The organism is Mesorhizobium sp. Z1-4 (assembly GCF_004000235.1).
Taxonomy (GTDB): Bacteria; Pseudomonadota; Alphaproteobacteria; order Rhizobiales; family Rhizobiaceae; genus RCIO01.
Window position 1 is genome coordinate 1 of sequence record NZ_RCIO01000002.1, and the last position, 54,718, is coordinate 54,718.

61 protein-coding genes and 2 tRNA genes (1 of these 63 cut by a window edge) are annotated in these 54,718 nt (G+C 61.1%); 31 read left to right on the top strand and 32 right to left on the bottom strand.

What is annotated here, in order from left to right; genetic code table 11:
* The first annotated feature begins 689 nt into the window (after positions 1 to 689).
* Together EP165_RS06940 and EP165_RS06945 are read left to right on the top strand one after the other, a co-directional pair.
* Complete coding sequence (locus tag EP165_RS06940) at positions 690 to 6,566, top strand: VCBS domain-containing protein (RefSeq protein WP_501981672.1); 5,877 nt, start codon at positions 690 to 692, stop codon at positions 6,564 to 6,566.
* Positions 6,567 to 6,683: 117 nt separating this feature from the next.
* On the top strand, positions 6,684 to 7,871 hold the full coding sequence (locus EP165_RS06945; protein ID WP_127520874.1) for an ABC transporter substrate-binding protein: 1,188 nt from the start codon (positions 6,684 to 6,686) through the stop codon (positions 7,869 to 7,871).
* A gap of 58 nt (positions 7,872 to 7,929) precedes the next feature.
* Here the strand turns inward: EP165_RS06945 and EP165_RS06950 are convergent.
* Positions 7,930 to 8,005: transfer RNA gene (locus EP165_RS06950), tRNA-Ala, on the bottom strand.
* A gap of 134 nt (positions 8,006 to 8,139) precedes the next feature.
* Between EP165_RS06950 and EP165_RS06955 the strand changes: the two genes are divergently transcribed.
* Genes EP165_RS06955 through EP165_RS06965 form a run of 3 tightly spaced genes read left to right on the top strand, consistent with a single transcriptional unit; the run spans position 8,140 to position 9,438 of the window.
* Positions 8,140 to 8,430, top strand: coding sequence for a YggT family protein (locus EP165_RS06955; protein ID WP_127520876.1), 291 nt, complete (start codon positions 8,140 to 8,142; stop codon positions 8,428 to 8,430).
* 33 nt (positions 8,431 to 8,463) lie between these two features.
* Positions 8,464 to 8,811, top strand: coding sequence for a DUF167 family protein (locus EP165_RS06960; protein ID WP_245440068.1), 348 nt, complete (start codon positions 8,464 to 8,466; stop codon positions 8,809 to 8,811).
* Between the two features lie 30 nt (positions 8,812 to 8,841).
* The gene (locus EP165_RS06965) at positions 8,842 to 9,438 is read left to right on the top strand and encodes a hypothetical protein (protein ID WP_245440069.1); all 597 of its coding nucleotides are present in this window, start codon (positions 8,842 to 8,844) and stop codon (positions 9,436 to 9,438) included.
* An 11-nt stretch (positions 9,439 to 9,449) separates the two neighbouring features.
* On the opposite strand, the gene ppa is transcribed toward EP165_RS06965, so the two are convergent.
* The 5 genes from ppa to EP165_RS06990 form a co-directional block, all read right to left on the bottom strand.
* Positions 9,450 to 9,986, bottom strand: a complete 537-nt coding sequence (gene ppa / locus EP165_RS06970; protein ID WP_127520878.1) for an inorganic diphosphatase — start codon at positions 9,984 to 9,986, stop codon at positions 9,450 to 9,452.
* A gap of 97 nt (positions 9,987 to 10,083) precedes the next feature.
* Positions 10,084 to 10,590, bottom strand: a complete 507-nt coding sequence (locus tag EP165_RS06975) for a GNAT family N-acetyltransferase (RefSeq protein WP_127520880.1) — start codon at positions 10,588 to 10,590, stop codon at positions 10,084 to 10,086.
* A 65-nt stretch (positions 10,591 to 10,655) separates the two neighbouring features.
* A complete protein-coding gene (locus EP165_RS06980; RefSeq protein ID WP_127520882.1) occupies positions 10,656 to 11,294 on the bottom strand; it encodes a TPM domain-containing protein in 639 nt (212 codons plus the stop codon).
* Between the two features lie 10 nt (positions 11,295 to 11,304).
* Entirely contained in the window at positions 11,305 to 12,078 is a 774-nt protein-coding gene (locus tag EP165_RS06985) for a TPM domain-containing protein (RefSeq protein WP_245440101.1), read from the bottom strand.
* Positions 12,079 to 12,144: 66 nt separating this feature from the next.
* A complete protein-coding gene (locus EP165_RS06990) occupies positions 12,145 to 12,777 on the bottom strand; it encodes a LemA family protein (protein ID WP_127520886.1) in 633 nt (210 codons plus the stop codon).
* Positions 12,778 to 12,937: 160 nt separating this feature from the next.
* Here EP165_RS06990 and EP165_RS06995 point away from each other — a divergent pair.
* A tRNA-Ser gene (locus tag EP165_RS06995) sits at positions 12,938 to 13,027 on the top strand.
* 96 nt (positions 13,028 to 13,123) lie between these two features.
* On the opposite strand, the gene EP165_RS07000 is transcribed toward EP165_RS06995, so the two are convergent.
* Positions 13,124 to 13,708 (bottom strand): hypothetical protein, encoded by a 585-nt coding sequence (locus tag EP165_RS07000; protein WP_127520888.1) that lies wholly within the window; start codon positions 13,706 to 13,708, stop codon positions 13,124 to 13,126.
* Between the two features lie 173 nt (positions 13,709 to 13,881).
* Here EP165_RS07000 and EP165_RS07005 point away from each other — a divergent pair, with 173 nt between their 5' ends.
* Positions 13,882 to 14,589 carry a hypothetical protein gene (locus EP165_RS07005; RefSeq protein ID WP_127520890.1) on the top strand — a complete coding sequence of 236 codons (708 nt, stop codon included), beginning with the start codon at positions 13,882 to 13,884 and terminating at the stop codon, positions 14,587 to 14,589.
* On the opposite strand, the gene EP165_RS07010 is transcribed toward EP165_RS07005, so the two are convergent.
* Positions 14,586 to 14,987 (bottom strand): hypothetical protein, encoded by a 402-nt coding sequence (locus EP165_RS07010; protein WP_127520892.1) that lies wholly within the window; start codon positions 14,985 to 14,987, stop codon positions 14,586 to 14,588. The two genes, EP165_RS07005 and EP165_RS07010, sit on opposite strands and share 4 nt — an antisense overlap.
* A gap of 20 nt (positions 14,988 to 15,007) precedes the next feature.
* On the opposite strand from EP165_RS07010, the gene EP165_RS07015 reads away from it, so the two are divergent.
* Positions 15,008 to 15,559 carry a hypothetical protein gene (locus EP165_RS07015; RefSeq protein WP_245440070.1) on the top strand — a complete coding sequence of 184 codons (552 nt, stop codon included), beginning with the start codon at positions 15,008 to 15,010 and terminating at the stop codon, positions 15,557 to 15,559.
* 178 nt (positions 15,560 to 15,737) lie between these two features.
* On the opposite strand, the gene EP165_RS07020 is transcribed toward EP165_RS07015, so the two are convergent.
* The 4 genes from EP165_RS07020 to EP165_RS07035 all read right to left on the bottom strand — a co-directional run bounded on the left by EP165_RS07020 (position 15,738) and on the right by EP165_RS07035 (position 19,525).
* A complete protein-coding gene (locus EP165_RS07020) occupies positions 15,738 to 17,024 on the bottom strand; it encodes a hypothetical protein (protein ID WP_127520894.1) in 1,287 nt (428 codons plus the stop codon).
* A 487-nt stretch (positions 17,025 to 17,511) separates the two neighbouring features.
* Positions 17,512 to 17,886, bottom strand: a complete 375-nt coding sequence (locus tag EP165_RS07025; RefSeq protein ID WP_127520896.1) for a hypothetical protein — start codon at positions 17,884 to 17,886, stop codon at positions 17,512 to 17,514.
* Between the two features lie 295 nt (positions 17,887 to 18,181).
* Positions 18,182 to 18,889, bottom strand: coding sequence for a hypothetical protein (locus EP165_RS07030; protein WP_127520898.1), 708 nt, complete (start codon positions 18,887 to 18,889; stop codon positions 18,182 to 18,184).
* Between the two features lie 24 nt (positions 18,890 to 18,913).
* Positions 18,914 to 19,525 carry a recombinase family protein gene (locus EP165_RS07035; protein WP_127520900.1) on the bottom strand — a complete coding sequence of 204 codons (612 nt, stop codon included), beginning with the start codon at positions 19,523 to 19,525 and terminating at the stop codon, positions 18,914 to 18,916.
* Between the two features lie 378 nt (positions 19,526 to 19,903).
* On the opposite strand from EP165_RS07035, the gene EP165_RS07040 reads away from it, so the two are divergent.
* Both EP165_RS07040 and EP165_RS07045 read left to right on the top strand, forming a co-directional pair.
* Positions 19,904 to 21,175 carry an AAA family ATPase gene (locus tag EP165_RS07040; RefSeq protein WP_164742978.1) on the top strand — a complete coding sequence of 424 codons (1,272 nt, stop codon included), beginning with the start codon at positions 19,904 to 19,906 and terminating at the stop codon, positions 21,173 to 21,175.
* 202 nt (positions 21,176 to 21,377) lie between these two features.
* Positions 21,378 to 22,184, top strand: coding sequence for a DUF3578 domain-containing protein (locus tag EP165_RS07045; protein WP_127520905.1), 807 nt, complete (start codon positions 21,378 to 21,380; stop codon positions 22,182 to 22,184).
* Between the two features lie 148 nt (positions 22,185 to 22,332).
* On the opposite strand, the gene EP165_RS07050 is transcribed toward EP165_RS07045, so the two are convergent.
* A complete protein-coding gene (locus EP165_RS07050; RefSeq protein ID WP_127520907.1) occupies positions 22,333 to 23,670 on the bottom strand; it encodes a DUF6538 domain-containing protein in 1,338 nt (445 codons plus the stop codon).
* 484 nt (positions 23,671 to 24,154) lie between these two features.
* Between EP165_RS07050 and EP165_RS20375 the strand changes: the two genes are divergently transcribed.
* The 4 genes from EP165_RS20375 (at position 24,155) to EP165_RS07065 (ending at position 26,521) form a co-directional block, all read left to right on the top strand.
* Positions 24,155 to 24,301 carry a hypothetical protein gene (locus tag EP165_RS20375; RefSeq protein WP_164742977.1) on the top strand — a complete coding sequence of 49 codons (147 nt, stop codon included), beginning with the start codon at positions 24,155 to 24,157 and terminating at the stop codon, positions 24,299 to 24,301.
* A 153-nt stretch (positions 24,302 to 24,454) separates the two neighbouring features.
* Entirely contained in the window at positions 24,455 to 24,679 is a 225-nt protein-coding gene (locus EP165_RS07055; RefSeq protein ID WP_127520909.1) for a DUF3329 domain-containing protein, read from the top strand.
* Positions 24,680 to 24,801: 122 nt separating this feature from the next.
* Positions 24,802 to 25,833 (top strand): glycosyltransferase family 2 protein, encoded by a 1,032-nt coding sequence (locus EP165_RS07060; RefSeq protein ID WP_127520911.1) that lies wholly within the window; start codon positions 24,802 to 24,804, stop codon positions 25,831 to 25,833.
* Positions 25,826 to 26,521 (top strand): class I SAM-dependent methyltransferase, encoded by a 696-nt coding sequence (locus EP165_RS07065; RefSeq protein ID WP_127520913.1) that lies wholly within the window; start codon positions 25,826 to 25,828, stop codon positions 26,519 to 26,521. The genes EP165_RS07060 and EP165_RS07065 overlap by 8 nt, the downstream gene beginning before the upstream one ends.
* Positions 26,522 to 26,525: 4 nt before the next feature.
* On the opposite strand, the gene EP165_RS07070 is transcribed toward EP165_RS07065, so the two are convergent.
* Positions 26,526 to 26,990, bottom strand: a complete 465-nt coding sequence (locus tag EP165_RS07070; RefSeq protein WP_164742979.1) for a GtrA family protein — start codon at positions 26,988 to 26,990, stop codon at positions 26,526 to 26,528.
* Between EP165_RS07070 and EP165_RS20745 the strand changes: the two genes are divergently transcribed.
* The 6 genes from EP165_RS20745 to EP165_RS07095 all read left to right on the top strand — a co-directional run bounded on the left by EP165_RS20745 (position 26,989) and on the right by EP165_RS07095 (position 31,362).
* The gene (locus EP165_RS20745; protein WP_281039994.1) at positions 26,989 to 27,111 is read left to right on the top strand and encodes a hypothetical protein; all 123 of its coding nucleotides are present in this window, start codon (positions 26,989 to 26,991) and stop codon (positions 27,109 to 27,111) included. The two genes, EP165_RS07070 and EP165_RS20745, sit on opposite strands and share 2 nt — an antisense overlap.
* A gap of 38 nt (positions 27,112 to 27,149) precedes the next feature.
* On the top strand, positions 27,150 to 27,542 hold the full coding sequence (locus EP165_RS07075) for a RidA family protein (RefSeq protein WP_127520917.1): 393 nt from the start codon (positions 27,150 to 27,152) through the stop codon (positions 27,540 to 27,542).
* A gap of 138 nt (positions 27,543 to 27,680) precedes the next feature.
* Positions 27,681 to 28,142 (top strand): (2Fe-2S)-binding protein, encoded by a 462-nt coding sequence (locus tag EP165_RS07080; RefSeq protein WP_127520919.1) that lies wholly within the window; start codon positions 27,681 to 27,683, stop codon positions 28,140 to 28,142.
* A 4-nt stretch (positions 28,143 to 28,146) separates the two neighbouring features.
* Entirely contained in the window at positions 28,147 to 30,390 is a 2,244-nt protein-coding gene (locus EP165_RS07085; protein WP_127520921.1) for a xanthine dehydrogenase family protein molybdopterin-binding subunit, read from the top strand.
* An 11-nt stretch (positions 30,391 to 30,401) separates the two neighbouring features.
* A complete protein-coding gene (locus EP165_RS07090) occupies positions 30,402 to 31,031 on the top strand; it encodes a hypothetical protein (protein WP_127520923.1) in 630 nt (209 codons plus the stop codon).
* A gap of 13 nt (positions 31,032 to 31,044) precedes the next feature.
* Positions 31,045 to 31,362 carry a hypothetical protein gene (locus EP165_RS07095; RefSeq protein WP_127520925.1) on the top strand — a complete coding sequence of 106 codons (318 nt, stop codon included), beginning with the start codon at positions 31,045 to 31,047 and terminating at the stop codon, positions 31,360 to 31,362.
* Here EP165_RS07095 and EP165_RS07100 read toward each other — a convergent pair.
* Complete coding sequence (locus EP165_RS07100) at positions 31,359 to 32,051, bottom strand: Crp/Fnr family transcriptional regulator (RefSeq protein ID WP_127520927.1); 693 nt, start codon at positions 32,049 to 32,051, stop codon at positions 31,359 to 31,361. The two genes, EP165_RS07095 and EP165_RS07100, sit on opposite strands and share 4 nt — an antisense overlap.
* Before the next feature lie 106 nt (positions 32,052 to 32,157).
* Here EP165_RS07100 and napE point away from each other — a divergent pair, with 106 nt between their 5' ends.
* From napE to EP165_RS07130, 6 genes are read left to right on the top strand one after another with little or no spacing between them, the layout of a single operon-like run.
* Positions 32,158 to 32,340 carry a periplasmic nitrate reductase, NapE protein gene (gene napE / locus EP165_RS07105; protein ID WP_127520929.1) on the top strand — a complete coding sequence of 61 codons (183 nt, stop codon included), beginning with the start codon at positions 32,158 to 32,160 and terminating at the stop codon, positions 32,338 to 32,340.
* Positions 32,341 to 32,347: 7 nt separating this feature from the next.
* Positions 32,348 to 32,635 carry a 4Fe-4S binding protein gene (locus tag EP165_RS07110; RefSeq protein WP_127520931.1) on the top strand — a complete coding sequence of 96 codons (288 nt, stop codon included), beginning with the start codon at positions 32,348 to 32,350 and terminating at the stop codon, positions 32,633 to 32,635.
* Positions 32,628 to 32,903: a chaperone NapD gene (locus EP165_RS07115; RefSeq protein ID WP_127520933.1), complete on the top strand. Its 276-nt coding sequence runs from the start codon at positions 32,628 to 32,630 to the stop codon at positions 32,901 to 32,903. The genes EP165_RS07110 and EP165_RS07115 overlap by 8 nt, the downstream gene beginning before the upstream one ends.
* Before the next feature lie 6 nt (positions 32,904 to 32,909).
* Positions 32,910 to 35,414 carry a periplasmic nitrate reductase subunit alpha gene (napA, locus tag EP165_RS07120; protein ID WP_127520935.1) on the top strand — a complete coding sequence of 835 codons (2,505 nt, stop codon included), beginning with the start codon at positions 32,910 to 32,912 and terminating at the stop codon, positions 35,412 to 35,414.
* Positions 35,415 to 35,433: 19 nt separating this feature from the next.
* Positions 35,434 to 35,877 carry a nitrate reductase cytochrome c-type subunit gene (locus tag EP165_RS07125; RefSeq protein WP_127520937.1) on the top strand — a complete coding sequence of 148 codons (444 nt, stop codon included), beginning with the start codon at positions 35,434 to 35,436 and terminating at the stop codon, positions 35,875 to 35,877.
* Positions 35,878 to 35,881: 4 nt separating this feature from the next.
* A complete protein-coding gene (locus EP165_RS07130; RefSeq protein ID WP_127520939.1) occupies positions 35,882 to 36,472 on the top strand; it encodes a NapC/NirT family cytochrome c in 591 nt (196 codons plus the stop codon).
* Between the two features lie 21 nt (positions 36,473 to 36,493).
* Here the strand turns inward: EP165_RS07130 and EP165_RS07135 are convergent, their stop codons facing one another.
* Entirely contained in the window at positions 36,494 to 37,279 is a 786-nt protein-coding gene (locus EP165_RS07135) for a DUF3108 domain-containing protein (RefSeq protein ID WP_164742980.1), read from the bottom strand.
* Between the two features lie 292 nt (positions 37,280 to 37,571).
* On the opposite strand from EP165_RS07135, the gene rpmB reads away from it, so the two are divergent.
* A complete protein-coding gene (rpmB, locus tag EP165_RS07140; RefSeq protein WP_127520943.1) occupies positions 37,572 to 37,868 on the top strand; it encodes a 50S ribosomal protein L28 in 297 nt (98 codons plus the stop codon).
* A gap of 77 nt (positions 37,869 to 37,945) precedes the next feature.
* Positions 37,946 to 38,566 (top strand): queuosine precursor transporter, encoded by a 621-nt coding sequence (locus EP165_RS07145; RefSeq protein WP_127520945.1) that lies wholly within the window; start codon positions 37,946 to 37,948, stop codon positions 38,564 to 38,566.
* Positions 38,567 to 38,608: 42 nt separating this feature from the next.
* Here EP165_RS07145 and EP165_RS07150 read toward each other — a convergent pair whose 3' ends face one another.
* The 5 genes from EP165_RS07150 to EP165_RS07170 form a co-directional block, all read right to left on the bottom strand.
* Entirely contained in the window at positions 38,609 to 39,025 is a 417-nt protein-coding gene (locus EP165_RS07150; protein WP_127520947.1) for a c-type cytochrome, read from the bottom strand.
* A gap of 70 nt (positions 39,026 to 39,095) precedes the next feature.
* Positions 39,096 to 40,133: an esterase-like activity of phytase family protein gene (locus tag EP165_RS07155; RefSeq protein WP_245440071.1), complete on the bottom strand. Its 1,038-nt coding sequence runs from the start codon at positions 40,131 to 40,133 to the stop codon at positions 39,096 to 39,098.
* Positions 40,123 to 42,009 carry a cobaltochelatase subunit CobT gene (gene cobT, locus EP165_RS07160; RefSeq protein ID WP_127520949.1) on the bottom strand — a complete coding sequence of 629 codons (1,887 nt, stop codon included), beginning with the start codon at positions 42,007 to 42,009 and terminating at the stop codon, positions 40,123 to 40,125. The genes EP165_RS07155 and cobT overlap by 11 nt, the downstream gene beginning before the upstream one ends.
* Positions 42,010 to 42,015: 6 nt before the next feature.
* The gene (gene cobS, locus EP165_RS07165) at positions 42,016 to 43,002 is read right to left on the bottom strand and encodes a cobaltochelatase subunit CobS (protein ID WP_127520951.1); all 987 of its coding nucleotides are present in this window, start codon (positions 43,000 to 43,002) and stop codon (positions 42,016 to 42,018) included.
* A gap of 134 nt (positions 43,003 to 43,136) precedes the next feature.
* On the bottom strand, positions 43,137 to 43,754 hold the full coding sequence (locus EP165_RS07170) for a J domain-containing protein (RefSeq protein ID WP_127520953.1): 618 nt from the start codon (positions 43,752 to 43,754) through the stop codon (positions 43,137 to 43,139).
* A 141-nt stretch (positions 43,755 to 43,895) separates the two neighbouring features.
* On the opposite strand from EP165_RS07170, the gene EP165_RS07175 reads away from it, so the two are divergent.
* Positions 43,896 to 44,177 (top strand): BolA family protein, encoded by a 282-nt coding sequence (locus EP165_RS07175; RefSeq protein WP_127520955.1) that lies wholly within the window; start codon positions 43,896 to 43,898, stop codon positions 44,175 to 44,177.
* Here EP165_RS07175 and EP165_RS07180 read toward each other — a convergent pair whose 3' ends face one another.
* From EP165_RS07180 to EP165_RS07205, 6 genes are all read right to left on the bottom strand, one after another.
* Positions 44,178 to 44,474 (bottom strand): GNAT family N-acetyltransferase, encoded by a 297-nt coding sequence (locus EP165_RS07180; protein WP_127520957.1) that lies wholly within the window; start codon positions 44,472 to 44,474, stop codon positions 44,178 to 44,180.
* 21 nt (positions 44,475 to 44,495) lie between these two features.
* Positions 44,496 to 44,786, bottom strand: coding sequence for a GNAT family N-acetyltransferase (locus tag EP165_RS07185; RefSeq protein ID WP_127520959.1), 291 nt, complete (start codon positions 44,784 to 44,786; stop codon positions 44,496 to 44,498).
* Complete coding sequence (locus EP165_RS07190; RefSeq protein WP_127520961.1) at positions 44,783 to 45,415, bottom strand: alpha/beta hydrolase; 633 nt, start codon at positions 45,413 to 45,415, stop codon at positions 44,783 to 44,785. Before EP165_RS07190 ends, EP165_RS07185 begins: the two co-directional genes overlap by 4 nt.
* 2 nt (positions 45,416 to 45,417) lie before the next feature.
* Positions 45,418 to 46,350: a VOC family protein gene (locus EP165_RS07195; protein ID WP_127520963.1), complete on the bottom strand. Its 933-nt coding sequence runs from the start codon at positions 46,348 to 46,350 to the stop codon at positions 45,418 to 45,420.
* A gap of 145 nt (positions 46,351 to 46,495) precedes the next feature.
* Entirely contained in the window at positions 46,496 to 46,942 is a 447-nt protein-coding gene (locus tag EP165_RS07200; RefSeq protein WP_127520965.1) for a hypothetical protein, read from the bottom strand.
* 8 nt (positions 46,943 to 46,950) lie between these two features.
* A complete protein-coding gene (locus tag EP165_RS07205) occupies positions 46,951 to 47,277 on the bottom strand; it encodes an ElaB/YgaM/YqjD family protein (protein ID WP_127520967.1) in 327 nt (108 codons plus the stop codon).
* A 353-nt stretch (positions 47,278 to 47,630) separates the two neighbouring features.
* Between EP165_RS07205 and EP165_RS07210 the strand changes: the two genes are divergently transcribed.
* Positions 47,631 to 47,894: a YMGG-like glycine zipper-containing protein gene (locus tag EP165_RS07210; protein WP_127520969.1), complete on the top strand. Its 264-nt coding sequence runs from the start codon at positions 47,631 to 47,633 to the stop codon at positions 47,892 to 47,894.
* A 47-nt stretch (positions 47,895 to 47,941) separates the two neighbouring features.
* On the opposite strand, the gene EP165_RS07215 is transcribed toward EP165_RS07210, so the two are convergent.
* From EP165_RS07215 to EP165_RS07225, 3 genes are all read right to left on the bottom strand, one after another.
* Complete coding sequence (locus tag EP165_RS07215; RefSeq protein ID WP_127520971.1) at positions 47,942 to 48,745, bottom strand: ATP-binding cassette domain-containing protein; 804 nt, start codon at positions 48,743 to 48,745, stop codon at positions 47,942 to 47,944.
* Positions 48,746 to 48,756: 11 nt separating this feature from the next.
* Complete coding sequence (locus tag EP165_RS07220; protein ID WP_127520973.1) at positions 48,757 to 50,079, bottom strand: sugar ABC transporter permease; 1,323 nt, start codon at positions 50,077 to 50,079, stop codon at positions 48,757 to 48,759.
* A gap of 125 nt (positions 50,080 to 50,204) precedes the next feature.
* A complete protein-coding gene (locus EP165_RS07225; RefSeq protein WP_127520976.1) occupies positions 50,205 to 51,245 on the bottom strand; it encodes a substrate-binding domain-containing protein in 1,041 nt (346 codons plus the stop codon).
* A 191-nt stretch (positions 51,246 to 51,436) separates the two neighbouring features.
* On the opposite strand from EP165_RS07225, the gene EP165_RS07230 reads away from it, so the two are divergent.
* On the top strand, positions 51,437 to 52,684 hold the full coding sequence (locus EP165_RS07230) for an ROK family protein (protein ID WP_127520978.1): 1,248 nt from the start codon (positions 51,437 to 51,439) through the stop codon (positions 52,682 to 52,684).
* A gap of 6 nt (positions 52,685 to 52,690) precedes the next feature.
* On the opposite strand, the gene EP165_RS07235 is transcribed toward EP165_RS07230, so the two are convergent.
* Complete coding sequence (locus tag EP165_RS07235) at positions 52,691 to 54,283, bottom strand: CRTAC1 family protein (protein WP_127520980.1); 1,593 nt, start codon at positions 54,281 to 54,283, stop codon at positions 52,691 to 52,693.
* Positions 54,280 to 54,718, bottom strand: the final stretch of a protein-coding gene (locus EP165_RS07240; RefSeq protein ID WP_245440072.1) for a vanadium-dependent haloperoxidase. It continues 893 nt past the right edge of the window; the window shows 439 of its 1,332 coding nt (coding positions 894-1,332); the start codon falls outside the window, past its right edge; its stop codon occupies positions 54,280 to 54,282. The genes EP165_RS07235 and EP165_RS07240 overlap by 4 nt, the downstream gene beginning before the upstream one ends.

Consider the following 54,718-nt stretch of genomic DNA (forward strand, 5'->3'; position numbering starts at 1 on the left):
TCACCATCACCGTTACCGGTGCAAACGATGCACCGGAGATTACGGGGGGAGATGTTGCGGGTTCGGTAAGCGAGAGCGGCGACATTGCGGGGATTGACGAGGCGGGTCTTGGCGGCGGTCTGCGGTCTGGCATTGCGGTGGCCACGGATCTGTCGGTTCTGGAGACGGACGGGTCGCAGCTTGCGACAGTGTTTGCTGCGGTGGAGGCCGAGCTTGGCGACGCCGCACAGGCGATTGCTGCGATCTGGGACTATCTTGACGACAACTACGTCAATGGCGGGCCGACGCAGGATCCGATCAACGAAGCCTTCATCCGGCTGGGCGCGGTTTATGCCCAGCTGGTGAAGGACGGCACGATCACGCCACTTGTTGACGTGATGGCGAAGTTCACGCCCGATGACAACGACGGCAACTCGACGCCGGAGCGGGCACAGAACCTGCACGACAATCTGCTCGGCAATGTGACCTCGGCGTCGATCGCGCAGCGCTTCGGCGGTGACGCNCTGCTCGGCAATGTGACCTCGGCGTCGATCGCGCAGCGCTTCGGCGGTGACGCGCTTGAGGCGACACTGACGACGCTGGTCACCGACGTCGATCCAGCGCTCCTGACGCGGCCGTACTTCTCCGGCAACGAAGGAGCAGACCAGACGGCTGTCCGCGCCTGGGATGCCGCCAACGGCTACGTGCCGATGGCTACGGGCCAGCTGACGGCAAGCGACGTCGATGCGGGCGAGACCGCGCAGCTGGAATGGTCGGGCGATGCACCCGGTACCTATGGCAGCTTCGCCATCGATGTGAACACCGGCGAGTGGACCTACAAGCTCGACAACAGCCTGCCGGCCACGCAGGCGCTGAAGGCCGGCCAGACCGAGACGGAAGTCTTCACCGTCACCGTCACCGACCCCAACGGCGCAACCGACACGATCGACGTCACCATAACCGTCACCGGTGCAAACGATGCTCCGGTGACTACGGGAGACGTTGCGGGTTCCGTGATCGAGGGCGGAAATCCGCTCGGAATCCAGGGCGCGGACATTACCGGCAACCTGGAGCCGACAATCGCGTTGAATGCCGCAGTGAACGCGGCTCTGGACGGGCTTCAGACCGCACCTGACGACGTCAACGACGTTCTCGCGACGATTCAGACCCAGATTGGAGCGGATGTCGCGCAGGCTATTTCGGTTGTGTGGGACTATCTGGACGACGCCTATGTCGGCGCGGGGCCGAACCAGCCCAACATCAACGAGGCATTCGTGCGCCTCGGCGCGGCTTACGCAGAATATCTGCGGGCTGGCGGACAGCCGCTGACTGACGTCATCGCGAAATTCGACGCTGATGATGGCGACGGCAACACGACGCCCGAACGGATGCAGAGCCTGCACGACAATCTGCTTGGCAATCTGATCGGCACGGTCATTGAATCGCGGTTTGCCGACCCGCTGGAGACGATACTGAAGGACCTTGTAAGCGGCATTGATGCTGCTTTGCTTACGCGGCCCTATTTCGGCGGTTACGAAGGCGAAGCAGATGCACCGGCGAGAAACTGGGATGTGGCCAACGGATTTGCCGCACCCGCAGTGAGCGGTCAGCTGACGGCGAACGACGTGGATACCGGTGAGACCGGCTCGCTGATCTGGGATGCCGGTGCAACCGCCGGCGCCCTGGGGATCTTTACAGTCGATGCATTAGGCGGCTGGACCTATGAGCTTAACCAGGGCGCAGCAGATGCGCTCGACGCCGGGGATTCGCAGGTCGAGACATTCACCGTCACGGTGACGGATATCAATGGGGCGATCGACACCGCAACCGTGACGATCACGGTGGTCGGCACCAACGATGCACCGCATGCGCTGGCGCTCTCCGCAACACAGATACCGGCCGGGAACGCAGCCGGCTTCCGGGTCGGTGAGCTTGCGGTATCCGACGTCGACGACGATAGCGGTTTCACTTTCGACGTCGCTGTGCCGGGCTTCACCGTCGTCGAAGCTGGCGGCCAATACTTCCTCGAAACGACCGCTCCGATCACCGAGCTGCCACCTTCGGTTGCCGTCACGGTGACCGATGACAACGGCGCGAGTTTCGTTGCCAATTTCGTCATCACGCTGCCGGTGCAGCTCTTCGCACCGGACCAGACGACTTTGCTTGGTTCGTATTCAACGATAAAGGCGGCAGTTGACGCCGCCGCGGTTGACGGCCGTGACGGTCTGTTGGTCGACATCGGTGCCGGCACCTATGCCGAAGACGTCACCGCCACCGGTCAGGCATTGATCCTGCGCGGCAACGGCGCCGTGACGATCGAAGGCGAGGTCACGGTGGCGGGTGAACTCAACAATGAGTTCCGCATCGAAAACGTCACGGTGAATGCTGCCGGCAATGAGCACGGAATCAACGTCACCGCCAACTCGTCCAACCAGGCGAACAGCGGTGTGGTGCTCAATGGTGTTGTGGTTCACGGGGCCCAGCATAGCGGTTTTGCATACATACGCGCCGGCAATGAATCGGCGCCGACGCTGGTCGATACCATTGGTTCGATCTCGATCCTGAATTCGGAGTTCTTCGGTAACGCGACCGTCAATAGCGGCTCCAACGGCCGTGGCGACATCCTGCTGTTCGGGTTCAACGGCAACTTCACCATCGATAATGTAGACATCCATGACCCGGCTATCGGCGCGCAGAAGGCGATCCAGGTTCGTGGGCTGCAGGATGGTGGCGATACGCCAGGTATTGGTCTTTATGATGCTGCGGGTACGTTCTCATTTAACGACCTGACGATCAGCGGCAGCTACCACCAGGACCTGATCGCGTTTTATCGCATTGCTGAATTCGCGTCGTTCACAACGTCGAATGTCGATCTCAATGCCTCGGCTCCATGGGGATTGATCAATTTCGACAGTGTAGGCGGTGTCATAGATATTTCGACGGGTTTCGTTGCTCTGGCAAACGGCTCCGGCGTGGTTGGCGTACTGCAAGGGCTCGCCACAAATGACACGCTGACAGGCACCAGCGGCGGCGACAGGATTCTCGGTCGCGGTGGCGATGACACCATTGATGGCCAGGGCGGCGACGATACGATCATCTGGCGTGTCGGCGACGGAAATGACCAGATCGACGGCGGCTCAAATGCTGCAGTTGGCGACACTCTTGTCGTCGCAAGCACGGCACCGGGACAGACGATTACACTGACAGCGCCCGGCGGTGGCGGCTTTACCGTGGCTGCCGGTGGACACACGGTGACTGTCGAGAATGTCGAAGAGGTTGTGGTCGACTTTTCTGCGGGTGCGGGAACGCTGAATGTTGTCGGCGACTTCGCCGGCTCGGGAATCAACGTCAACACTATCACCGTTGAGGGCGGTGCCGCTGACGATACGGTCGACGCTTCGGCCATGTCGGGAACCGACCCCAGTTCCAAAGTCGGGATCGACTTCTCGGGGAACGGCGGTAACGACACATTCATCTCGGGAGTCGGCGACGACTATTTCGACGGCGGCGAGGGAACCGACAGCCATCAGTTTGGCGGAAATATCTCAAACTACACGGTCATTTTGAACGCCGACGGAACCGCTACAATCACCGACGATGTCGGGAATGACGGCGTCGATACGTCAAGCGAAACGGTCGAGAGGATTGTGTTCAACGACGTCGTGCTTGACCTGACCATGGCGGTCCGGCTGTTCGACGCAAATGACGACAGCCTGCTGGGCACGTTCGATTCCATCGATGATGCAATCAATGCGGTCGCCGGGCAGAGTGCTTCCGATCTCAGAATCGAAGTCGATGGAAGCATCTACGCCACCACCGAATCTCTCGATGTTGCTGGCAGTGACATAAACGGCAAGGACGTCACGATCCTTGGCAACGGTGCGGTGACGATCGGCGAGTCCACTGGCGATGCGATCGTGCTCAGCGGTGACTTCGGTGGTGGTTCGCTGAGCTTCGAGAACGTGACCATTGATGGCGGACATAACGGCATTAGTGCCAACGGAACCGTTATCAACCTCAGCGAACTCAAGCTTACCGGCGTGACGGTTACCGGCAATGCCAACCACGGCCTTTACTTCTTCGAAACGCGCGATGGGGTCGCCCAGCTGACAATCGAGGGGGGCACGTTCACCGGTAATGGCGGTTTCGACAACAATACGGCCCATATCAAGCTGTTCGGCTTCTCAGGCGATGCGGACTTTACCGGAGGTTTGATGCTTGTGGGCGCCGGCAACACCCCGGCATACGGCATCGAGATCACGGGCGGTACTCAGGGCGGCAACGCCAACCCGGTGCCGGCGAACGAGCCTGCCATCGGCGCGGTGAGTTTTGACGGCGTTGAACTGGGCGGCGGCTTTGCCAAGAACGCGGTGGCGCTGTTCAACTTCCTCAACCTCAACGGGCTCGACATTCTGGATCTGGATCTCTCGAGTGCCCATACCGGGTGGGGGCCGCTGTTCAATATCGACGGCATTGCGGCAAGCTACGACGCTTCCGGCTTCAACATCATCTATCCGGCTGGTGCTCCGGGCGATGCGCCACCGCCCGCAAACGGCATCGTCGCCGAACTTCAGGGCGACAAGCCAGGTCAGAATCCGGTCAACAATACGATCACTGGAGGCGACGCCAACGAGAGGCTTATCGGCAAGGAGGGCAACGATACGCTTATCGGTGGTGGCGGGGACGACGAGATCTTCGGCCACTACAAGAACGGTGCTGACGAGCCGGGCAACGATACTCTCATAGGCGGAGCTGGAAACGACCGCATGTTCGGCGGTGCCGGCGATGACACGTTCGTGCTGATCACTAGCAATTTCGACAACGGCCTCGACCATTTTGATGGCGGTGAGGGTCACGACCGGATCGTCGGCGGATGGTCGATTGACGTGCTCAACGTTACCAACAACCTGTCCAACCTGGTTTCGATCGAGGAAATCGACGGAGCCAGCAATACCGGGCACAACACGATATTGGCGACGTCGGGCAACGACACACTCGATTTCTCGGGCATTGTGGTGAAGCAGTTCATCATAGATGGTGCGGACGGAGACGACACAATTACCGGCACGAACGCCAACGATACGATCCGTGGCGGTGCAGGCAACGATACGCTTAACGGTCTCGGTGGCGACGACACTTTCCTGCTCGTGACCAGCAATTTCGACAACGGGGTCGACCAATATGACGGAGGTGCGGGACATGACCGTATCGTCGGCGGTTGGTCGATTGACGTGCTCAATGTCACCAACAATCTGGCCAATCTCGCAGGTATCGAAGAGCTGGATGGCGGCGACGGAACTCTCGACCGCAACACAATCAAGGCCACGGCTGGGAACGATACGCTCAACTTCTCAGGCATGATCGTGACCAACTTCACCATCGACGGCGGCGGCGGCAACGACAATATTACCGGCACGTCAGCGGGCGATCGTATCCGCGGCGGCGAAGGCAATGACACGATAACCGGCGGCGCCGGAAACGACACTCTGTTCGGCAATGACGGAAACGATACTTTCGTGCTGCTTACGAGCAACTTCGACAACGGAGTTGATCACTATGATGGTGGCGCCGGATACGACCGGATTGTCGGTGGCTGGTCCCATGACACGCTCAATGTCACCAACAACCTGTCGAACCTCGTTTCCATTGAGGAACTGGACGGCGCTGGTAGCTCCAACACAATCCTGGCCACCGCAGGTGACGATACGCTCAATTTCACGTCGATCGTCGTGAAGAATTTCACCATCGATGGTGGTGCCGGCAACGACACTATCACCGGGACGAACCTGGCGGATACGATCCGCGGCGGTGCCGGGAACGATTCCCTTAACGGCCTGGCCGGCGACGACATCTTCCTGCTCAACACCGGTGGTGACCTGAGCGGTATCGACCAATACGATGGCGGGGCTGGTCACGATCAGATCGTCGGAGGCTGGTCGATTGACGTGCTCAACGTCACCAACAACCTGTCCAACCTGGTTTCGATCGAGGAAATCGACGGTGGCGACAGCACCCTGGATCGCAATACGATCCTGGCAACGTCGGGCAACGATACTCTAGACTTCTCCGGCCTTACCGTGACGCGCTTCACAATCGACGGTGGCGCTGGCGATGATATCATTACGGGTACCTCGGGTGCGGACCGGATTCGCGGCGGCGCCGACAACGACACGATTAATGGCGGCTCCGGCGATGACACGATCTTCGGCAATGGTGGCGACGACGTGCTGATCGGCGGCTCGGGCCTCAACACTTTCGAAGGCGGTTCGGGCAGCGATGTCTTCGTCATCGACCCGTCCGCGCTTTCGGAGGTCGGCATGATCGACGTCATCACAGACTACGACAAGCTGGAGGGCGATACGCTCGATCTCGGAAGTCTGCTGGAAGCGGCTCTCGGATCTGCGCCGGCTGACGCTGCGGCGGCCGATGCGGCGGTGAACCTGGTCGTGAACGGGGGCAACACGGACGTGGTCGTCGACACCAACGGCGCGGCTCCTGCGGGCGAAATCGTTATTGCCCAACTGACGGGTGTGCATTCGACGATCAACATTCTTTATGACGGCAGCAATGACACCGACATTTCGTAGCCTGTCACGGGCAGGTTGGACGGAGGTAGGCTGTCCGGCAGCTGACGGACAGCTGCTGCTGCGGCTCAATCCGCGATCCAGCTGATCAGTCGCGTAGTGGATCGAGGGCACGGAAAATTGACTGAGTTTGCCGCTTGCAGTGCGCGCGCGAATGCCAGGCGCGACCGTTGGCAGATCCAACGCAGAGCTGGCGTCTTGATGGTGTCCGCGTTTTGCACCCTGCTGCTTGCCGCTTGCCAATCAGCCGGTCCTGGCGAAGTGCTCGGGATCGGCGCGCCCATCTCCGAAAAGGAAACTGTCGGATCCGGATCGGTTTCCGTTACGCTGCTTCTGCCCAGATCGGGGAGCAGTACGGCGGTCGAATCTGCGCGAGATATGTATGACGGGGCCAGACTGGCGGTCACGGAATTGGGTGGTGGCAGCGTGAAATTGACTGTCATGGACACCAAAGGCAGCGCGGATCTGGCCCGGCAACAGGCCGAAGAGGCAGTCGCATCGGGCACGAAATTGATCCTGACGGGGCACGGCGCAAGCGCGGCGATTGCCAGGGTTAGCTCGACCGATCAACCGCCAGTCATTGACCTGTCGTCCGCGCAGGCCGACCGCAAGGGGACGTTTGCCCTGGCAAGCGACGAGATTTCGAGCGCACTGGGCGGCGTTCGCGCGGCAGTCGCCGCCAAACAGGACAAGATCGTCGCCGTCGTTCCCGAGGACATGAGCTCGCTGGACAAGGATCGCCTGAGCCGGGGTATCCGGAAAGAGGGTGGGGTACTGATCGGTCAGGTCACCTATCCAGCTGCAGAAAACGCCATCGCCGCCGTTCTTGCCGGGAAGCGCAGCGCGTTCGAGAAAGCCACGACGCTGGTGATTCTAGGATCGGGCCGTGCGCCGATAGCGGTGGCCAACGCAGCTGCAGTGTTGGGCGACAAGATCACCACACTTGTGGGCAGTTCCGGGTGGGCGCGCGAGCTCTTTACGGCACCTGTGCTCAACGGCGCCTTGATCGCAATGGTCGACCAGCGCAGCCTTGCTGAACTCGGTGATCGCTACAAAGCAGCTACCGGAAGAACTCTCTCATTGGATGCTGCTTTCGCGTATGACGCGGTCGCTCTCGCTACAGGGCTGGTGCGCTCCGGCGGCGGCGAAGCTATCAGCGTCAACACGCTGAGATCCAAAGCGGGCTTTCGCGGTGCGACCGGCGTCTTCAGATTCGATGACGCGGGCACTGTAGAACGGCGATACTCGCTGTACCGGATTGAAGGTGGCAAGCCGGTGTTGCTGGCCGATGGCGAAAATGCGTTTTGACGCCCGATAACGTTTTTATCCCGAATACAGGGTCTAGAAATCAGGCAGCCAGCGGAAATGGTGGAGCTGAGGGGAATCGAACCCCTGACCTCGTCATTGCGAACGACGCGCTCTCCCAACTGAGCTACAGCCCCGCTCCGCAGAATGGCGGGCATTTAGTGGCCGTGCAGGCGCACTGTCAAGCGGACATGCCGCACTCCGCAGGGCCGCCGGACTTGCCCGCAAAGGCGCCAATGTCTACATGTCGCCGATCGAGAAGGGCCCTAAAATGAACACTCTCATAAATACGCTTTTGTTCGCGCTGAATTTGTACTGGATTATCATTATTGCGTCGGCGATATTCTCATGGCTCTACGCGTTTAACGTGGTCAACCCGCGGAACCAGTTTGTGGCTTCGGTGGGCAATGCTCTTTACCGGCTTACCGAGCCAGCCCTGCGCCCTATCCGTCGAATTCTGCCCGATTTAGGCGGGATCGACATCTCGCCCGCGATTCTGCTCATCATCCTCTACTTTGTGATGGGTTTTTTGGACAACGAGGTCCGAGCGGTTCTGACGTAGCGGTTTGTCCTGCTTCGGCAATGATGACCTCCCTTGTCTGAGGCGGTGTTCTTCCGTGAGCGGGAAGACGGGATCGAACTTTACGTGCGGCTGACGCCTCGCGGCGCTACGGATCGTTTCGACGGGTTGGTCGAAGCTGCGGACGGGCGGCAATTTCTGGCAGCGCGCGTGCGTGCCGTGCCCGAGAAGGGAGCGGCGAATTGCGCGCTCGAAGCGCTGGTTGCCAAGGCTTTCGGCCTGCCCCGAAAGGCGGTCTCGCTCAGCGCCGGTCACACCTCGCGGGTCAAGACGATATCGATAATAGGCGAACCGGAGGCGCTTGCAGCCACGGCGCGCGATTTTGCCTCCCAAGCGATAGGTGACGGCGGCAAAAGGCGTTAGTCTTTTGCTTCAGATTTTGAGGAGGAAATCATGCGCCCAACCGCCCTTACCGCCGCCCTGTGTTTCTGTGCCGCGACGTGCCTGCCCGCGCTGGCGCAGATGAGCAGCGAGTACACGCAGCTCGACAGCCAGAACAGCTGCACGGTTTTCGCCCAGGCCGAAGAGGGCGAGGGCGAATGGGCCAATCTCGTCTGCGACGGCTGGCGCGGTTACCCGATCACGCTGCAATATGGCGATGCGCGGGAATCGGTGTTCTACGGCTACCCGCCGGCAGGCGACATGGCGCCGACATGGGAGAGCTTCGCGAGTTTCAACAGTGTCGGGCCAACGGTGGAATGGCGGCTGGAGCAACGCGGCGATGCGAGAGTGCCCGTCGCCACGATCCACCGCTGGACGGTCTCGACCGGAGAGGGCGAAGAGGTTCAGGTTCTTGTGGTGGAAAAGGTGGGTCAGCCGCATGAGCGCGACGGCTGCGCGATGGCCTATGTGATGGCCACCGGCAACCCGAACGCGAACGAGAAGGCCCGCAACTACGCCGATAATCTGGTGCACGGATTTTCGTGCGGCGACCAGCCGGCAATCGACACGGGCAGTGTGCCGATGCCGGATTTCACGCGTTTCGAGTAGGAGGCCTGAGGCTATTTGCCGGCCGTTCTTGCTCGTTCTATCGCATCGCGGATCATCTGCTTGGCGGTATCGGCATTTTGCCATGCGCCGATCTTCACCCACTTGCCGGGTTCCAGATCCTTATAGTGCTCGAAAAAATGTTCGATCTGCTTCAGCGTGATCGCAGGCAGGTCGGAGAAATTGGCGACGTTTTCATAGCGCTGAGTGAGATGAGACGAAGGCACGGCGAGCACCTTCTCGTCCATGCCGGCATTGTCTTCCATCACCAGCACGCCGATGGGGCGCACATTGATCACGCAGCCTGGCACCAGCTGGCGCGTGTTGCAGACCAAAACATCGATCGGGTCGCCATCGTCTGAAAGCGTGTGCGGTACGAAGCCGTAATTCCCCGGATAGGTCATCGGGGTATAGAGGAAGCGGTCGACGACCAGTGTGCCTGCGTCCTTGTCCATCTCGTATTTGATCGGCTGGCCGCCAACCGGAACCTCGATGATGACGTTGACGTCGTCGGGCGGATTTGTGCCGATGGAGATGGCGTCGATGCGCATTGTCGGAGCCTTTCAGGACCGGGTTGCCTCCCGGGCGTGCCGATAGCCTGTCAGGTCACCGAGTGCAATGCGACATGTGGTGGTGGGCAGCTCGGGACTATTCCCAGGCGAAAGCGATCTTGCGCAACGCCTTCTGGTCGAACACCTCGACGCCCTCGGCGATGTCCTTGCCGCCAAGTCCGGCATAAAAGGACAGGGCACCGGCATTGTCTTCCAGCGCCCAGACCACCGTGCCGGCAAGTCCGTGTCCGGCCAGCCGGTTGCGCGCGTCGCGGAACAGGCGGCTGCCGAGGCCGACGCCCTGATACTCCGGTTTCAGATAGAGTTCGTAGATCTCGCCCTGCTGCTGCAGCTCGCGGGCCCGATTGCGCCCGAGCGTGGCGTAGCCGACAACGTCGCCGCCGATCTCAGCGACGATCACGTTGGCGGCGCGGCGGATGGCGCCCTGCCACCAGTCAAGCCCGCGACGGCCGACCATGCGCAGCAGCGCCTTGTGCGGGATAATGCCCGAATAGGCGCCCATCCAGGCATCGTGGTGCACCGCAGAAATCGCATGCGCGTCCTGCAGTTCCGCCGTCCTGATGTCGATCGTCAGCGTGTTCATGGTTCCTTAACCATAGTCGGCTGTACGGCGCGTGCAAGCGTTTCGGCGCCTTTCGGGCTCGGGCGTCAGATTTCCACAAGATGGTCGTTGAGTTCGTTTTCGTCGCCGGTGGCTGGCGGAAACGCTTCCGCCAGCATGTCGCCACAGGCGCGGACCGCTTCTTCATAGCCTTCCGCCAGCTCGCCTTTGGCTGCGCGGGCGACCAGATTGGAAACGACAGCGTCCCACTTTTCCTGAGCTACATGAGCGTTGATGCCGGCATCGGCGACAACCTCGGCGTAGCGTTCGGCCAGCGAGAGAAAAATCAGCACGCCGGTGCGATTTTCCGTCACGTGGATGTTGCGCGCGAGGAACTGCTCGATCGCGTTGCGGTGGGCGCGCCGGTAGCGCAACGCCCGCGGTACCAGCCTGATGCGCAGAGCAGGCCATCGCCACAGAAGGAGCAGGGCGGTCGCAAACGACAGGAGCTGGGCGGCGGCAAACTGCCACATCGGCAGGATGACCCACATGCTCACCAGCGCGACAGCCGCAATCAGGCTCGCCAGCATCAGCGCTACGGTGACCGCGAAGGCGGCGGGGTAGAAGTAGCCGTCGCTGCTTCGGGCCAGAACGCAGATGATTTCGCCCGAGGTGCGGCCCTCGGCTTCGCGAATGGCATCCGCGACGCGGCGGTGCTGCTCGGTGGTAAGAACGCTTCGGGTCATCGACTTCCCCCTACCAGCTGCCCGAAGAGCCGCCGCCGCCGGACGAACCGCCGCCGCCCGAAAAGCTGCTGCTGCTCGAACTCGACGACCAGCTGCTGCCGGACGAGCTGCTGCGCCCGGAAGAACCGGAGCTGCCGTAGCTGACATTGATGCCCAGCCATCGATAACGGCCCGGTGCTATCTTGCGGCCGAAGATCGGCGCGAAGATCGCGAACAGAATGGAACCGCCAAACAGGCCGCCCCACAGGATGAAGAACAGGATGACGGGTATGAACTCCCACCAGACGTCCTGTTGTTCCTCGTAACGCTCTGCCCGCGCTTCCAATTCGGCGGCGTTGCCTTCGAGTACGAGAATGATGTCGTCGACCGCCTTGCTGATGCCGCCTGAAAAATCGCCGGCGCGGAACGCGGGTACCATGGTGTTTTCGATGATCAGCTTGGCGTGCAGGTCGGTCAGCGTGCCTTCCAGCCCGTAGCCGACCTCAATGCGCATGCGCCGGTCCTCAACCGCGACGAGGAGCAGTATGCCGTTATCCTCGTCGGCCTGGCCAAGGCCCCATGCGCGAAACAGGCGGTTCGCGTAGGGCTCGATCGCCTCGCCGCCAAGATTGGCTATGGTAGCAACCACGATCTGGTCGGACGATTTGTCCTCGAAGGCCGCAAGACGGGCGGTCAGCGCGGTTTCGGTTGCGGCGTCGATAATGCCGGCATTGTCGACCACGCGGCCGGTGAGCGACGGCAGCGACTGGGCGAAGGCAATGCCCGCGAAAGCGATGAACAGCAGCGTGAAGGCTGCCGCAGGCAGGCCGGTACGATATTGCCTGTTGGCGGGAGTCACGGTTTTGGCCGCTCAGCCGTTGTTGTTGAAGTCAACCTTCGGCACTTCCATCTTGTCTTCGTCGATCGTGAACGTGGCGAATGGCTCATTGTCGGTGAACCACAGATTCGCCCAGAGTACCGAGGGGAAGGTGCGCAGCGAGGTGTTGTAGACGCGCACCGCCTCAATGTAGTCGCGGCGGGCAACCGCGATGCGGTTCTCCGTGCCTTCCAGCTGCGCCTGCAGCGCCAGATAGTTCTGGCTGGATTTCAGGTCGGGGTAACTTTCCACCACGGCCAGCAGACGCGACAGCGCTCCGGTCAGATTGGCCTGGCCTTCCTGAAACGCCTGCAGCGCCTCGGGATTGGACAGCATCTCGGGCGAAATTTGCACCGAGGTTGCCTGGGCGCGGGCCTCGACCACCGCCGTCAGCACTTCGCGCTCCTGCGCGGCGAATGCCTTCACGGTTTCAACGAGGTTGGGAATCAGGTCGGCGCGACGCTGATACTGGTTGAGCACCTCGCTCCAGGCCGCCTTGGCCCGTTCCTCGTTGGTTGGAATGGTGTTGTAGCCGCAGCCGGCAAGAAGCGGTGCGGCCACGAGCAGAAACAGAAGTGCCCGCATCGGGCCGGAAATCGTGGCTGCCATCACGCTGCGCGCCGTCATCATGGTCCTCCGAAGGGTATGAACAGCGTGCACAGTAGCCGCAAAAGCCGACGCTGGAAATGTCAGAAAGAGCAGCAGGTGCGCGGCCCAGAATTGCGCTTGTAACGCCACGTTCAAGCGGTTATGTGTGCGCCCCGGCCTGCACAGGCGGCCATTTCGCGGAGAGGTGGCTGAGTGGTTGAAAGCACCGCACTCGAAATGCGGCATACTCGCAAGGGTATCGGGGGTTCGAATCCCTCCCTCTCCGCCATTTTATTGGCTCCCGTCTAATGTATTGATTTTGCGTCTAAATTGATCGGACTCGGCAACTCCGGTGCCCCAGGCCGGTGCCCCAACAAGTCGATCTTTAGACGATCAGGAAGCTTGGATAGGCGGTATCGTCCAAACTGAGGAACCGTCGCTTGATCCCCATCTCATTCGTCACTTTTTTCAGATCAGTGGTCTTCGTGAACCTTAGCAGCCGGTAGTAGTGCACCACACAGATCAGCAGAGCCCCAACTGCATTGACCGTGTGTTGTAGGTTTGCCTCGGAAAAGTTTGCGTCGCGCTGGTGCTTCACTTTGTTATTGGCTCTCCACCAATCCGGGTTAGCCGGCGGGTGACGTGTCCAATTATCGAAGGGCGCGAAACTCATACCATATCGGGCAATATGACACTTCTCGTGAGCGACATCAGGATAGTTCTTCATCACGACTTCCTGGTACTCGACTATGTTCGAACGGGGCGCGGATGAATCGAGCAAATCACATATCATCTTGAGAACTACATCGACCTCGGAAGAGGCGGCGATTAATAGATGGGCTAGCTCAATGCTATAGGTTCCATAATTGTCTTTGTTAAACTCAACGAACCGCGCAACCTGTTGGAGGTCCTGTTCGATGGCTTCGTAGTAGTTCAGATGCACTGGGCTCGCGTTCGCTGTTATCACCATAGGAAATGGCTCCGCCTTACGTTCTGAGGGGCAAGATAGCCTACGACATGCGGTTGCCCCTAGCGCCCTAGCTATCTTGTGTACTGGCTGGAATGAAATTGCGGCTGTCGGTTGCCTCTTGCAATCAGATAGAGGACGCGCGGGCGGCGGACTTGTTACCTTGGGAGGGGCGAATGACACCGGAAGAGTTACGCGCGGCATTGGCGGAAATGCGCTCGACATTGATCGCGGTCGCAACAGGGGGGCCACGTATTGGCGAAGTGAATGACCGCTACCGCCAACAGTTTGAAGAGGTTGATGCCGCGCTTGGCCGGCTAGGTGTCGAGAATACTCTGCCCTATCGTGACCTCTGGCAGTGGTACGGGAGGTGGAGCAGCGGGGACCTACCGAGCTATCAGTCGCGCCGGATTCACATCGCGGAGATTGTTGATCCCCTAGTTGCATCGCTTCGATTCAATTCTCCGACTTCCCCACCAGAGCCTACTGGCTGGGCCAAGGTAGACCGCACGGTGGGCAAAGCTCGACTGCAACTGGAATCAAGCGCGGAGGAGGAAGATTATCAGCTGGTCGGCACTTTGTGCCGTGAGGCTTTGATATCCCTCGCGCAAGCAGTGTTTGATGGAACACGGCACCGGGCCATCGACGGCGTTCAAATCAGCGCATCCGATTTTAAGCGCATGATCGAGGCGTACATAAGGACCGAGCTTGCCGGTGATGCATTCGAAGATCAGCGGCGACATGCCCGTGCGGCATACGACTTGGCGAACAATCTGCAACACAGGAGGACTGCTGGCTTTCGCCTCGCTGCGATGTGCTTGGAGGCCACGACTTCTGTCGTAAACATCGTTTCTATTGTATCTGGACGCCGCGATCCCGCTTAGCCGCCCGGCGGCTCCAGCTCCGAATAATAGCTATAGCGTGGTCCGCTTTGCCCTTCACGCGGTATGGAGGTGTCGGCATCCCCTTTGAGCTTGACGATCTCCCGCTCGCTATCGTCGCCAAGCCGGACCAAGGGGGCCTCGTAGTTGGGGTAGACATGAAGCGACTCAGGCCGGTTTCCCGATAGGTCGCGAAACGCAGCAGCGAACTGCCGGGAAGGCTTCAAACCTGCGGTGACCTGCAGCGGTTTTGAGGACACCGAGACAGGGTATGTAACTGAGCGGGAGAGTGCGAGCGTGACGACGGCGCGTCCAGCTGGCGCACAGGCAACTTCCATGTAAGAAAGGATGGATAGATTCATTAGGTCGGTGCCGTGGATGATTTGCGCGGCGATGATCAAGTCGCAATGCGTCACCGAAAATGATCAAGGGCTACATCGACGTGAAATCTACGGTTGGCGCGGCATTTGGCGCGGTGATGATGTGTGCTGGCATCAGTGCTTCGGCACATGCGGAGTGGTTTGCTCATCTAGACAGCGCAGATCGGCTCATCATCACTGGCGTTGCGACCAATAACGACGGCCTACTGTCGGCTCTCATGTTGACTTGTGTGGGCGGTCGTTTGGTCGCGGAGATTTCAACCCAACACAACGCGGACAGCGACGATCTGCCGTTTTACACTGGCACAAAGGTTGTATTGGGTTACAAGACGCGGGAAGGCGCCCCACGGAAAATGGGGCTCGATGGCACACCGGTAGTGTTGCCTGGAGGCATACTGGGCATTGTCGTCGCACTATCAGATGAACAATCCGAGGCCATCTATACGTCCATAGGTAGGGGTAACCGCCTTGATGTTGAGCTGGTTCATCCGGAGCTGATCTACGACGTTGGCGTGAAGAAGGTTTATTCTGGGGGATTCACAACAGCGTTCCTGGCTATGCACGATCACTGCTCGGGGCTCACGGAGCGCTAAATGATCGTGAGGCATCCAGCGTTCATGTAGCGGCTCAGATAGGCGCTCAGGAAGCGTCCTAGACAAAAGGAACTTGGCTAGCCCACAAATGGCTGCGTTTTCGAGTTCGACCTGCTGAGGGCAGGCCTAGTGCTCCTGCTACCCAAAGGTGCTTTGTCGATTACAACCGTAGTCTGAATTATGTCGCGGACTTAATGGTGACGGGTAGCGCAAAGTTGATTCGGTCGCGGGCCGCGCCTTCCATCGTCCGTATCGCAAAATCTGACATAGTCCACGGCACCATCATCCCATCATGCATCGGCAGTGCAGGAACGCCCTGACGCATCAGCTCGCGCATAGTCGCCAGAAGGATGCGGCTTTCAGTGAACATCAGGTCCAAACCTTTGTCGCACTCAAAGAGCCCGCTCAGCTCTGGGTAACGATCGGCGAAGGCCTGGCGGACACGCTTGGCGTTCCAACCAGACGGCAGCTGCTTTCGGACGCGGGCCGGCAGCACCTTCATGTCTTTCGGATATGAGAGCAGAGCGGAGAATGCCGCCTTTGCGCCCTCGCGGTGTCCCTCCAGGCCGGGTATGGCATAGAGATCGCCGTCCGGTGCTTTGAGCCCTAGATGCGCGTAGGCAAGGCGCGGGAACATGCTGGCATAGTCTAGATCAGCGATCGGCTCTCCGTTGATCCTGAGGCGGTGGCGTTCGGTGGCCTTGAGGGTCATCCAGAAGCCACCATAGAGCCGGCCATGCTGATTGAACGTTTTGGGGTCGCCTTTACGTTTGAGCAGGAAGTAGCGGATCAGCCGAAAGGGCGGCACCTCGCCACCTTCTAAGGTGATCTCTTGCTTGCCGAGGAAGGCGTTGATCTCCTCCAACTCTTTCCGCATTCGGCGGGTCTCGGCGGTGTCGTCATAGTCGGTTGGGACCTTAGGTTGTTTCCTTCCAGCAATCCTGGGTTTGTTTGGTCGAGCGGCCAGTCTGATCAGCTCCTCGCCTTCGGCCTTCACCACATCCGCGAGAGACACAGCGGGATCGAGGAGCTGGTGCTTTAAGCGTCCGATGGCGAGGATCGTGGTGCGCAGCTTCTTGAACTCTCCACCCTTCCGGTGAATGAGGCCGGTCACTTCGAGCACCCTAAGCACGTCTGACAGCCGCCGCATGCCCTTCCTGTCGTAGCGCGTCTTCCTGAGATGCCTCAGGCCAACCACCAGGCGGGAGCCTTTAGGCCTTGTCCGATGCAGCACCATCAGGTTTGCCATCAGGGTTGGGATGATCGTGGCAATGCCTTCACGTAGCTCTGAGCGAGCTTGGCGGCCCTTTGGGGATAGCTCATGGATGACCGCTTCGACGTAACCTGATGTCCAATGCTGGGCGGCGGGGCTCAAGGTTAGCCAGGGGTCGAACATCAGGTCTTTGGGGTCGGGATGATCGATCCCATCTTCATCATCCCCATCCAGAAGGGCGACCTCAAGCACGGCAGACCCAGAGCCGGCCAGGAGCAGCCACCAGAAGGTATAGGGGCGCGATAATTGGCATCGGGTTGGAGACACCAGGACAATGCATTGAGGCGGTGCTTAAGGTCTTAATTGAGTGGGCCATGCGGTGGCTGGGAGATGGGATGGTCGATCTCCCCTCATCTCCATCCGCTTCCCGAAGCCAATACTTCAAGCACGACTGCGGGCGGAGGCAAGAGGGACGCCGCTTAGAGGGTATAGGGGCGCGATAATTCTCATGTGGATTGCGGCATAAAGCCGGCACCAGGGACACTAGATGATTGGCTTCAGGCGGCGCTCTGGGTAGCAAGAAGGCGGGATGGTCGATCCCCTTCCATCTCCTTCTACTCTTCAAGCCTGCACCCTGAGAGCCCACCAGAGGGCGCCGCCTAGAGGGTATAGGGGCGCGTTATTTGGGAGCCGCCAATCTCGAAGGATGTCATTGCGTAGGCCGCTGATATCCGATGTCTCAAGCGACTAGCTCCTCAATGCTACGGCCATCCAAGGCGAACGCTGCGATGTCGTCCAGGCGGCGGCCAAGATGTCTCAGCACATTGCCTTCCGATCGCGGATACTTCGAAGGGAGCGGGAAGCCAGATGTTGTCTTATGCGTTCCGCTTGCCAGCCGGTGCACCACCTTGGCCATTTGCACTCGTCGGAACTCGCGCTGCCGCTCATCGATGCCACGCGCCTCGCAGCACATGGCGACCGCAAGGATACGCTCCAGGATCACTGCGGGGTCTATTCCTGCCTTGCGCAGCCTCGCCAGCGCGAAGTTGGCCCGTTCCTTGGGTGGCCTGCCCCGGATGCTATAGGCGTTCTCCCAAGGCCCTGCATTCTGCATCAGCCCTTCGATGGATGAGATGGCGCGGCTGATCCTGAAGTCGTCTCGGTTGCCGCGTATCCATGCTCTGGCAGCCTTACGGTGCGGTTCCAGCTCGGCGGCGGTCAGACTGCGGAACCAATAGGAACCGTGGCGTCGGTGGAACTCGACGTGGTGCTTGCAGTAGCGAGCGGAGTGACCGTTGCCGGCAGCCGCTTGGGTGGGCCGTGTACATCCGGGGAGAGTGCAACGGGACATCTCAGTGACAGTGGTCCTTAAGCCATTCTCGGCGTGGTGGAAGCGTGCCTACCGTCCGTCATTGGTTCTCCCACTCCGTTCTCAGCCTCCAGTTCCCACCTATGTCCACCTTGCGCCGTTCATTGAGAACCGTCTGCTTAGGCCACTTTGGGCTAAGTGCACCCAAGGTGTCGGCGAAGGTTGTGTAGCTAGGAATGAAGCAAGCTTCATAAGTCAGGCTCTCAAAATCTAGCGACTCCCTATCTCCGACTTGAAGAAGAGTCATCTGATCTCGAATACGGCACATAGCAATAAGTTCCTCCTTCAAGTCGGCCCGTGCGTAGTTGAACCGGTCGCCCCCTAGTCGCTGCTCGACAATGGCGGAAATCCAATCGTCATCTGTTGACGACACTGGGTCGTTCGACTCTCCCGCATTTACGCGATGGAGGTGGGTGCCAACAGCTTCGAGCACATGGGTAGCTAGGGCCGAGTATTGGTGCATCATCATGCGCGAGACAGTTTCGTGAAGCGTGGAGGTGGCACCCCTGCTCTGACGCTTAACTTCGTAGTCAAGGAGTAGGAGCGCGGCAAAGAACTCCAACAGTTGAAGCCGGTGACCGATATTGCGGCAAAGTCGTTCGGCCATCCTCCGTTTAGGATCGGCGTATGGGGCGATCTGGCGCAGGAAAGCGACCCATGAGGCAATTCTCGTCGGCGGTATGTAGCCTATTTGGGCCTCGCCATCTAAATCGACCGCGATAGCTTGTAACCTCTGCATCTTGGCCATCCCCTTGAACCCGTGTTTGCGGCGTCATTCACGCGCCCGCTCTGTAGCTTCTGGAGCCGTTGCATCTCGAAGAATTCGGAAAACGCTCGCCCGACCTATCCCAAGCTCTGCCGCTATGGCGTCGGCCGTCTTGCCTTCCGATCGAAGCCTGATCACGTCCTTTGACTTCCGTCTAGCGGTCGGTGCGCGGCCCTTGTATTTTCCCTCAGCTTTCGCTTTGGCGATGCCCTCACGCTGCCGTTCCAGCATCAGCTCCCGCTCAAACTCCGCGATCGACCCCAAGAGGTTGAGCATCAGCTTCCCTGTTGGGCTGTCCGTATCGAAGTTGATAGCGAGGATGCGCAGGCCTACGGCCTTATCTCTGAGACGCTCTGTGATGGCTACCAGGTCGGCGACCGAACGCGCCAGACGGTCTAGCCTGGTGACAATCAGCGTGTCGCCCTCCCTAGCGTAGTCGATGCAGCGCTCCAGCTCTGGGCGCTTTGTGGTGACCGACGAAAGCTGCTCGTGGAAGACCTTCGCGCAGCCGGCCTGATGCAGGTCGCGAAGTTGCGCCTCTAGGCCTGCCTTCTGGTCGGTGGTCGATGTGCGGGCATAGCCGATGAGCTGGCCCTGGGATGAAGATGCGGATGGCATGATAGGACGCTCCAAGAGACCATAAGGATCTTAGGAACTGTGATCCTATCGTATCAAAACGTCAATCGATATTTCTGTGAGACTCAATACAGGCACCAAAAGCCAGACTCACATGGGCAAGGCCTAATGAGGCTGGCGGTCAAGCCATTGAGTCTACTGCCTTTTGCCGCTTGTAGCTGCCCCTGGGTCCGGTAAGCTCCGGTAATATCTGCTGAAGGTGGCATGTGCCTCCGCCGTCCCCGTGGGCGGCCTCGGGGGTGGAGGGGGGAAGCCCACGAACTGCCACGTAAATTGGACCTCTAGAGTGAGCAACCCCTTGGAACTTTCCGGTTAGCGTCAGTGATGCTAGTTTTTCGTTGTTCGAATCGAGTCGGCCCAATGACAATTGCCAACCTATCGGAAGAAAGTTTCAAGGAAATACTCTCGGCGAACCTTACGCCGTCCGCCACAATCAAAACACCCGAGCGATTATACGGTCGCGCCAAGTCGCTTACTCAGATTGAGCGGGCGCTCGCTTCACCCGGCAGGCAGGTTTTCGTCTACGGAGATCGCGGGGTTGGTAAGACATCATTGGCGCTGACCGCGGCCCACCTTCTTACGGCAGCTGAGCATCCCCCTATTTATGTGGTGTGTGATCGCGACAGCACCTTCGGCTCAGTCATGCAAGCGATCGGCAACTTCGTCGTAAACGTCGAAGATCGGCTCGAACTCGGGGGAAAGCCACCGTCTGTCTCAGCGACGTTTGCGGGATTTGGTGGAGGATTCCAACCGGGCGGAAAAAAGACAGCCACCATCCCGACGCCTACCTCGATCAACGAGGCAATGGATGTCATCCGCTATGTGCGCGAGAAATTGCGTGGGAGGCTCGTGATCGTTGTGGACGAAATCGAGCGGATGGAGAGCAAGAGGGAGCGAGAAACATTCGCTGAGTTTATCAAAAACATACCCGAACTTGGCGATAGCACCTCCTTCATTTTTTGCGGCATCGGCTCGACCGTCGATGAGTTGATCGGCAACCACCCCTCAGCGGGCCGCATAATAGAGGCAATTCAACTTGAAAGGCTCCGACACAACTTTTTGTGGGAGATAATCCAAGGCGTTGCTGACAAGCTTGCCGTCTCAGTTGGCAACGAAGCGCTTGTTCGCATCAGCCAGATTAGTGATGGGTTCCCTCACTACGTTCACCTGATCGGCGAATCCATGTTTTGGTCTGCCTTTGATGATCCAGAAAACGTGAGTTCTATCCGAGCACGCCACTTCAAGAGCGGAGTCGAGGGGGCACTATCTCGCGCTGAGCCAGTGCTCCGCTTTCAATACCAAAAAGCGACAATGAAAACGCGAAATACGGAGGATTACGAGGAAGCCCTTTGGTCCATGGCCGATACAACCTCCGACATGCGCCAAGTCACTGAGATTTACGATAGTTCCTACAAGAGGATAATGGCCAAGCGGGGCCAACGCATGCCTCTACCCCGTGACAAGTTCAATCACCGCCTGTTGGCTCTAAGGGGGGAAAGCCATGGTCGCGTCCTAGTTGGATACGGCGCCGGGTGGTTTGGCTATCGTGAAAACATTCTGAAGGGATACGTACGCCTACGGGCGGAGAGCTGCGGCGTTCAGCTGGGGAGAGACCACGTTGTGCCAGCATAGTAATGAAACAGTGCTGTGTAACATTGTCAAACGGTTCGGTTGTAAGTTACTGATTTTCATACTATTTGTGGCTCACGGAGCGCAATCCTCTCCTGGGCACTCTGGCGACGGGCTCAAGGACACACACACCGATGGCGATAACGACCCGATCCTTGCACCCTGCTGACTTTTGCGGGAATGCTCTCTGCGGGGACGCTAGGCCGTGATCCGGGATACTCTTCTTGAAATCAGCAATAGCTATCTGCTTGCCAAGACACAGCCATTCGCCGGTCATCCGCTCGGGGGCTTTCTGAGGAGCCAAGGCCCCGAGCAAATCCGCAGTTACGTCACTGACCCGAGTTTCATTGTCTACGGAAGTAGCGGCAGCAGCGGCAGGTGGACGCATGTACCTTGGATTGGAATTTTTGACCCGGAGGTAACGACCGGAGCGCAGACCGGATGCTATCTCGTGTATCTCTTTTCCACCGACATGGAGCGCATCTATCTTTCAATGAGCCAGGGGACAACCGAGGTTAGCAATGAGTTTGACCAGACAAAGGCTGCTTTGGCAGAGCTCGACCGTCGAGCTGCCCTCATGCGCGATCGTGTACCGGAGTACAAAGGGCGACTGACCCTCAAAGCTATTGACCTGGCCGCGACGACCTATTTTCCACGCGGCTATGCTGCGGGCCTCGCTTTTGGGTTTGGGTACGATGCCAACGACATCCCCTCAGAGGACGATCTGCGAAAAGACCTTATTGAAGGCCTGCGGCTTTATCGGCTTCTTGTTAGTCGAGGTGGCGCCTCCCCACTCCATGAGAAGGACTTTGAGGACGAGCATGAAGACGACGGCTCGTCGATAGAGCGACGAAGATACACTCGCCACCGCCATATCGAACGCAATAGCGCATTGCCCAAGAAAGCGAAGGCGTTCCATGGCTATAGGTGTCAGGCTTGCTGTTTCGATTTCGAATCCGCCTACGGCGAGTTGGGTAGGCATTATATCGAAGCGCACCACCTCACGCCATAGCGTCCTTGCCGGAGAACGCGGCGGTCCCGATGAACCCTGAGACGGACTTTGCGGTCCTCTGTAGTAACTGCCATCGTATGGTCCACCGCCCCCGGGAGCTCCTTACGGTCGAGGCGCTGAGAGCAATCCTGCAAAAAGGCAAGTCTTCCTAGCGTAGCCGGTCCGATTGCGTGCCGTCGGGAAGCGTCACGGACTCCACCAAGCGTCGCTTAGCCTTTTCCGGGTCCGGCCCTGCATAACCTCGCATGGCAAGGTCAAGAGACTTGGGGCGCTCACTTTTGGTATGGCCGATGACAGCAAGCAACGTCCACTCGTCAAACTCCCTACGGCCTTCCTGCATGGCATTTCGAGCTGAGCGGATGAACCAGCGCCGGAAGGAATGGAAATCGACGTTTGACTTCATCTTTCCGTTGGGCCTCTCGTCCACCCCGTGGGAGCGTCGGTATCGCACGAACCTCTTAGCTGCAGGGTCAGAGCGCGTTTCACGCGAGGGCCCGACAGGGGGTAGACCGTCTATCAGGAAGTCCTCTTTCGCCCTGCCTGCCGTGCGCCGTTTCACTATGGAGGCGAGACCGCTGTGGATTGGAACTCGGCGGCGAGCGTTGTCCGTCTTGCCTGCCCAGACAAAGAACTCTCCGTCCGTACAGTCTCCAACCTGTAACTGACAAATCTCTTCCAGCCTCATACCGCTGAGCGCCGCTATCCGCATGACATCATCAAGCATCGGGCCTGCGGTTCCAGAGAGAAGCGTTCTAATCTCGGTATCTGTAAATGGGCGTTTCCCGCCATCTTGCTCGGCGTCTCGGCGTGAACGCGAAGGGGCTGGGAGCGATTGTCCTACCCACGGGTTCTCGGTGACGTAGCCCTTCTCCAGGAGCCAGAGCCAGTATTGCCGAATGAACCCCAGATAGGCCGCCGCCTTCTTGCCGCTTCGACCAACGGTTAGACTCTCGCTGATGAAGCCCCATGCAGCCTGGCGAGTGACTGCCTCTATCGCGACGGGAAGATGACTGTCTCGAAGCCAGTCCGAAAGCCAGCCAAGGGCTCGGCGGAAGTCCCCCTCCGATTTCATTCGGTAGCCGCGATGCTGGACAAAGGCGTCGGCATGATGGGAGAGCGGCGTCACCCTGCCGCTGGCGAGGTCGTAGAAGGCCTTGGCGACGGCATGACCTTTGGTAGCCACGATCTGCACGGCTCGCTCATGGACGGCGTACTGGGTTCCCTCGTCTTCCTTGTGGAGCCGATGTTGCAATGCCTCGGCTTCGATGGGGTCCTGTGACGTAAGAGCTTGGTCGGCTGCCGCGATGATGGCCTTCAGGCGGCTAACGATGGGCCATTTGCGGTCGTTTGCGAGTTTCAGGTCGGCGGTGTGGAGCGGGACAGTGAGCTTGCCCCGTCCTATCAGGTCGCGGAGCTTGGCGGGAACCTTGATGCGAACACGCCACTGCTGACCGTGCCACTCCAGATATTGCCGTGCGTTCGCCATTTAAGGTCATTGGTGCCCCATTTCGGTGCCCCATGTGGATACCTGCATCGCAGGGAAGTCAAGTGGCTCAAGGCATAACGGCGCCCGGGGGAGAGTTTCCCTCCCTCTCCGCCATTTTCCGTGTCTCGCATGAGTTCGCTTTGCTCATCGCTCCGATGGGCGGGCGGGAGCCTGGCCGCAGTCGCGGCCTGTGGCTTCGAGTTCGACGTTTCTCCCGAACCCTCAGCCGTCTCTTCTTGGGTGACTAAGGAGCTCGGATAGGCGGTATCGTCCAAAATTGGGGACGGTCGCCTGTTCCTCATCTCATTCGTCATGATCTGCAAATCAGTGGTCTTCGTGATGTTCAAGCGGGCGCAGAAGAATCGAGCAACTCGCAGATCATCTTGAGCCCCGCATTGACCGAGCGCGTGCCTCGATTTCCATTTGTCGCATGTACAGCCACCTATAAAGTGGTATGGAGAATGCCACTTATAGGGAGATTGCTGTGACAGAGATCAGGAATCGAGGCGTCGCGCTTTCGGGTGACGAAGCCAGCGGGCGCGCATCGGCGGGGAGCAGCCTGCTGCCGATGCTGGTTGTCGGCCTTGTGCTGATCGTGATCGGTGCGGCCGTTGTCATGGCGGTTGTCTAGGCGCGGCCAAGGCTCGCCTAAGGGCTCATTCCGGTGACGCTTCCCGCGCAGCGCAATGACGGCTATTGCACCTCATTGCAAAGCGGGCGCGGTTGCCCGATTGTGATCGTCGCCGCAACGTATTGTTCGCGGCCTGGTACACGCGGGCGGCCCATGAAATTTTTCGACCTCAGTGACGAGTTCTTCAGGCCGGCGTGGAAACGTCTGCTTGTGGTGGCGATCACGGTCGGCTGGGCCTGTGTAGAGTTCTACGGGGGCGAAACGTTCTGGGGCGTGGTTTTTCTGGGTATCGGCGGTTATGCGGTCTATGCGCTGTTCGTCACATTCGACCCGGACAAGACGCCGGCGAAGGACGGCGAGCCGACCAACGGCGGCTGAGCTGATTGCATGCCATCCGCATGCCGGATGCTTCGCCGACGCTGGCCCCCCGCCGCAAATGGTTGCCCGGCCGATTGTGCGCCGCTAAGAGCGTGCAACTTCGCCGCTTACGAGGCATCGTCATGAAGAACAGTTCGCCGCACTCGGCCGATCGCACGGTTGCCCTGTCAGTCGTGGTCCCCTGCTACAATGAAAGCGGCGGCATCGACGAACTTCACCGCCGTGTGAGCGAGGCCTGCCGGTCGACGGTGGAGGGGTCGTTCGAGATCGTTCTGATCAACGATGGATCGACCGACGGAACCCGGGACGAGATTTTTGCGCTGGCGGAGAGGGACCCGCATGTGGTGGGCCTCGACCTTGCGCGGAATTACGGCCACCAGATCGCGCTGACCGCCGGACTGGAGTTCTGCAAGGGCGAACGCGTTCTGATTCTGGACGCCGATCTTCAGGACCCTCCCGAATTGCTCGGGTCGATGATGGCCAAAATGGATGAGGGCTACGACGTCGTTTACGGCGTGCGGGAAGAGCGAGCCGGGGAGAGCTGGTTCAAGATCACGACCGCGTCTGCGTTCTACCGGCTGCTCGGGCGACTTTCGGAAGTGGAGATCGCGGCGGATGCCGGTGACTTCAGGCTAATCGGCCGGCGGGCGCTGGATCACCTGAATGCAATGCCGGAGCGCTTCCGGTTCATTCGGGGCATGGTGAGCTGGATCGGCCTGAAGCAGGCCGCTTTTCCCTATAAACGCGAAGCCCGTTTCGCAGGCACCACGCATTACCCGCTGCGCAAGATGGTGATGCTGGCGCTTGATGCAATGACCAGCTTTTCGGTCGTGCCGCTGCGGTTTGCGTCCTATCTCGGCGTGGCCTTTGGTTTTCTCGGTATTCTGATGACCGGCTATGCGCTCTTTTCATGGGTTGCGGGCGACGTTGTTCCCGGCTGGACGAGCCTGGCGTCGATCGTTCTCGTGCTGGGCAGCGTTCAGCTGTTCGTGCTTGGCATATTCGGCGAATATCTGGGGCGTATGTATATGGAGACCAAACGCCGGCCGCTCTATTTCGTCAACGAAATCTCGGTGCGGCCCGAGCTGCTCGAAGCGCCCCGCGCCAAGGTGAAGGGGAGTGCGAAAGCGAAGTCCGGGGCTGCAAATGGATGAGGCCGAGTTCGACCGGTTTGCCGACGAGTATCACCGCCAGCACGCTGAGAGCATCCGCAGCAGCGGCGAACAGCCGGAGTTCTTTCACCGATACAAGATTTCCGATGTCGCAGCCGAGCTGGGGGGGAACGTCACGCCGCCACGGCGCATTCTCGATTTCGGCGGCGGGATAGGAAACTCGCTGCCGTATATGCGCGAGGCATTTCCGGGCAGCGAGATAGTGCTTCTCGACCCTTCTGCGAAGTCATTGTCTATTGCCGAGGAGAGGTACCCTGCGGCGGCGCGTTTCCAGCAGTTCGACGGGCAGGTAATACCGTTTCCCGACAATCATTTCGATGCCGCCTTCGCAGCCTGCGTTTTCCATCACATTCCGGAAGAGCTGCAGGTGCCGCTGTTGCGCGAGATCCGCCGGGTGCTGGCCCCGGGTGGCGACCTCTTCATTTTCGAGCACAATCCGTACAATCCGCTGACCGTTCAGGCCGTACGCAATTGTCCCTTCGACGAGAACGCGGTGCTGATCAAGGCGGGGCTGATGCAGAAACGGTTGCGCGCGGCGGGCCTGGAAAAGCAGAAGACCGTGTTCCGTCTGTTTTTCCCGCACATGTTGCGAAAGCTGCGCTTCCTGGAAGCCCATCTGCGCTGGCTGCCGCTTGGCGCGCAGTATTACATCCGCGCGTCGGCGAACTGAATTTCTAACCGGTGCTTTGCCGCCGGTCCGTGTCGTTGAAGACAAACAGGCTGCTGCCCACATACACAGCGACGAAATAGACGCCGACCCCGAATGTCTGGGCGATGTAGGCGTTGATCGCCAGCACATTCAGCGCGAACAGCAGGATGGCGAGATTGAGCGCGTAAGCACAGGCGACCACGGCCGCATAACGCAGGGCGCCCGGCCCGAGAGGCACGCGGCTGCGAAAGGTAAATCGGCGATTGAGCAAATAGCTGACAATCAGTCCCACCGCGTAGCCGGCCGCGTTTGCCGGCACCGGTGACAGGCCGAGAGCCATAGCCAGGAAAATCACCGACAGGCCGATGAGGGTGTTGGCGCATCCGACCAGCATGTAGCGCAGGAGACGGCCCAGGCCTGGGCGCTCGCGCGAGGTTGCCGCTTTCGAGTGCCGCGAACCCGCGGCGTCCCTGCTCGGTTGTTTCGGCATGATGCGAATAATCCCCGGCGCTTTCGGCCAGTTTCGTAAAGACGTATGCGTAGCGCTGCTGATACTGCCGATCGTCTCGATCATCAATGTGTTCCGCATCCTTGACCTCAAGTGGACTTGAACAATTACAAGCCGTTCTCCTCAACAATGGAGACAGGTATGCAGCTTCGTAAACTCAATCCGTGGTCATATCCGGAAGGCATGGATCAGGGCGTGGAGATCTCGGATTTCAGCCGGCTCATCTTCGTTTCGGGGCAATGCGCGGTCGGGCCCGACGGCGCGTCCCTTCATCCCGGCGATATGTCGGCGCAGGTTCAGGCGGCGCTCGACAACGTTGAGACGGTGCTTTCGAAAGCCGGCCTGTCGCTTGCCAATATCGTGCGGATGAACACCTACGTGACCGACATGGAAGCGTTCTTGAGTATGGCGGCAGAGCCGATGTCGGTTCGGCTGGCGCAACATGATGTCAGTCCGCCCGGCGTGCTTGCAGGCGTGGTGGAGCTTGGCAGGAAGGACCTGCTGGTGGAAATCGAGGCATTCGCCGCAGCCTGACCGTGGCCCGGTGCATCGGCCGCCCGCCTGTGCTGGCGGCCCCCTCCGGCTGCCCGGACATTCGTAATTTTGTGCCTGTTGCGATATTGTGTCTGCTTCGATGATCCCTACCTAGGGAGGCTCGGAGGAGCATACGATATGCGTCTGACAGTCAACCGTACCCCCTACGACGTCGATGTCGAACCCGAGATGCCGCTTCTGTGGGTGTTGCGGGACGAACTCGGCCTTACCGGAACCAAATATGGCTGCGGGATCGCCCAGTGCGGCGCCTGCACCGTTCACATGGACGGGATGGCGGTGCGCTCGTGCCAGATACCGGCGGAAGCGGCCGATGGCGCGGAGATCGTGACGATTGAAGGCCTCGGCACGCCGGAGGCACTTCACGCGGTGCAGCAGGCCTGGATCGAGCATCAGGTCGCGCAGTGCGGCTACTGCCAGTCCGGCCAGATCATGCAGGCAGCGTCGCTGCTCGACATGAACCCCGACCCGTCCGACGAGGAGATCGACCGCGTGATGAGCGGCAATCTGTGCCGCTGCGGAACCTATCCGCGCATCCGTGCCGCCGTGAAAACGGCCGGCGCCAAGATGAGGGGGGCTTAGCGTCATGAGCCGCGTGGGAAAAATCGCCCGTCGTACCTTCCTCGTCGGGTCCGCCATGATCGCCGGCGGCGTTGCGTTCGGCACCTATCTGGTACGCTCGCCGCATGCGAACCCGCTGCTTGAAGGTCTGGATAAGGGCGAAGCGACGTTTAATCCGTGGGTGAAGATCAGCCGCACGGGTATCACGCTGATCACGCCGCATGCCGATCTCGGACAGGGCGTCGCCTCTGCGCAGGCGCTGCTGATCGCCGAGGAAATGGATCTGGAAATGGATCAGTTCCAGGTCAGTTTCGGCGAGCCCGCCGCAGCCTATTACAATCGCGCGCTAGCCGAGGAATCACTTCCCTTCTTGGCGACGGATGAAGGTCGTATCGCCGAGAGTTCGCGAACAATCGTATCGGCCCTGCTCAAGCCGCTCGGCATGCAAGGCACCGGTGGTTCCTCCGCCATGTCCGACAGTTTCGACAAACTGCGCGAAGCCGGCGCGGTGGCGCGCGAAACGCTGAAGTTGGCCGCCTCCCGGCAGACCGGCGTCGCGATCTCCGACCTGCGCACCGAGGCAGGCGCCGTTTATCTGCCGGATGGTACGGCTGTTCCTTATACCGAGCTGGCCGAAGCGGCGGCGGCCGTGGAGCCGGTGACGCGTGTGAGGTTGCGCGAACCATCCGAGTGGCGGCTGATCGGCAAACCGACGAAACGCGTCGACATGGTGGCGAAGAGCACCGGTACCATGACCTATGGCATCGACCTTGCGGTCGAGGGCATGGTTTACGCGGCTATTCGCATCAATCCGCGCCAGGGCGGCAAGCTGGTGCGCTACGACGCGACCGAAGCGCTTGAAATGCGCGGTGTTCAGAAGCTGGTGGAGATCACCGGCGGCATTGCAGTGATTGCCGACAATACCTGGCGGGCGATCCGTGCCGCAGAAGCGGTCGAGATCGAATGGGGCGAGGCGCCCTATCCCGCCGAACAGGCGCAGCACTGGGAGGCGGTCGCGGCTTCTTTCAACGAGGATCATCTCGACCAGCGCTGGCGCAACGATGGCGATGTGGACGCCGTGCTTGGAGCGTCCGGCGACGTCTTCGAAGCCGAATACCGCTCGCCCTACGTCGCGCATGCGCCGCTCGAGCCGCTTAATGCGATCGTGCTGGTCGGCGACGAATTCACAGACGTCTGGACCGGTCACCAGCTGCCGCAACTCCTGCAGATGCAGGTGAGCGCGATCACAGGACATACGTCGGGCAACGTGCGCTTCCACAACCAGTTTGTTGGCGGCAGCTTCGGCCACCGGCTCGAGATCGGTTTTGTGGAGCAGGCGGCGGAGATCGCCGTCCAGATGCGCGGCACACCGGTCAAGCTGACCTACAGCCGCGAAGAAGATTTCGCGCACGATTTTCCGCGCCATATCGCCATGGGCCGAGGACGGGGTTCGGTCGCGAACGGCCAGGTGGAAGCGGTCGATCTTTCGATTGCGGCACCCTCCGTCTTCGCGTCCCAGTTCGGGCGCCTGGGCTATTCGGTTCCCGGACCGGATCTGCAGATAGCGGCGGGCGCCTGGAACAATCCCTATTTGCTGCCCAACTTCCGTATGCGCGCCTACCGGGCACCCGAACTGGCGCCAGTGTCATCATGGCGCGCGGTCGGCGCGCCCGGTGCCGGCTTCATTTTCGACAGCTTCCTTGACGAGTTGATCCACAAGGCCGGTGCCGACCCGATGGAAGAGCGCATCCGGCTGATGGAGCATGAGGTTTCGCGCAAGGTGCTGGAGGCGGTTGCGGAGATGTCGTCCTGGGGCGGTGAGCTGGGCTCCAACAAGGGCCGCGGCGTCGCCTTCGTGGAAAGCTTCGGCGTGCCCTTCGCGCAAGTCGTCGAGGTCACGAACACCGATCAGGGCATTCGCATCGATCGCGTCTGGGCCGCTTGCGATACGGGCACGATCATCGATCCCGCGAACTTCGAGGGCCTTGTCCAGGGCGGCATCGTCTGGGCGCTAGGTCACGCGATCAATTGCGAGATCACCTATGCGGACGGGATGGCGGAGCAGTCGAACTACCACGCCCATCAGGGCATGCGTATGTATCAGGCGCCGGAGATTTTCGTTCGTGGCCTGGAAAACGGGCACAAGACACGCGGACTTGGCGAGCCGATGGTGCCGCCGGCGGCACCGGCCCTTGCAAACGCGATTTTCGCCGCAACCGGCAAGCGCATTCGCGAAATGCCGTTCGACAAGCATATCGACTTCGTGTGAGGGGCCGGCGGATGAGATGGATTGTTATTGCCGCGGCGGTGGTCTTTGCAGGAAACGCTCTGGCCGCCGGTGAGGGCGATCACGGGCTTGAGGTCAACCACCTCGAAGCGGGTTCAGTCAGCCAGGCAGACGGCCTTGCCGCCTGGAGCCGCATCCACGACGTTGTTTCGCATCCGCGCTGCGCCAACTGCCATACCGATGAGGCAAACATCCCGATGTGGTCGGGTCCCGAATATGAGACGCCCGGCCCGCACGGCATGAACATCAATGCCGGCGAATCGCGCATCGGGGCGGAGTTCCTGCTGTGCCAGACCTGTCATGCCACCTCGGCGCTGCCCAACACGTTGCCCCATGCAGCGCCGCATGCCGGGTCGCCGTGGATGCTGGCGCCGGTCGAATTCGTCTGGTTCGGGCAGCCGGAAAACGCCATCTGCGAGCAGATGCGCGATCCCGAGCGCAATGGCGGGCGCGACGGCGACGCCATGGTCGAGCATATTTTGCACGACGCCGAGCTGAAGGCATTCATCACCTGGGCGTTCGATCCGGGTGCGGGGCGCGAAGCAGCACCCGGCACGATGCAGGAGCATCTCGACGACACCATTCAGTGGGTGGCCGCCGGCATGCCTTGTCCGGGCGATTGAGGAGAGGTTTGCGATGCTGATGGGAGCCGCCGCCGGCCTGCTTGTTTTCGCCGGATTCTGGCGCACATTCGAATGGATCGTGCACGGCCGCAACCAGGCGTCGGTTCGATTGATCCCGGGCGGGCTGATCTATCTGATCCTTGGCGTGCTGATTGCGCTCGGCACCGGCGGGATGATCACTGCCTGGGTGGCGCTGGTTGTGGCGCTTGCCAGCCTGATTGCCTCGTTCGTGACGCGAAACCGCTCGCAGGTGCGCCGCTGGGTGATGTGGCTTCTCATCATTATCGATGCGGCGATTGTTTCGAGCCTGTTTACGGCGCTTGTCAGCTAATCGCCGCCTGACGCAAATGCGCGCAGCGCGTCGACATTGTAGAGGTGGATGTTGCGGCCCTCGACCACCACACCAGCTTGCTTCAACGTCGCGAACGATCGTGACAGCGCTTCCGGCGCCATGCCGAGCGTGCTGGCAAGCACACCCTTGTCGATCGGCAGCTTGATGCATGCGGACTGGCTGCCCGCCGGGCTTAAATCAACAAGATAGGCCGCAAGCCTCAGGTCTGCCTTCTGCAGCCGGTCGCCGCTCAGGCGGGTAACGAGCTTGTGCAGATGCAGGGACATCGATCCGAGCATCGCGAAACACAGGCCCGAATTGGCCTCCAGCAGTTTCGTCATGCGATCCGAATCGACACGCGCGAGCCGCGCGGCCTCCACCACATGCGCATCGACCGGATATTTGTTGCCAAGGAACATCGCGGCTTCGCCAAAGCTTTCGCCGGGGCCGAACAGGCCGACTGCCGCCTCCTTGCCGGAAGCATCGATGCGGCTGAGCTGCACCCAGCCGCGGATGACGAAATAGAACGCCCTGGCGGGATCGCCTTCGTGGAAAAGCGTGTAGCGCTTTTCGTAATCATCAACGCCGACGCATTCCAGGAAGTGTTGCTTCAGCTCCGGGCCCACGGCGCGCAGCATCGGTGTTGCCGCCAAGACCTGAATATCCCCACTGTTTAATGCAGTTGCCATTCGCTGCTCCTCGGCCGGACAATCGGGCCTCGTCTTGACATATGTCAAGGAGCCAGCGGTGCCCGCTGGTTAGCTTGATGCAAGCTGGCGTTTGAGGGGGAGCAGCATGTCAGCAGCTCACGACAACAACACAATCGAGCCCGGTGGCAAATCCCGCGAGCTGCGGTCTTTTCTGCTGTTGTCGGTTGTCCTTGCGCCCGCGCTTTCGGTGGCTTTCGTTGGTGGCCTTGGGCTCATCATCTGGGTCTACCAGATGATCGCAGGGCCGCCCGGCCCACCTCCGGCGTGAGGTAGCGATGTCTGCCGCGCTATCCCGGCGAAGGCTGCTGCTCGGTCCGCTGGCGCGCGATGCCGAGCAATCAGCGGCGACAGTCAACACATCCTGCCTCGCGGCGCAGGGCATCTACTGCCGCAGTTGCGCCGAAGCCTGTACGCGCTCGGCGCTAAGCGTCACCCCGCTGGCTGGTGGTCTTGCGCATGTGGCCATTGACCCCGAGACCTGCAATGCCTGCGGCGAGTGTGTCGAGGTCTGCCCGGTTTCGGCCATTCAAGTGCCCGCACAGCCGGTGAACGCCCATGGATGAGGCGGTCGTAATTTCAAGCCTCATCGTTCACGCCCGCCCTGCCGAAATGGCTGTGGTGCGGGGGATGATCGCCGCAATGCCGGGCGCGGAAATTCATGCCGACGATGCGGCGGGTCGGCTGATCGTCGTTCTGGAAACAGCTTCCGACCGCGAGCTGACCGAGATGACCACCGCCATCGGTGCGATTGGCGGCGTGGTCGGAGTCAACCTTGTCTACCACCACACCGAAGGCAGCGCTGCGAAGCCGGCGCAACCGATCAGGGAGTAACACGCAATGTTCGAAAAGCCCGTTACCCGTCGCGAGGCTCTGAAGGCCAAGGCCGCGGGCATTGCAGCGATGGCGGCGGGAATGGCCGTGCCGGCCGCCGCGGCGAACCTGGTCACCGAGGACGGGTTGACCGATCTGAAATGGTCGAAGGCGCCGTGCCGGTTCTGCGGTACCGGATGCTCGGTGATGGTGGCGACCAAGGGCGACCGCGTTGTCGCCACGCATGGCGATGTGGAATCTCCGGTCAATCGCGGGCTCAACTGCGTGAAGGGCTATTTCCTTTCCAAGATCATGTATGGCCGCGACCGGCTGACCCAGCCGCTGCTGAGAAAGCGCGACGGGGTGTTCGACAAGGAGGGCGAGTTCACGCCGGTCTCGTGGGACGAAGCCTTCGACATCATGGCCGAGAAGTGGAAGGCGACCCTGAAGGAGAAAGGTCCGACCGCTATCGGCTTCTTCGGCTCCGGCCAGTGGACGGTGTGGGAAGGTTACGCCGCCTCCAAGCTGATGAAGGCCGGCTTCCGTTCCAACAATATCGAACCCAATGCACGCCACTGCATGGCGTCCGCCGTTGCGGGCTTTATCCGTACCTTCGGCATCGACGAGCCGATGGGCTGCTATGACGACATGGAAGCCGCGGACGCCTTCGTCCTGTGGGGCTCCAACATGGCGGAGATGCACCCGATCCTGTGGACGCGGGTGACCGACCGGCGGCTCTCAGCACCGCATGTGAAAGTCGCGGTCCTGTCGACCTTCGAGCATCGCTGCTTCGATCTCGCCGACATCCCGATGATCTTCCACCCGCAGACGGACCTGGCGATCCTCAACTATATCGCCAACCACATCATCCAGACCGGGCGCGTGAACGAGGAGTTCGTCAACAAGCACACGGTCTTCCGGCGCGGCATGACCGATATCGGCTACGGGCTGCGGCCAGAACATCCGCTGGAGCAGGCGGCGGCGAATGCCGACAAGGCGGGCGCCTCGGAGCCCATGACCTTCGAGGAATATGCCGCCTTCGTGTCCGAATACACGCTCGACAAGGCGCATGAGATTTCAGGTGTGCCTAAGAACCGGCTGGAGGAGCTGGCCGAGCTTTACGCCGACCCGGACACCAAGGTCACCTCGTTCTGGACGATGGGCTTCAACCAGCACACGCGCGGCGTGTGGTGCAACAACCTCGTCTACAACATCCATCTTCTGACTGGGAAAATCTCGGAGCCGGGCAATTCGCCGTTCTCGCTGACCGGCCAGCCTTCGGCCTGCGGCACGGCGCGCGAAGTGGGCACGTTTGCGCACCGCCTGCCGGCCGATCTGGTCGTTGCCAATCCGGAGCATCGCGCGACTGCCGAGCGGATCTGGAAACTGCCGGAAGGCACCATTCCCGAGAAGCCGGGCTACCACGCGGTGCTGCACAACCGCATGCTGAAGGACGGCAAGGTCAACGCCTACTGGATCCAGGTGAACAACAACCTGCAGGCGGCCGCCAACATGAACGAAGAGACCTGGCCCGGCTACCGCAACCCGGACAATTTCATCGTCGTTTCGGATGCCTATCCGACAGTCACCGCGCAGGCGGCGGACCTGATTTTGCCGACCGCGATGTGGGTGGAAAAGGAGGGTGCTTTCGGTAACGCGGAGCGGCGGACCCAGATGTGGCACGAACTCACTCCGGCGCCGGGCGAATCCAAATCCGACCTGTGGCAGGTGATGGAGTTTTCGAAGCGCTTCACTGTCGAGGAGGTGTGGCCCGAAGAGCTGATTGCGAAAATGCCCGAACTTCGCGGCAAGACGCTTTTCGAGGTTCTGTTCCAGAACGGCCAGGTGGATGCGTTCCCGCTGTCGGAGGCGAGCCCCGACTACGCCAATCACGAGGCCGAGCATTTCGGCTTCTACGTCCAGAAGGGCCTGTTCGAGGAATATGCCGAGTTCGGGCGCGGCCACGGCCACGACCTGGCACCCTTCGAGCGCTATCATGAAACGCGCGGGCTGCGCTGGCCGGTGGTGGACGGCAAGGAAACGCAGTGGCGCTACCGGGAGGGTTACGACCCCTATGTGACGCCGGGTGCCGGCGTCGAGTTCTACGGCAAGCCCGACGGCAAGGCGTGGATTTTCGCGCTGCCCTATGAGCCTGCGGCGGAAAGCCCGGACGAGGAATACCCGTTCTGGCTGTCGACCGGTCGCGTGCTGGAGCACTGGCATTCCGGCTCGATGACGGAGCGCGTGCCCGAGCTCTATCGCGCCTTCCCCGATGCCGTCTGCTTCATGCACCCCGATGACGCGGTGGAACTCAATCTTCGGCGCGGGTCGGAGGTGCGGGTGATCTCGCGGCGCGGCGAAATCCGGACCCGGGTCGAAACGCGCGGACGCAACAAGCCGCCGCGCGGACTGGTCTTCGTACCATGGTTCGACGCCAGCCAGCTGATCAACAAGGTGACGCTGGATGCCACCGATCCGATTTCCAGACAGACGGACTACAAGAAGTGCGCCGTCAAACTGGTCAAGGTGTGAGACGAGGAGGATGACGGCAATGCTACGCTACGTTCTGGCCATTCTGGTGCTCTCCACCGGTGTCGCTCTCGCGCAATCCTCTATCGCCACGCTGCGGGGCGAGACGCCGCTGACCGAGGAGGCAGAACCGCCGCGCATGGTGCCGTTCGCCGATATCGGGCGGCAGGTGCGCAATTATCCCGAGCAGCCGCCGGTGATACCGCATGATATCGACAGCTACCGGATCGATCTCAACTCGAACAAATGCCTGTCGTGCCATGCTCGCGCCCGTACCGGAGAGAGCGGCGCGCCGATGGTCTCGATCACCCATTTCATGGACCGCGAGGGACAGTTCCGGGCGGCGGTGACGCCGCGACGCTATTTCTGCAACCAGTGCCACGTTGCCCAGCATGATCTCACGCCGCCGGTCGACAACACATTCATCGACATCGATACGCTGTTGAGCTCAGAGGAGGCTCGGTAGCGCGATGGTCGAGCTTGTCCGCAACTACTGGCGCGTCATCCGCTCGCCGAGCGCCTATTTCAGCCTCGGCTTCCTGACGATCGGCGGCTTTCTGGCCGGCGTGATCTTCTGGGGCGGGTTCAACACCGCGCTAGAAGCCACAAACACCGAGGCGTTTTGCGTGTCGTGCCACGAGATGCGCGACAATGTCTTCCAGGAGCTCAAGGCGACCGTGCATTACACAAATGCCTCCGGTGTGCGCGCCAGCTGTCCCGACTGCCACGTGCCGCATGAATGGACGCACAAGATCGCCCGCAAGGTGCAGGCCTCGAAGGAGGTCTGGGGCGCCATTTTCGGCACCATCAACACGCGCGAGAAGTTTCAGGAACACCGGCTGACGCTCGCCATTCACGAATGGTCGCGGTTGTCAGCCAATGACTCGCTGGAATGCCGCAACTGCCATTCGGCGGCTTCCATGGACATCACGCAACAGGGGCCGCGCGCGGCTCAGGCGCATGAAACGTTTCTCCTGACGGGCGAGAAGACCTGTATCGACTGCCACAAGGGCATCGCGCATCAGCTGCCCGATATGTCGAGCGTGCCCGGCTGGCAGTAGGCCTTTCGGGCAGGCCGAAGCTCAGCCGCTCACCTTCTGGCGCCAAGCACGCAGTTTGACCTGGCCGATGTCGGTCTGGGTCGTGATCGAGTGCAGCATGTAGATGCCCTGACGTCGCGTCGGCGCGTAGATGAACTCCATGTTGGCGTGCTGACGCATATAGTCGTATGTGGCGCCCTTTATGTAGCCTGCCACCGGAATGAACTTGCCGGAGCATGTGACCGCGCCGTTGCCGACACCATAAATCCAGCCGACCGAAACCGGGCTTAACTGAACATCGACGCGGGTGCCGCCTTCATAGACGCGCAATGTGCGGTTACAGATGTCTTCGGGCGTGCCGCGAACGACAATCGTTGCCGATACCGGGTCCGTCACTGCCTTCAGGTCGCCATCGGAGAGCGGGACGAGATCGTTGCCCGCCGGGCCGAGCGCCGGCTGGTGGGTGACGTTGGCAACATTGCCGCCTGAAAAGGCGATTTCCATCTTTTTGTCACCCGACGAGCCCTGGTTGTAGGACAGCAGGAAGCCGTTGGGTTGCGGCGTGCCATTGCCCAACACACCCACCGAACGCGACCGGGCGTCGGTCTTGTCGAAAATGCGCGCAAGGCCGGCGCTGCGGAGCTTGCCGTCGACCTCGAACGTACTGCCCTGGACCTTGCCCCTGAAGTCAGCCTTGGCAACGGTGAAACCGCGCACGGTGATGACATACTGGGTCTCGAATTTCACAGTCGGCTCGGCGACCGCGTCAGTGATAGGGAAGGTCAACGCACCGGCCAACGCCAGCGCTTCGATCCTGATCTTATTCATCCGCCCGCTCCTCAAATGCAGGAAAGAATGTCCCTTCTTCCGCCAGCACCATCCCTCCAAAGGCGAGTTGTGCCGGGAGCGCAGACCTTGTCCGCCACAATTTCGGCGATTCCATGGAAAAGAAGGCAGCGCATCGCATTTTCGGTAAGCCCTCGTGACTTGACCGCAAGACAGAGTGGGGCTATGGAGCTGCGACTTTTTCCTAGGCCGCAGTGAAGTGTCGCGCGCCGCTCTCTCGGGTGCGCCGTTCAGTTGTTGGGCCAGCAAAGACAGAGATACGGAAGGTACCATCATGGCCCGCTCCTGCGAACTGACCGGCAAAGCCGTTCTGACCGGCAACAATGTCAGCCATGCCAACAACAAGACCCGTCGGCGTTTCCTGCCGAACCTGGTCAATGTCACTCTGATGTCCGAAACGCTCGGCCAGAAGGTGCGCCTGCGCATTTCCGCAAATGCGCTTCGCACCGTTGAGCATCGCGGCGGCCTCGACGCTTTTCTGCTCAAGGCGGACGCGGCGGAGCTCTCGCAGCGCGCACGCCTTCTGAAGAAGCAGGTCGCCAAGAAGACCGCAGAAGAAGCCGCGGCCTAACAGCCGATCTCAGCCGGCGGCCTGCCGCCGGCATACGGCCCTATGAGGGCGCTGGTTCCATCACCCAGGATAAAAAAATGTCCAAGCTGACAAAGACCTGGCCCTTCGTGGCCGCCATGGCCGCTGTTGTCGCGGCATCCAACTACCTCGTCCAGTTTCCAGTCAGGCAGTTCGACCTCGGTGAAATTCTCACCTGGGGTGCGTTCACCTATCCCGTGGCGTTTCTGGTCAACGACCTTACCAACCGGCGCTTCGGTCCGGCGGCGGCCCGCAAGGTTGTGCTGGCCGGTTTCGTCCTCGCGGTCGCGCTGTCAATCTGGCTTGCCTCGCCTCGCATCGCCATTGCATCAGGAACTGCGTTTCTGGTTGCTCAGCTGCTTGACGTTTCGGTGTTCAATGCGTTCCGCGGGCAGGCATGGTGGCGCGCGCCCTTCCTCTCCACGATGATCGGCTCCGTGGTCGATACGATGCTTTTCTTCAGCATTGCGTTTGCGGCAAGCTTCGCGTTTCTCGATACCGGCTTCGGTCTCGAAGACGGCTCGCTCGCCTTTCCGGGCACGTGGTTTGGTGTGCAGGTGCCGCTCTGGGTCTCGCTGGCCGTTGGCGATTTCTGCGTGAAGGTCCTGGTCGGGCTGGCGATGCTGGCACCATATGGGGCGCTGCTCAGCGTGCTAAGACCGGCGGAAGCGCAGGGCTAGGCGCTTCTGCGGACGATCCCTGTGCCCGTCAGCAGGCGCAGCCTAGCGGATGCCGTTGGCGCGCTGAAGTGTGCGTATGTAAGCGATGATGCCGTCGATCTCCGTATCGGTGATGCCTCTGACCGGCGGCATGTTGCCGAACGGCCAATGGTGCGCCCGCACACCTTGCTGTGCCGCACGTACAAAGGCCTCATCGCCATGATGGCCCGGCTCGTAGATCTTGTGGACGAGCGGCGGCGCGACCCCCTGCTGGCCGGCTGCATTCTGGCCATGGCAGACGGCGCAGTTCTCGTTGAACGCAGCCTCGCCGCCAAGTGCCAAACCGTCCAGTTCGGGGACAGTGACATTAACGAGCGGTGGGCCCGAGACCGGTTCTGTCTCCGTGCGCGGCCAGCTGCGCCACGCAACCCAAATCACCGCCAGCATCGCGACAAGAGCGACCAGATTTCTAAGGCGCATGGATCACCTATAAGCTTGAATGTGTCCACGCTCTAAGGGTTCCACCGGGTGGAAGGTCAAGCCACTGAAATTACTCGCCGGTCAGCACGAATTCCAGATAGAGATTGCGCTGCAGGATCGAGTGGTTGTCGTCGGAAATCAGCGACACGATCAAAGCGCCGTCGTCGCGCCGCCAGACATCCAGACCCTCCATATTGTCGATCTGGTAGGCCATGTCGGCCTCCAGCAGCACCGCACCATCAACCAGCGCGCCCTTGCGGATGGTGGCGCCGTCGATACGGCGCAGGCGCATCGCCACGCCTGTTGCCATGGAGAAACGGCGCTCGAGAAGCAGCAGATCTCCATTTGGCAGGAAAGCGCCATCGGTGATGTCGAAATCGTCGGAACGCACGACCTTGAAGATACCTTTTTGCGGGCCCTCGAGAATGGCAGCGAAGATGTTGCCGTCAGCATCGATCGAGCGTTCGGTAACGCCGACACGCGCGCCGCCCAGAGGGCCGTCGGCCGGGCTGTGAACAAGCGTTTCGAAACCGCGATTCTGGCGCAGTTCGGCGCGCGAGACCACCAGGTCCAGCGCGCGCCGCGGCCCCGCCATGTCAGACGGTTGCAGTGTGAATTCCTGGATCTTGTGATCGCGCTCGAAGGCGACCGTGGCCTGATCGCCGGCAATCGCCAGGCCTTCGGCATCGGTGCGCCATTTGCCCTCGATCGCCGCGCCCGTCTCATCCACCAGCGGCTGCATTGAAAAGCCGGTAATGCCTGTCGGGCGGAGATCGGCGTCGCGTTCGACCATGCCGGAATACCAGAAGCCGGTGTCTGCGACGCCGAAGAAATGCGTTCCGGCATCGAGAAAGCGGATTGCCGATAGGGCGCCGAAATCGCCGCTGCCGGCCATGCTCAGCCCGCCGACGAATTCGAGCGGGCCGAAGCGTGTTTCGCTGCGGCCGATATGAAACTGAGTGATCTGGTGGGCGTTGACTTCGATTTCCTGCAGAAGCGGTGACTGCGCGGCGGCAGGAGCGGTGGACAGCGCTGCAAAGGCAGCGAAGACCGCAAACGCATACCGCGTAATGCGGGAAGCGCGTTTGGCTCTCCGCTTAACCAGCACGCCGCGTCCGGGTGCCGTATGCCGGTTCCTCTTCGAACAGCGAGGCGAGCTGCTCGGTCATGGCTCCGGCCAGCTCCTCGGCATCGACGATGGTGACGGCGCGGCGGTAATACCGCGTCACGTCGTGGCCGATGCCGATGGCGATCAGTTCAACAGGCGAGCGCGTTTCGATAAGGTCAATGACGGCGCGCAGATGCCGCTCCAGATAATTGCCCGGATTCACCGACAGCGTGGAATCGTCCACTGGCGCGCCGTCGGAAATCATCATCAGGATGCGGCGCTGCTCCGGGCGCGCGATCAGGCGTTGATGCGCCCACAACAACGCTTCGCCGTCGATATTTTCCTTCAGGAGCCCTTCACGCATCATCAGGCCGAGATTGCGGCGGGCGCGACGCCAGGGCGCGTCGGCCGATTTGTAGATGATGTGGCGCAGATCGTTGAGGCGGCCCGGGGCCGAGGGCTTTCCGTCCTTCAGCCACTTCTCGCGGCTCTGGCCGCCCTTCCAGGCGCGGGTGGTAAAACCAAGGATCTCGACCGAGACGCCGCAGCGCTCGAGCGTGCGGGCAAGGATGTCGGCGCAGGTGGCGGCAACCGTGATCGGCCGGCCGCGCATGGAACCCGAATTGTCGAGCAGCAGCGTCACCACCGTGTCGCGAAAATTGGTGTCGCGCTCCTGCTTGTAGGAGAGCGGCTGCATGGGGTCCATGATGATGCGTACCAGCCGCGCAGGGTCGAGATAGCCTTCTTCAAGATCGAAATCCCAGGCGCGGTTCTGCTGTGCCATCAGGCGGCGCTGCAGCCGGTTCGCCAGCCGTCCGACCACACCGGCGAGGTTGGCTAGCTGCTTGTCGAGGAAAGCGCGCAGGCGCTCCAGCTCTTCCTGATCGCATAGCTCTTCCGCGCCGACGGTCTCGTCAAAGGCGGTGGTGTAGACGGCATAATCGAGCTGGCGCGGCAGGTCGCCCAGCGGATCGTTGGGCCGTTTTGCCTCGCCCGGCGTCTCGGCATCGAGATCGTCGTCCGACATTTCGTCGGTGTCGGCATCGACAGCTTCGCTCTCGCCGGCCTGCTCCTCTTCCGAGGAAGCGTCGGAATCTTCGGGCTGGCTGTCATCTGATCCGGAATCGGCCTCGCCGCTTTCCTCGTTCTGATCTTCGCCCTCTGGCTGCTCGTCGCTGTCTTGTTCCTCGTCCTCAAGCTGGTCGTCCTCGCCGAGCTCGTCGGCCATGTCCATCGAAACCAGCATATCGCGGACGAGGCGGGCAAAGGCATCCTGATCTTCCAGCTTGCCGAGCAGATTGTCGAGGTCGCCGCCGGCCTTTTCCTCGATGAAACCGCGCCACAGATTAACGAGCGCTTCGCCGCTCTCGGGCGCGGGACGGCCGGTCAGGCGTTCGCGCACCATCAGAGCGACAGCTTCCTCCAGCGGTGCGTCGGCCTTGTCGGTGACACCGGCGAGATTGGCCTTGGTGTAACGGTCGGAGAGCATCGTGGCGATGTTGTCGGAAACGCCGCGCATGGCGCGAGAGCCGATTGCCTCCACGCGGGCCTGCTCGACGGCATCGTAGATTGCGCGGGCCTGCCGGCCTTCCGGCGCCAGACGTGTGTGTAGCCGCGCGTCGTGGCAGGCACGGCGCAGCGCCATGGAATCGCCCAGGCCCCGGGTGGTGCTCACATCTTCGAGCGTTGGTTTGCGCGGCGGCTCGGGCAGGCGGGCATGGCTGCCGGCCAGGCCCGGGCGCTCCTTGGCGAACGTGACTTCGAACTCCCGGTCGCCCGAAATGGCACGCATACACGCCGAGACCGAGCGCTTGAACAGATCCGTATCAGCGCTGGTGTTCGGCTTGGAACGCGTATTGTCGCCCCGGCCGGCCATGGCCTATCAGCTCAGAACCACGTTGGCGGCGCTTTCGGGAAGCTCCTCGCCAAAGGCGCGCTGGTAGAACTCGGCAACGATGGGCCGTTCCAGCTCGTCGCATTTGTTGACGAAGGTGAGCCGGAAAGCGAAGCCGACATCGCCGAAAATCTCCGCGTTTTCGGCCCACATGATCACCGTACGCGGGCTCATCACCGTCGACAGGTCGCCATTGACAAAGGCGGAGCGCGTCATGTCGGCGATACGGACCATCTTGTCGACTGTCTGGCGGCCTTCCTCGGTACGGTAGTGCTTGGCCTTGGCCAGAATGATCTCGACTTCCTTGTCATGCGGCAGGTAGTTCAGCGTGGTGACGATCGACCAGCGATCCATCTGCGCCTGGTTGATCTGCTGCGTGCCGTGATAGAGGCCGGTGGTGTCGCCGAGGCCGACCGTGTTGGCGGTGGCGAACAGGCGGAATGCGGGGTGCGGGCGGATGACGCGGCTCTGGTCGAGCAAGGTCAGGCGGCCGGACGATTCCAGCACCCGCTGAATGACGAACATCACGTCCGGCCGGCCGGCATCGTATTCGTCGAACACCAGCGCGACATTGTGCTGGTAAGCCCAGGGCAGAATGCCGTCACGGAACTCGGTTATCTGCATGCCGTCCTTGACGACGATCGCGTCTTTGCCGACGAGGTCGATGCGGCTGACATGGCTATCGAGATTGACACGCACGCAGGGCCAGTTGAGGCGTGCGGCGACCTGCTCGATATGGGTCGACTTGCCCGTGCCGTGATAACCCGACACCATGACGCGGCGGTTGTAGGCAAAGCCCGACAGGATCGCCATCGTCGTCTGGCGGTCGAAAAGATAGTCGGGATCGAAGTCCGGCACGTAGGAATCGGCGCTCGAATAGGCCGGTACGATCATGTCGGATTCGAAACCGAAGACCTCCTTCACGGAGACAGTGGTATCGGGCAGGTTGGCGATGTCGCGGTCGACCTTGTTCATCATGACTCCAGCTGCGGAACGGCAATCCGCCGGCAATTTCCTTGAGTGTCCGGATGCGTCTTAGAGCGAGATGCGCCAAGATGGAAGCGGCCAAGCCTCCACCGGCACAAACCCTGCACTTTCGGCTGTGCCGACTAACACAAACCGGCCTGCTTGAGCACCCGGTATGCCTGCAGCACGTCGCGAAAGCGTTCTTCCGAACTCCGGTCGCCGCCATTGGCGTCCGGGTGGTGTAATTTCACCAATTCCTTATAGCGCGCCTTGATGTCGGCGCCAGTTGCTGAATGGCCGAGGCCCAGCGTTTCCATGGCCTTGGCCTCAAGCGTACGCAGCTTTCGCTCACGCGGCGCAGAACGCTGACGGTTGCCCCCAAACAGTCCGAACGGGTCGCCGACGCGGCCATGATAGGCGGCGCTTCCGGAGCGGGCGGTCGAGATGTCGGGCGCATAATGCGCCTTGGTTCCGCCACCCATCTTCCAGGTTGGCCTGTGCCCGGTCAGCGCTTCTTTCTGAAAACGCGCGATATCCTCGTTGCCGAGACCCGAGAAGTAATTGAAATTGCGGTTGTATTCCCGCACGTGATCGAAACAGAAGCGGAAATATTCGCCCTCGCGCATGCGGCCCACCGGCGCGCGATGCGTGCCGGCATCGCCGCAGCCGTCCCACTGGCAGCGCGGCGCCTGCGACGCCGCCTCGACCTTGGGGTCGGGCTTGACGCGGATCTTCTCGAAATATTTCGAATAAGGCTTCATGCTGCCGTTTAGCTTGATTCCGCTCGGATTATGGGGTGTTCGGCCCACGATACAAGAATTGACATTCGGGCGATGATAGCCCTAACGCCTGAATCGCATCTGAATTGGGGAACGAGCCCTATATGGTACGCGGAGGCTGAAATGTCCATTTCCGAAGCGATTGAAAAGAAGCTCACGGAGGCGCTGAAGCCGGAGCGGCTGGCCGTATTGAACGAGAGCCATCTTCACGCCGGCCACCAGCCTTCCTTTGACGGTTCCGGCGAGACCCATTTCAGGGTGCGTGTCGTGTCCCCGCTGTTCGATGGCATGAGCCGCATAGAGCGGCACCGCACGGTGAACGATCTTCTGGCCGACGAGATTGCCGCCGGCGTTCACGCCCTGGCTATCGAGCCGGCAGCGCCCGGCGAAAAGACCCGCTGGTAGCTAGCGCGCGAGGACATCGTCCCAGGCTGGGCTATGTCGTGCGAATTCGTCGGCCACGAACCAGCAGGTCGGCGTGATTTTGTCGCCGTTTGAACGTGCATCCGCGAACAGCCGTTCCACCAGCGCCTCCGCGACGCCCTGTTCGCGGTAGGGCACTGGCACAAATGTGTGGTCGGCGACGATATGATCCGGCGCGGTGCGGAGGTATGTCAGCTGCGATTCGGTGCCGTCGGGCATCGGAATGAAATATTTGCCGCGCGGTCCGTCCAACTCAAAGCGAATACCGAGGCCGTTCATCCATGCTCCTCCTCAACCGCATTATTTCAGCACATCCGCCCATTCCGGGTGACGGCGGAACTGGGCTGCCGCAAACGGGCAAAGCGGCATGATTTTCTTGCCTGAACCGCGCGCATCTTCGACTGCTCTCGCAACCAGCCGAACACCTACGCCCTGACCGCGAAACGCGTCGGGTACCTCGGTGTGATCAATGATCAGCAGGTGTTCGCCGGCCTTGGAGAACGTCATCTCCGCTTCGGTGCCGTCGTCGGCACGATGGAAATAGCGGCCCTTGGAGCCGGTTTCCTCCAGCCTGATTTCGATCTCGCTCATGATGTCGGCTCCGTGTTGGCTGCCTGGAAGTCGGCAAGGAGTTCGCGCGCTGCATCGAACTCGCCCTTGCGAAGCTCGTGCCCGCCGTCGTGCCATACCGTGCGCAGTTCTGCACCGGCCTCAAGAAGTGCAGTCTCGAATCGTAACGTCAACTCGGCCGGGCAGATCGGGTCGGTGCGGCCGGCGGTCATCAGAATGCGGGTCGAAAGCTGCCCGCCGATCTGCGGCGTGAAGGGTATCAGCGGGTGCATGAGGGTGGCTGTATCGAACAGTCCGGGATTGGCGAAGATGACATTGGCCAGAATGTTGGCGCCGTTGGAGTAACCCAGTCCGTGCACCGAGGAGGGTTTGGCGGAACTGATATGCGCACGCACGAAACCGGCCATTTTGCCGGTTGCTCGGGCGAGGTCACCCATATCGTAGACGCCCTCCGCCGCGCGGCGGAAATACCGCGCTGCCCCGTGTTCGGCCACGTCGCCGCGCGGGGCGACAAGGGTCGCGTTCGGCATCAGGGCCGCGCCGACATCCATGAACTGGTCTTCGTTGCCGCCTGTGCCGTGGAACAGGAACAGCAGCGGCCGGCCGGCGCCCGCCTGAACGATGTTGTGCTGATAAGCGTCGGTCGACACGGCTAGTCTCCGATGGGTTCAAGATGTTCTTCGAGCCGTGCGCGCAGGTGCTCATGTTGCTTCGGAAGGCGCAGCTTCTCACCCAGATGTTCGAGCGGTTCGTCGCGCGCGAAACCCGGTTCGTTGGTTGCAACCTCGAACAGCACGCCGCCCGGCGTGCGGAAATAGATCGCCCAGAAATAGTCGCGGTCAATTACCGGTGTCACCTGGTAGCCGGTGTCCATAAGGGCGGAACGCACTTCGAGCTGGCGCGCGCGGTTTTCGACCGCGAAGGCGACATGATGCACCGAGCCTGCGCCCTGGCGAGCCGAGGCCGCACCGGGCAGCGTTTCGATCTCAACGAAGTCGGCACCATTGCCGCCGGGCACCGCGAAACGGGTGATGCCATCGCGGCTTTCAGTCTCTTCATAGCCCATGAAACGCAGCAGCTCACCGGTCGCGCCGCCGTCGCGCAATCGCATCGACACATTGCGGAAGCCGCGGATCGCCGCTTCTTCGGGAACGCCGCCTTCGGCCCAGAACGGGCGCTCGTCGCCATCGACCTCGACAAGCGCGAAGCCGTCGCCATCGGGGCCTGCGAAGGCCAGCCGGTTTTCGCCGAAAGCCTGGCGTTCCTCCAGACCGGCAACATCGAGGGAGGCCAACCGGTCACGCCAGAAGGACAATGCGCCTTTCGGCACCGCAAACATGGTCGTGCCCACCTCACCCGTGCCGGGCGTTCCGCGTGCGGCATGCGGGAATGGAAAATAGGTCATCACCGAGCCGGGCGTACCGAATTCGTCGCCATAATAGAGGTGGTAGACGTCGGGCGCGTCGAAATTGACGGTTTTCTTGACCCGGCGCAGGCCGAGCGTGCGGGTGAAAAAGCTGTTGTTGCTGACCGCATCGCGCGCCAGCGAGGTGACGTGGTGCAGACCCTTGATCTGATCGAGCATGACCGTGGTTCCTGTTCAGCACATGCCGCGCCTGGCGCGGCTTCGGGCTGTATGTGGGCGAAAACCGCGCTCGCCGAAACCGGGTGAACAGCGAAAGGACTGTGCTGAATTAGTGAACGGTCACGCGGCCGCGCTCGAAGGCTGCCTATGACGGCGCATCGTCATCATCGCCGCTGCTGTTTTCCCGGTAGATCGCATAGGCGATGGCCGACACCAGCGGGATCGCCATGCCGGTTACAATTCCGCGCTTGGAAAGCAGCGAGGGGAGTGCCGTCAGTGCCAGCGCACCGGCAACCGCCATTGCATCGCGCGAAACTTTTTCGCGAGCGCGGCGCGCCCGCGCCCTGGCACTCATGCGATGGATGATCAGCACCGCGAAGGCCAGTGCGAGAAAGCCACCGCCGAAGCCAAGCGCGGCCTCCAGTTCGCCGTAGCGGCGCGCAGCATAGATATAGCCGGCAAGCAGCAGGAAGCCGATGCCCAGAAGTGCTGCGATGCCCATGACCGCATACTCGACGGCGCTGCGGCGGGCGCGTTTCGCCGCAGCGGAGGCTTCGCCCGTAATCAGCGACAGGAGCAGCTTGAGGCCCATCAGCAGAGTCAGCGCCGCGCGAGCAGGGCCAGCACAAATCCGACACCGGCGGCAATCGCCAGCGACGTGACCGGCTTTTCGCGGACGCTCGCCGTCAGCTGTTTTTCATAGCCGAGCGCGCTTTCGCGCAGTTCGTCGAAGGCTGCCTCGCCCTGCTTGCGCAATTTTTCGGCTTTGGCCGTCGCGGCTTTGCGCGCTGTGCGGGCCGACATGTCGCCGACGTCCGAAACATGTTTCGCGAGGTCGGAGAGCTCCTTGCGGAGCTTGGCAATTTCGGCCTTGAGCTCGTCGGTTTCGTTTTTGGCGCCCGATTTCGTGGCGGCTGTCGCTGCCATGGTCATTGTCCTTTCCGGCGTCATTCGACGTCCGATTTTTCTGCTATGCCCCCCTGCTGCGTTCCGACGGGAACGCCAGCTTACCGGCATGAAAGGATAGATTGGTGGCTCCTGTCCAGCTGGAAATTGCTGTTTAAAATCAGACTTCGCCCTTGGTTAAGAGTGCAATATTGCCGCAGATGCCGCATTCGTGCCGTGTTTCTCCGGTGGGCATGCGGAGCAATTTGCCTAATATCTGCCGTGTTCGGATGAAGAGTCTTAACCGGTGGGCCGGCAAATACGCTGGCGGGGCGGACATAAAATCGTAATGCAACCCGCGCATGCGGGGTTTGGTTAAACTTGGAGGCTATTGAATGAGACGTACACTTCTTGCACTCGCCGCTGTCGGCATGCTGGCCGGCTGCACCACGGCAGAACGAACCGCGACGTTCGGCGCCGCTGCCGGCGGGACAATCGGGGCGCTCGCTTCCGGCACAATCGGCGGTGCCGCAATCGGCGCCTTCGTAGGCGGCGTTGGCGGTTATCTGGTCGGCCGCGCGGCAGACAGGGGTGATGGCTGGTGCGAATACCGCACGCGCGACGGACGTATTTTCTACGATCGCTGCCCGGGCACCTGATCGAAGACAGCCAAGAAAAGGGGAGCAGCGATGCTCCCCTTTTTTTGTCAGGCAGCCGCCGGCGCCATCGCACCCGGCCCCGGCACAGCGCCCGGCGGGCATTTGCCCAGAATAATCATGCCCAGCACCTCGTCCTTGGTGACATCGCTGGTTTTGGCGGTTCCCACAACCTGCCCGTTTTTCATGACGCATACGCGGTCCGCCAGATCGAATACGTCGTGAATATCGTGGCTGATCAGGAAGATGCCGATTCCGTCAGCCTTGAGCTGCTTGACCAGCTCGCCTACCTGGGCGGTTTCCTGCGGCCCGAGTGCCGCCGTCGGTTCGTCCATGATGAGGATGCGGGCGTTGAAGAGGATTGCACGCGCGATCGCCACCGACTGCCGCTGGCCGCCCGAGAGCGATTTCACCGGGTCCTTGAAGCGGCGGAAATTGGGATTGAGACGGCCCATGACCTTGCGCGCCTCGGCTTCCATGGCCGCGTCGTCGAGCGTGCCCCAGCGGGTGCGCATCTCGCGGCCAAGAAAGAGGTTGGCCGCGGCGTCGACATTGTCGGCCAAGGCGAGCGTCTGGTAGATCGTCTCGATGCCGTAGGCCTTGGCGTCGCGCGGGTTGGATATCGAGACTTCTTCGCCGCGCACGAATATCTGCCCCGCATCGCGCTTATAGGCACCCGACAGTATCTTGATCAGCGTCGATTTGCCGGCACCGTTATGCCCGAGCAGGCCGACGACCTCGCCGGCATGCAGGTCCACGGAAGCACGATCCACCGCCTTGATGCCGCCAAAGGCGATTGAGATGTTCTTCAGCTCGACGAGCGCAGCGTCGCTATTCGTGGCCGAGTTTGCCATCGTTGCCTCCCCTACTTTGCCCGGTTTCGGTAGACAGTGTCGATCCAGACCGCGATGACAAGGACGGAGCCGACGACGATCTGCTGGATCGCTGCGTCGAACCCGATGAGCACCATGCCGGTCTGCAGCGACTGCATGACCAGTGCGCCGAGGATTGCGCCGTAGATGGTGCCGATGCCGCCACCCAGCGACGTGCCGCCAATGACCGCAGATGCAATCACATAGAGCTCGTCCAGCGTGCCGAGATTGTTGGTCGCGGAATTGAGGCGCGCACTGGCGACCACGGCCGAAAGACCGGCCAGCATACCCATCAGCGCAAAAATCTTGACTGTGACCCAGCGTGTGTTGATGCCGGCGAGCTCTGCAGCCTCCGGGTTGCCGCCGATGGCAAAGACATAGCGGCCGAAGCGGGTTCGCGTGGCCAGGAACGTAACGGCTATGCCGACCACGATCAGGATCAGAACCGGAATGGCAAATCCATGCGAGATGAACAGCCCGCCATCCGGAATCTCGATATTATTGGCCGCCGCATATTGCCGAACGATGCCACGTGGCCAGGGATATGCGTTGACCAGCATCACAAAACCCAGGATCGCGCCGCAGCCGATGACGCCGAGCATCGTGTCCGCCCAGACTGGGCGAAGCGGAAACTGAAAGCGCTTGCGCTGGTTGCGCCCGCTCAGCAGGAGAATGACAACGCCAGCACAGGCAATGATGCCGAGCACCCAGCTGGTGGTTGCACCGACCGAACCGAAAGGCCCGCCGCCAAGCAGCGCGAAGTTCGCGTCGACCGGCGAAATGGTCTCGCCGCGGGCGAGAAGAAAGGCCGCGCCGCGCCAGACAAGCAAGCCACCGAGCGTGACGATGAAGGCCGGTATGCCGCAATATGCGATCAGCCATCCGTGAAAGGCGCCGATCAGAGCGCCGGTGCAAAGGCCGACAATGATGGCGATGATCCAGATTGCCGGATGGCCGAGGCCGAGATATTGCGGCAGGATCCACACCTGGGTGATGGCCATAACCATGGCGCAGAAACCAAGGATGGAACCGACCGACAGGTCGATGTGCCTGGTCACGATGACCAGCACCATGCCGGTTGCCATGATACCGATGGAGGCGGTCTGAACGGACAGGTTCCAGAGGTTGCGCGGTGTCAGAAAGACGCCGAACCCGTTGACCAGCTGGCCATAGAGGTGAAACCCGATCCAGATGGCCGCCAGGGCCCCGAGCATGCCCAATAGCCGGGTGTCGATCTCGGTCCGGCGAAGGAAACGCGCAATCGCGCCTTCATCCACGCTGCCTGCTTCGACCTTGGCGGTTGCGATTTCGCTCATGATGCCCTCCCTCCGCCGGGTGGACCGCCTGTCGGGGAACCCGGGGGTGCCGCATATGGAAACCGCGCCGGCCCGCATCGCGCGCCGGCGCGGTCACAACTTCAGGCACTCAAAGTGTAGTCGGCCTAGTTACAGCCGACAACGCCGTCCATTGCGCCTTCGCAGGCCTGCTCCTTGGAGATATGGCCGGCTTCGATCACGACATTGATGTTGTCCTTGGTGATCGGTGTCGGATCGAGGAAGATGGCGTCCATCTCAACACCCTTTTCACCGCCGGACCATTTCACGGCGCCTTCGACGTCGGACATCATGGCGCCGTCGGCCAGTGCCGCGGCAATATTGCCGGCAGCCGCACCGAGCTGACGGGCGTCCTTCCATACCGACACCGTCTGTGTGCCGCGGGCAACGCGGTTGAGAGCGGCAAGGTCGCCGTCCTGGCCGCCGACCGGAACAGTGCCTGCCATGCCCTGTGCGGTAAGCGCTGCGATCACGCCGCCCGCCATGCCGTCATTTTCCGCCAGAACGGCGTCAACGGCGTTGTTGTTGGCGGTGAGGATCTGCTCCATGTTCTTCTGGGCATTGTCCGGCTTCCAGCCGTCGGTGAAGGTCTCGCCGACGATCTTGATCTTGCCAGCGTCAACATTGGCGCCGATCACTTCCATCATACCCTCGAGCAGGAAGAGCGCGTTCGGGTCGCCCTTGTCGCCCTTGATGATGGCGAAGTTGCCTTCCGGCACGACCTTGGTGACTTCCTGCGCAATGATGCGGCCGACGCCCTTGTTGTCGAAGGTCAGATAGAAGGCGCGGTTGTCCTCGATAAGGCGATCATAGCCGATCACGGGAATGCCTTCGGCGGCGGCCTTGTCGATCGCCGGGCCGATGGCGTCCTTGTCGACAGACAGGATGACCAGCGCGTCAACGCCCTGCGTGATCAGACTTTCGACATCCGACAGCTGCTTTGCTGCGGAAGCCTGCGCGTCGGCTGAAATGTACTTGTCGCCATTGGCTTCGATGGCGCCTTTCATGGCCGCTTCGTCGGTTTTCCAGCGCTCTTCCTGGAAGTTCGACCAGGACACACCGATGACCTTGCCCTCCGCCAATGCCGCAGTCGACAGCATTGCAGACATTGCCACACCCGCCATCATGGCGGTTGTCAGTTTCCTCATGATTTCCTCCCTGGCGCCAGATAGCGCGCATTTCCACGACAGCCGCAGGTGGTCAGCGGCCCTCTGAAGCTTTTTTTCGAGCTTCGAAAAAAATAATGACGCAGCCCATCATCCGTGTCAATATGTTTCCTGCCGCGAGGGAAAAGAGCGCTATAAGGGCGCCGGTACCTGATGCGGGAGGAGGCATGTCTATGACTGTTGGGGTCCGGCACGACGATCTCAGACGGCGCAACCGTGCGCTGGTTCTGACGGCGCTGCGCGCGGCCAACCAGCGCTCGCGAACCGAGATCGCAAACCTTACCGGGCTCAGCAACTCCACCATTTCCGCGATCACCTCCAGCATGATCGAGGAGGGTGTGCTGGTCGAGCTCAAAGGCAACGACAACGGCCTTGCCCGGCGCGGGCGGCCGCAGGTTGCGCTGGCGCTCAATCCGACGCTGGCCTCGGTCGTTGCCGTCACTCTGACCCTAAATCATGTGTCGGCGGTGCTGATCGACTATGCGGGCGAGGCAGTCGACGAGGAAGTCCAGGATCTGGCAACGCAGGAACTTGAGGGCCAGGCGCTGATCGAAGCGGTGATCGGCTGTGTCCGGCGTGTCCTCACCCGGCAGCGCGAGAACGGCTACCATCCATCGCGTATTGCCCTGGCGGTTCAAGGCATTACGAGTTCGGATTCGTCATCGATGCTGTGGTCGCCGATCACGCCGGACGAAAACACCCGGTTTGCGCCGGCACTCGCCGCAGCCTTCGGCGTGCCGGCGACCGTGGAAAACGACTGCAACATGATTACCGTCGCGCTGAAGTGGCGCGAGCCGGCTCGCTACCGCAAAGACTTCTTCGCTGTGATGCTGTCGGACGGCATCGGCATGGGATTGATGGTCAAGGGGGAGCTGTTTTCAGGAACACATTCGTCCGGCGGCGAATTCGGCCACATGATCCATATTCCCGACGGGGCCCTCTGCCGCTGCGGAAAACACGGCTGCATCGAGGCGTATGCCGGAAACTATGCACTGATCCGCACCGCCCGCGGCGGCAGCGAGGAAGATGTTCCGGGTGCGGTTGTGAGCCAGGTGGAAATCCAGAAACTTGCCGATGCCGCACGTGCGTCGGACGGGCCGGAACGGGCGGCGTTTCTGAAAGCGGGAAGGGCCATCGGTTTCGGGCTCGGTTCGCTGTTTGCCGTATTCGACCCCGCTCCGGTGGCGATTGTCGGTCCGGGAGCGCTAGCTTTCGACATTCTGGAACAACCGATCCGCGACGCGATTGCACGCACCGCGGGCGGCAAACACAGCGCCGCCATCTCGTTCGAGACGGAACCGAACGAGATGCCGCTGATCCGGCTCGGCTGTGCAATGACGGCGCTGACGAAAGTCGACGCGGAAATCATCGTGCCCGGACTGACGACCGAGAAGGTGCTCAAGGGGCGCAAAGTCGCCTAGGCGGGTCTAGCCGGGCTGCCACCGGGCGGCGCCCCTGCCGCGTTCGATCGTATAGAAATGGCCGGCCCGCAGCTCCTCCCAGGCACCGGCTTCGCCGTCGGGCCAGACAATACGCGTTTGCGCTTCGGTTTGTCCGCCAAGTCCGAAATGCCACCAGCCGAGGTGGCCGCCGGCATGGCCCCCGCCCACAGTAATCTCGCGGCGCATCACCACATCGCCGCGCTTCACCTCTATCCAGCCGCCAATCGCGTCGCGATTGCGGCGCGGCTGAAGGGGCCTGATCTGGATCCAATTCGCGTTATCGAGGCCCGTATTGCGCCACAGCTGTGCTTCGACCCAGCGGTTCACGACGGCGAGATCGAGCATCCCGTCGAGATTGAAGTCTGCGATGACGGCGCCGCGTGAAATCGCCGTTGAGCCGATACCGGCCCTGTCGCCAGCCTCAGCGAATGAGCCGTCGGTTTTCTGCAACAGAAGATTGTTTGGGTCCTCCATGGCAAAGTCCGGCATCGCCGCGACGTTTCCCTTGGCGATAAAAAGATCGGCCAGGCCATCGTTATTCATGTCCTCGAACTGCGCATGCCAGGCAGTGCTTGGCTTGACGTTTTCGCCGGCATAAGGCCGGTGCGCCGTCACTCCTTTGGCAAAGGCGGCATCGGTGTATGCCGGGCCGGGCGAGGTTCCAGGCGTGGGCTTGGTCAGCGTCTGAAGCTTGTTGTCCGCCATGCTGGTCAGGAAATATTCCTGGTAGCCGTCAAAATTCAGATCGTAGCCGGCGATGCCCATGCCCCAGATGCGCAGCCGCTCCCAACCGTCGGCGGCGGAATAAAGATACGGTTCGGCGCCTGCTTCGATGCGCCACAACTGCTCCTGGCCGCCTTTGTAATATTCGCGGTCGTTGGAGACCCGCAGGGAGGGCGTGCCGGAGCGGTTCCAGTCGGTAAACAGCATCGACAGCGCGCAATGGCTCGGCTTCAACGGCATAGGAGCTGCGAAGCGCGCGCCCTCCGCCCGGTGCAGCCAGTTGTCGGTGCAGGACCCCCAGGGAAATCCTTCTTCGCGTCGATCGATGTAGTTGCCGACAGCGATTGCCGGGAAGTCAGCGCCGTCTTCCCAGGTGGCGGCAAGGGCGGTGGACCAGGCATCGCCGCCGTCAAAGCCCCACATCTCGTTGGCGCGCTCGAAACGGCAGTTGCCACGTCCGCGCATGACAACGTTTTCGCCCACGCGCAGCAGCACGAGGTCCTTGATGCCGTCGCTGTCGATATCGAGCGCGTATGCGCCGGTGACCGCCTCAAGCTCCAGCCCGCTGGCCTGCTTTTCGAAGCGCAGCTCGCCGCCCTGGCGGCTGATGTTGCGGTAAAAGCCGGCGTGGGATGCGCCCCCGGCAAGAAACAGGTCGGGAAATCCGTCGCCGCTGCAATCGAACGCGGCTGCGCCGCCGCCAACCATGAATTCCCATTCGCCGGAATAGACTGTCGATATGCCGTCCGAGGCTGTTTCCTCGACGAATGAAGGCACAGCGGGTTCGGCGCCGGCAACTCCATTGGCCAAGACGGCGATCGCGGCGGAGGCCATGGCCAGAAGCAACCGGTTCATGGCCGGGCCCTCGTCACCAGCGCGTTGGTATGAGCTGCGATACACTTTCCCTGATCGAGGCCGAGTTCGATCGCGGCGCGGTAGTGAATGCCGCCGTAGAGCCGCGAGATACCCGCCTCTTCGGCGGCGTGCCAGAAACTGTCGAACTTGCGCGCTGGCAGTCCGTCATCGTCATGCGTTCTGTCCTCAAAGGCGTAATCCGCACCGAACAGATTGGTCAGCACCTCGGCCGCCGCGCCGGACTGGGTGCTGTGCCCGCTCGGATATTCCGGAAAGGGCGGTGTGATCAGTATTGCCTGCCAAGCCGGGTCGATGACGCGCCGGATGTATGTGAGCGGCCGCACCAGGTCGTATTTATACTTGTCGTGCCAGCAGCCGATGAATGCATCCGCCAAACCGATGCCGATGCGGGCGAGCGTGTCGACACGCATTTCG

Coding starts and splice junctions, on each gene's coding strand:
- EP165_RS06940 (WP_501981672.1), top strand. CDS start 690: ATGGCTACGGGCCAGCTGACGGCAAGCGACGTCGATGCGGGCGAGACC.
- EP165_RS06955 (WP_127520876.1), top strand. CDS start 8,140: ATGAACACTCTCATAAATACGCTTTTGTTCGCGCTGAATTTGTACTGG.
- EP165_RS06965 (WP_245440069.1), top strand. CDS start 8,842: ATGCGCCCAACCGCCCTTACCGCCGCCCTGTGTTTCTGTGCCGCGACG.
- ppa (WP_127520878.1), bottom strand. CDS start 9,986: ATGCGCATCGACGCCATCTCCATCGGCACAAATCCGCCCGACGACGTC.
- EP165_RS06975 (WP_127520880.1), bottom strand. CDS start 10,590: ATGAACACGCTGACGATCGACATCAGGACGGCGGAACTGCAGGACGCG.
- EP165_RS06980 (WP_127520882.1), bottom strand. CDS start 11,294: ATGACCCGAAGCGTTCTTACCACCGAGCAGCACCGCCGCGTCGCGGAT.
- EP165_RS06990 (WP_127520886.1), bottom strand. CDS start 12,777: ATGACGGCGCGCAGCGTGATGGCAGCCACGATTTCCGGCCCGATGCGG.
- EP165_RS07000 (WP_127520888.1), bottom strand. CDS start 13,708: ATGGTGATAACAGCGAACGCGAGCCCAGTGCATCTGAACTACTACGAA.
- EP165_RS07005 (WP_127520890.1), top strand. CDS start 13,882: ATGACACCGGAAGAGTTACGCGCGGCATTGGCGGAAATGCGCTCGACA.
- EP165_RS07015 (WP_245440070.1), top strand. CDS start 15,008: ATGATCAAGGGCTACATCGACGTGAAATCTACGGTTGGCGCGGCATTT.
- EP165_RS07025 (WP_127520896.1), bottom strand. CDS start 17,886: ATGCAGAATGCAGGGCCTTGGGAGAACGCCTATAGCATCCGGGGCAGG.
- EP165_RS07030 (WP_127520898.1), bottom strand. CDS start 18,889: ATGGCCAAGATGCAGAGGTTACAAGCTATCGCGGTCGATTTAGATGGC.
- EP165_RS07035 (WP_127520900.1), bottom strand. CDS start 19,525: ATGCCATCCGCATCTTCATCCCAGGGCCAGCTCATCGGCTATGCCCGC.
- EP165_RS07040 (WP_164742978.1), top strand. CDS start 19,904: ATGACAATTGCCAACCTATCGGAAGAAAGTTTCAAGGAAATACTCTCG.
- EP165_RS07050 (WP_127520907.1), bottom strand. CDS start 23,670: ATGGCGAACGCACGGCAATATCTGGAGTGGCACGGTCAGCAGTGGCGT.
- EP165_RS07055 (WP_127520909.1), top strand. CDS start 24,455: ATGAAATTTTTCGACCTCAGTGACGAGTTCTTCAGGCCGGCGTGGAAA.
- EP165_RS07060 (WP_127520911.1), top strand. CDS start 24,802: ATGAAGAACAGTTCGCCGCACTCGGCCGATCGCACGGTTGCCCTGTCA.
- EP165_RS07065 (WP_127520913.1), top strand. CDS start 25,826: ATGGATGAGGCCGAGTTCGACCGGTTTGCCGACGAGTATCACCGCCAG.
- EP165_RS20745 (WP_281039994.1), top strand. CDS start 26,989: ATGATGCGAATAATCCCCGGCGCTTTCGGCCAGTTTCGTAAAGACGTA.
- EP165_RS07070 (WP_164742979.1), bottom strand. CDS start 26,990: ATGCCGAAACAACCGAGCAGGGACGCCGCGGGTTCGCGGCACTCGAAA.
- EP165_RS07075 (WP_127520917.1), top strand. CDS start 27,150: ATGCAGCTTCGTAAACTCAATCCGTGGTCATATCCGGAAGGCATGGAT.
- EP165_RS07080 (WP_127520919.1), top strand. CDS start 27,681: ATGCGTCTGACAGTCAACCGTACCCCCTACGACGTCGATGTCGAACCC.
- EP165_RS07085 (WP_127520921.1), top strand. CDS start 28,147: ATGAGCCGCGTGGGAAAAATCGCCCGTCGTACCTTCCTCGTCGGGTCC.
- EP165_RS07090 (WP_127520923.1), top strand. CDS start 30,402: ATGAGATGGATTGTTATTGCCGCGGCGGTGGTCTTTGCAGGAAACGCT.
- EP165_RS07095 (WP_127520925.1), top strand. CDS start 31,045: ATGCTGATGGGAGCCGCCGCCGGCCTGCTTGTTTTCGCCGGATTCTGG.
- EP165_RS07100 (WP_127520927.1), bottom strand. CDS start 32,051: ATGGCAACTGCATTAAACAGTGGGGATATTCAGGTCTTGGCGGCAACA.
- napE (WP_127520929.1), top strand. CDS start 32,158: ATGTCAGCAGCTCACGACAACAACACAATCGAGCCCGGTGGCAAATCC.
- EP165_RS07110 (WP_127520931.1), top strand. CDS start 32,348: ATGTCTGCCGCGCTATCCCGGCGAAGGCTGCTGCTCGGTCCGCTGGCG.
- EP165_RS07115 (WP_127520933.1), top strand. CDS start 32,628: ATGGATGAGGCGGTCGTAATTTCAAGCCTCATCGTTCACGCCCGCCCT.
- napA (WP_127520935.1), top strand. CDS start 32,910: ATGTTCGAAAAGCCCGTTACCCGTCGCGAGGCTCTGAAGGCCAAGGCC.
- EP165_RS07125 (WP_127520937.1), top strand. CDS start 35,434: ATGCTACGCTACGTTCTGGCCATTCTGGTGCTCTCCACCGGTGTCGCT.
- EP165_RS07130 (WP_127520939.1), top strand. CDS start 35,882: ATGGTCGAGCTTGTCCGCAACTACTGGCGCGTCATCCGCTCGCCGAGC.
- EP165_RS07135 (WP_164742980.1), bottom strand. CDS start 37,279: ATGAATAAGATCAGGATCGAAGCGCTGGCGTTGGCCGGTGCGTTGACC.
- rpmB (WP_127520943.1), top strand. CDS start 37,572: ATGGCCCGCTCCTGCGAACTGACCGGCAAAGCCGTTCTGACCGGCAAC.
- EP165_RS07145 (WP_127520945.1), top strand. CDS start 37,946: ATGTCCAAGCTGACAAAGACCTGGCCCTTCGTGGCCGCCATGGCCGCT.
- EP165_RS07150 (WP_127520947.1), bottom strand. CDS start 39,025: ATGCGCCTTAGAAATCTGGTCGCTCTTGTCGCGATGCTGGCGGTGATT.
- cobT (WP_127520949.1), bottom strand. CDS start 42,009: ATGGCCGGCCGGGGCGACAATACGCGTTCCAAGCCGAACACCAGCGCT.
- cobS (WP_127520951.1), bottom strand. CDS start 43,002: ATGAACAAGGTCGACCGCGACATCGCCAACCTGCCCGATACCACTGTC.
- EP165_RS07170 (WP_127520953.1), bottom strand. CDS start 43,754: ATGAAGCCTTATTCGAAATATTTCGAGAAGATCCGCGTCAAGCCCGAC.
- EP165_RS07175 (WP_127520955.1), top strand. CDS start 43,896: ATGTCCATTTCCGAAGCGATTGAAAAGAAGCTCACGGAGGCGCTGAAG.
- EP165_RS07180 (WP_127520957.1), bottom strand. CDS start 44,474: ATGAACGGCCTCGGTATTCGCTTTGAGTTGGACGGACCGCGCGGCAAA.
- EP165_RS07185 (WP_127520959.1), bottom strand. CDS start 44,786: ATGAGCGAGATCGAAATCAGGCTGGAGGAAACCGGCTCCAAGGGCCGC.
- EP165_RS07195 (WP_127520963.1), bottom strand. CDS start 46,350: ATGCTCGATCAGATCAAGGGTCTGCACCACGTCACCTCGCTGGCGCGC.
- EP165_RS07200 (WP_127520965.1), bottom strand. CDS start 46,942: ATGGGCCTCAAGCTGCTCCTGTCGCTGATTACGGGCGAAGCCTCCGCT.
- EP165_RS07205 (WP_127520967.1), bottom strand. CDS start 47,277: ATGGCAGCGACAGCCGCCACGAAATCGGGCGCCAAAAACGAAACCGAC.
- EP165_RS07210 (WP_127520969.1), top strand. CDS start 47,631: ATGAGACGTACACTTCTTGCACTCGCCGCTGTCGGCATGCTGGCCGGC.
- EP165_RS07215 (WP_127520971.1), bottom strand. CDS start 48,745: ATGGCAAACTCGGCCACGAATAGCGACGCTGCGCTCGTCGAGCTGAAG.
- EP165_RS07220 (WP_127520973.1), bottom strand. CDS start 50,079: ATGAGCGAAATCGCAACCGCCAAGGTCGAAGCAGGCAGCGTGGATGAA.
- EP165_RS07225 (WP_127520976.1), bottom strand. CDS start 51,245: ATGAGGAAACTGACAACCGCCATGATGGCGGGTGTGGCAATGTCTGCA.
- EP165_RS07230 (WP_127520978.1), top strand. CDS start 51,437: ATGACTGTTGGGGTCCGGCACGACGATCTCAGACGGCGCAACCGTGCG.
- EP165_RS07235 (WP_127520980.1), bottom strand. CDS start 54,283: ATGAACCGGTTGCTTCTGGCCATGGCCTCCGCCGCGATCGCCGTCTTG.